The 56,104-nt window shown below is 72.3% G+C and carries 50 protein-coding genes (2 of these 50 cut by a window edge); 31 read left to right on the top strand and 19 right to left on the bottom strand.

All coding sequences use genetic code 11. The features are described 5' to 3' along the window. A protein-coding gene (locus tag ACFY9S_RS36470; protein WP_386500212.1) for a hypothetical protein crosses the window boundary here: on the top strand, positions 1–89 show its 3' portion. It extends 184 nt beyond the left edge of the window; the window shows 89 of its 273 coding nt (coding positions 185–273); the start codon falls outside the window, past its left edge; the stop codon is at positions 87–89. Here ACFY9S_RS36470 and ACFY9S_RS36465 read toward each other — a convergent pair. After that, on the bottom strand, positions 71–691 hold the full coding sequence (locus ACFY9S_RS36465) for a dihydrofolate reductase family protein (RefSeq protein ID WP_391137540.1): 621 nt from the start codon (positions 689–691) through the stop codon (positions 71–73). The two genes, ACFY9S_RS36470 and ACFY9S_RS36465, sit on opposite strands and share 19 nt — an antisense overlap. Before the next feature lie 133 nt (positions 692–824). On the opposite strand from ACFY9S_RS36465, the gene ACFY9S_RS36460 reads away from it, so the two are divergent. After that, on the top strand, positions 825–1,481 hold the full coding sequence (locus ACFY9S_RS36460) for a 1,4-alpha-glucan branching protein (protein ID WP_391137537.1): 657 nt from the start codon (positions 825–827) through the stop codon (positions 1,479–1,481). 11 nt (positions 1,482–1,492) lie between these two features. Here ACFY9S_RS36460 and ACFY9S_RS36455 read toward each other — a convergent pair whose 3' ends face one another. Further along, on the bottom strand, positions 1,493–2,437 hold the full coding sequence (locus ACFY9S_RS36455; RefSeq protein ID WP_391137536.1) for a helix-turn-helix domain-containing protein: 945 nt from the start codon (positions 2,435–2,437) through the stop codon (positions 1,493–1,495). 101 nt (positions 2,438–2,538) lie between these two features. Here ACFY9S_RS36455 and ACFY9S_RS36450 point away from each other — a divergent pair, with 101 nt between their 5' ends. From ACFY9S_RS36450 to ACFY9S_RS36440, 3 genes are all read left to right on the top strand, one after another. Then, positions 2,539–3,573 (top strand): saccharopine dehydrogenase NADP-binding domain-containing protein, encoded by a 1,035-nt coding sequence (locus ACFY9S_RS36450; RefSeq protein ID WP_391137534.1) that lies wholly within the window; start codon positions 2,539–2,541, stop codon positions 3,571–3,573. Positions 3,574–3,712: 139 nt separating this feature from the next. Continuing rightward, entirely contained in the window at positions 3,713–4,807 is a 1,095-nt protein-coding gene (locus tag ACFY9S_RS36445; protein ID WP_391137532.1) for an extracellular solute-binding protein, read from the top strand. 50 nt (positions 4,808–4,857) lie between these two features. After that, the gene (locus tag ACFY9S_RS36440; RefSeq protein ID WP_391137530.1) at positions 4,858–7,698 is read left to right on the top strand and encodes a SpoIIE family protein phosphatase; all 2,841 of its coding nucleotides are present in this window, start codon (positions 4,858–4,860) and stop codon (positions 7,696–7,698) included. A gap of 9 nt (positions 7,699–7,707) precedes the next feature. Here the strand turns inward: ACFY9S_RS36440 and ACFY9S_RS36435 are convergent, their stop codons facing one another. From ACFY9S_RS36435 to ACFY9S_RS36420, 4 genes are all read right to left on the bottom strand, one after another. Then, positions 7,708–8,058 carry a cupin domain-containing protein gene (locus tag ACFY9S_RS36435; protein ID WP_391137529.1) on the bottom strand — a complete coding sequence of 117 codons (351 nt, stop codon included), beginning with the start codon at positions 8,056–8,058 and terminating at the stop codon, positions 7,708–7,710. A gap of 163 nt (positions 8,059–8,221) precedes the next feature. Further along, a complete protein-coding gene (locus ACFY9S_RS36430; RefSeq protein ID WP_391137526.1) occupies positions 8,222–8,932 on the bottom strand; it encodes a GNAT family N-acetyltransferase in 711 nt (236 codons plus the stop codon). A gap of 76 nt (positions 8,933–9,008) precedes the next feature. Continuing rightward, positions 9,009–9,932, bottom strand: coding sequence for a GDSL-type esterase/lipase family protein (locus ACFY9S_RS36425; RefSeq protein ID WP_391137523.1), 924 nt, complete (start codon positions 9,930–9,932; stop codon positions 9,009–9,011). A gap of 21 nt (positions 9,933–9,953) precedes the next feature. Further along, complete coding sequence (locus ACFY9S_RS36420; protein ID WP_391137520.1) at positions 9,954–11,108, bottom strand: GDSL-type esterase/lipase family protein; 1,155 nt, start codon at positions 11,106–11,108, stop codon at positions 9,954–9,956. Between the two features lie 440 nt (positions 11,109–11,548). Here ACFY9S_RS36420 and ACFY9S_RS36415 point away from each other — a divergent pair, with 440 nt between their 5' ends. Beyond that, positions 11,549–13,450, top strand: coding sequence for a rhamnogalacturonan lyase (locus ACFY9S_RS36415; protein ID WP_391137517.1), 1,902 nt, complete (start codon positions 11,549–11,551; stop codon positions 13,448–13,450). A gap of 21 nt (positions 13,451–13,471) precedes the next feature. Here ACFY9S_RS36415 and ACFY9S_RS36410 read toward each other — a convergent pair whose 3' ends face one another. Further along, the gene (locus tag ACFY9S_RS36410; RefSeq protein WP_391137514.1) at positions 13,472–13,954 is read right to left on the bottom strand and encodes a MarR family transcriptional regulator; all 483 of its coding nucleotides are present in this window, start codon (positions 13,952–13,954) and stop codon (positions 13,472–13,474) included. A 141-nt stretch (positions 13,955–14,095) separates the two neighbouring features. On the opposite strand from ACFY9S_RS36410, the gene ACFY9S_RS36405 reads away from it, so the two are divergent. After that, positions 14,096–15,457 (top strand): aminotransferase class V-fold PLP-dependent enzyme, encoded by a 1,362-nt coding sequence (locus ACFY9S_RS36405; protein WP_391137511.1) that lies wholly within the window; start codon positions 14,096–14,098, stop codon positions 15,455–15,457. A 36-nt stretch (positions 15,458–15,493) separates the two neighbouring features. On the opposite strand, the gene folE is transcribed toward ACFY9S_RS36405, so the two are convergent. Together folE and ACFY9S_RS36395 are read right to left on the bottom strand one after the other, a co-directional pair. Continuing rightward, on the bottom strand, positions 15,494–16,150 hold the full coding sequence (folE, locus tag ACFY9S_RS36400; protein WP_391137508.1) for a GTP cyclohydrolase I FolE: 657 nt from the start codon (positions 16,148–16,150) through the stop codon (positions 15,494–15,496). Between the two features lie 79 nt (positions 16,151–16,229). Further along, the gene (locus ACFY9S_RS36395; protein ID WP_391137505.1) at positions 16,230–16,436 is read right to left on the bottom strand and encodes a hypothetical protein; all 207 of its coding nucleotides are present in this window, start codon (positions 16,434–16,436) and stop codon (positions 16,230–16,232) included. A 93-nt stretch (positions 16,437–16,529) separates the two neighbouring features. Here ACFY9S_RS36395 and ACFY9S_RS36390 point away from each other — a divergent pair, with 93 nt between their 5' ends. From ACFY9S_RS36390 to ACFY9S_RS36380, 3 genes are all read left to right on the top strand, one after another. Beyond that, positions 16,530–17,285, top strand: a complete 756-nt coding sequence (locus tag ACFY9S_RS36390; RefSeq protein ID WP_391137502.1) for a helix-turn-helix domain-containing protein — start codon at positions 16,530–16,532, stop codon at positions 17,283–17,285. 152 nt (positions 17,286–17,437) lie between these two features. After that, entirely contained in the window at positions 17,438–18,382 is a 945-nt protein-coding gene (locus ACFY9S_RS36385) for an MIP family channel protein (RefSeq protein WP_391137499.1), read from the top strand. 134 nt (positions 18,383–18,516) lie between these two features. Continuing rightward, positions 18,517–18,915 (top strand): cupin domain-containing protein, encoded by a 399-nt coding sequence (locus ACFY9S_RS36380; RefSeq protein ID WP_391137496.1) that lies wholly within the window; start codon positions 18,517–18,519, stop codon positions 18,913–18,915. Between the two features lie 144 nt (positions 18,916–19,059). Here the strand turns inward: ACFY9S_RS36380 and ACFY9S_RS36375 are convergent, their stop codons facing one another. Then, a complete protein-coding gene (locus ACFY9S_RS36375) occupies positions 19,060–20,592 on the bottom strand; it encodes a family 43 glycosylhydrolase (protein WP_391137493.1) in 1,533 nt (510 codons plus the stop codon). A 253-nt stretch (positions 20,593–20,845) separates the two neighbouring features. Between ACFY9S_RS36375 and ppk2 the strand changes: the two genes are divergently transcribed. Beyond that, positions 20,846–21,802: a polyphosphate kinase 2 gene (gene ppk2 / locus ACFY9S_RS36370; RefSeq protein ID WP_391137490.1), complete on the top strand. Its 957-nt coding sequence runs from the start codon at positions 20,846–20,848 to the stop codon at positions 21,800–21,802. A gap of 52 nt (positions 21,803–21,854) precedes the next feature. Here the strand turns inward: ppk2 and ACFY9S_RS36365 are convergent, their stop codons facing one another. Together ACFY9S_RS36365 and ACFY9S_RS36360 are read right to left on the bottom strand one after the other, a co-directional pair. Continuing rightward, on the bottom strand, positions 21,855–22,217 hold the full coding sequence (locus ACFY9S_RS36365) for a hypothetical protein (RefSeq protein ID WP_391137488.1): 363 nt from the start codon (positions 22,215–22,217) through the stop codon (positions 21,855–21,857). A gap of 12 nt (positions 22,218–22,229) precedes the next feature. Next, complete coding sequence (locus ACFY9S_RS36360) at positions 22,230–22,667, bottom strand: ATP-binding protein (RefSeq protein WP_391137485.1); 438 nt, start codon at positions 22,665–22,667, stop codon at positions 22,230–22,232. 574 nt (positions 22,668–23,241) lie between these two features. Here ACFY9S_RS36360 and ACFY9S_RS36355 point away from each other — a divergent pair. The 4 genes from ACFY9S_RS36355 to ACFY9S_RS36340 all read left to right on the top strand — a co-directional run bounded on the left by ACFY9S_RS36355 (position 23,242) and on the right by ACFY9S_RS36340 (position 28,126). Beyond that, positions 23,242–24,387, top strand: coding sequence for a hypothetical protein (locus ACFY9S_RS36355; protein WP_391137482.1), 1,146 nt, complete (start codon positions 23,242–23,244; stop codon positions 24,385–24,387). Between the two features lie 111 nt (positions 24,388–24,498). Beyond that, positions 24,499–25,029, top strand: a complete 531-nt coding sequence (locus ACFY9S_RS36350) for a 2Fe-2S iron-sulfur cluster-binding protein (protein WP_391137480.1) — start codon at positions 24,499–24,501, stop codon at positions 25,027–25,029. Beyond that, positions 25,026–26,030, top strand: coding sequence for an FAD binding domain-containing protein (locus ACFY9S_RS36345; RefSeq protein WP_391137478.1), 1,005 nt, complete (start codon positions 25,026–25,028; stop codon positions 26,028–26,030). Before ACFY9S_RS36350 ends, ACFY9S_RS36345 begins: the two co-directional genes overlap by 4 nt. Further along, positions 26,027–28,126, top strand: a complete 2,100-nt coding sequence (locus ACFY9S_RS36340) for a molybdopterin cofactor-binding domain-containing protein (protein WP_391137475.1) — start codon at positions 26,027–26,029, stop codon at positions 28,124–28,126. Before ACFY9S_RS36345 ends, ACFY9S_RS36340 begins: the two co-directional genes overlap by 4 nt. A 57-nt stretch (positions 28,127–28,183) precedes the next feature. Here ACFY9S_RS36340 and ACFY9S_RS36335 read toward each other — a convergent pair whose 3' ends face one another. Further along, positions 28,184–29,797, bottom strand: coding sequence for a hypothetical protein (locus ACFY9S_RS36335; RefSeq protein WP_391137472.1), 1,614 nt, complete (start codon positions 29,795–29,797; stop codon positions 28,184–28,186). Positions 29,798–30,054: 257 nt separating this feature from the next. On the opposite strand from ACFY9S_RS36335, the gene ACFY9S_RS36330 reads away from it, so the two are divergent. The 3 genes from ACFY9S_RS36330 to tgmB all read left to right on the top strand — a co-directional run bounded on the left by ACFY9S_RS36330 (position 30,055) and on the right by tgmB (position 31,689). Continuing rightward, complete coding sequence (locus ACFY9S_RS36330; protein WP_180989845.1) at positions 30,055–30,378, top strand: YkvA family protein; 324 nt, start codon at positions 30,055–30,057, stop codon at positions 30,376–30,378. A 119-nt stretch (positions 30,379–30,497) separates the two neighbouring features. Further along, positions 30,498–30,689, top strand: coding sequence for a putative ATP-grasp-modified RiPP (tgmA, locus tag ACFY9S_RS36325; RefSeq protein ID WP_361882385.1), 192 nt, complete (start codon positions 30,498–30,500; stop codon positions 30,687–30,689). Between the two features lie 16 nt (positions 30,690–30,705). After that, positions 30,706–31,689, top strand: a complete 984-nt coding sequence (gene tgmB / locus ACFY9S_RS36320) for an ATP-grasp ribosomal peptide maturase (protein WP_102913450.1) — start codon at positions 30,706–30,708, stop codon at positions 31,687–31,689. A 43-nt stretch (positions 31,690–31,732) separates the two neighbouring features. On the opposite strand, the gene ACFY9S_RS36315 is transcribed toward tgmB, so the two are convergent. Both ACFY9S_RS36315 and ACFY9S_RS36310 read right to left on the bottom strand, forming a co-directional pair. Then, positions 31,733–31,936, bottom strand: coding sequence for a hypothetical protein (locus ACFY9S_RS36315; protein WP_102913449.1), 204 nt, complete (start codon positions 31,934–31,936; stop codon positions 31,733–31,735). Positions 31,937–32,261: 325 nt separating this feature from the next. Further along, on the bottom strand, positions 32,262–32,513 hold the full coding sequence (locus tag ACFY9S_RS36310) for a DUF5133 domain-containing protein (RefSeq protein ID WP_102913448.1): 252 nt from the start codon (positions 32,511–32,513) through the stop codon (positions 32,262–32,264). Positions 32,514–32,937: 424 nt separating this feature from the next. Here ACFY9S_RS36310 and ACFY9S_RS36305 point away from each other — a divergent pair, with 424 nt between their 5' ends. The 6 genes from ACFY9S_RS36305 (at position 32,938) to ACFY9S_RS36280 (ending at position 43,434) form a co-directional block, all read left to right on the top strand. Further along, positions 32,938–34,512, top strand: coding sequence for a carboxyl transferase domain-containing protein (locus tag ACFY9S_RS36305; RefSeq protein WP_391137466.1), 1,575 nt, complete (start codon positions 32,938–32,940; stop codon positions 34,510–34,512). Positions 34,513–34,572: 60 nt separating this feature from the next. Further along, complete coding sequence (locus tag ACFY9S_RS36300) at positions 34,573–36,330, top strand: AMP-binding protein (protein ID WP_391137464.1); 1,758 nt, start codon at positions 34,573–34,575, stop codon at positions 36,328–36,330. After that, positions 36,327–40,295 (top strand): beta-ketoacyl synthase N-terminal-like domain-containing protein, encoded by a 3,969-nt coding sequence (locus ACFY9S_RS36295; RefSeq protein WP_391137461.1) that lies wholly within the window; start codon positions 36,327–36,329, stop codon positions 40,293–40,295. Before ACFY9S_RS36300 ends, ACFY9S_RS36295 begins: the two co-directional genes overlap by 4 nt. 50 nt (positions 40,296–40,345) lie before the next feature. Then, positions 40,346–41,296 carry an alpha/beta hydrolase-fold protein gene (locus ACFY9S_RS36290; protein WP_391137458.1) on the top strand — a complete coding sequence of 317 codons (951 nt, stop codon included), beginning with the start codon at positions 40,346–40,348 and terminating at the stop codon, positions 41,294–41,296. A gap of 122 nt (positions 41,297–41,418) precedes the next feature. Next, positions 41,419–42,642: a helix-turn-helix domain-containing protein gene (locus tag ACFY9S_RS36285; RefSeq protein WP_391137455.1), complete on the top strand. Its 1,224-nt coding sequence runs from the start codon at positions 41,419–41,421 to the stop codon at positions 42,640–42,642. 150 nt (positions 42,643–42,792) lie between these two features. Next, positions 42,793–43,434, top strand: a complete 642-nt coding sequence (locus ACFY9S_RS36280; protein ID WP_391137452.1) for a cutinase family protein — start codon at positions 42,793–42,795, stop codon at positions 43,432–43,434. Positions 43,435–43,501: 67 nt separating this feature from the next. Here ACFY9S_RS36280 and ACFY9S_RS36275 read toward each other — a convergent pair whose 3' ends face one another. Next, complete coding sequence (locus ACFY9S_RS36275) at positions 43,502–45,223, bottom strand: hypothetical protein (RefSeq protein WP_391137567.1); 1,722 nt, start codon at positions 45,221–45,223, stop codon at positions 43,502–43,504. Positions 45,224–45,409: 186 nt separating this feature from the next. On the opposite strand from ACFY9S_RS36275, the gene ACFY9S_RS36270 reads away from it, so the two are divergent. After that, the gene (locus ACFY9S_RS36270; RefSeq protein WP_102909682.1) at positions 45,410–45,640 is read left to right on the top strand and encodes a hypothetical protein; all 231 of its coding nucleotides are present in this window, start codon (positions 45,410–45,412) and stop codon (positions 45,638–45,640) included. 543 nt (positions 45,641–46,183) lie between these two features. Here ACFY9S_RS36270 and ACFY9S_RS36265 read toward each other — a convergent pair. Next, positions 46,184–47,035, bottom strand: coding sequence for an aldo/keto reductase (locus tag ACFY9S_RS36265; protein ID WP_391137449.1), 852 nt, complete (start codon positions 47,033–47,035; stop codon positions 46,184–46,186). Positions 47,036–47,209: 174 nt separating this feature from the next. On the opposite strand from ACFY9S_RS36265, the gene ACFY9S_RS36260 reads away from it, so the two are divergent. Then, positions 47,210–47,620: a VOC family protein gene (locus ACFY9S_RS36260; RefSeq protein ID WP_102909680.1), complete on the top strand. Its 411-nt coding sequence runs from the start codon at positions 47,210–47,212 to the stop codon at positions 47,618–47,620. Positions 47,621–47,927: 307 nt separating this feature from the next. Next, entirely contained in the window at positions 47,928–48,932 is a 1,005-nt protein-coding gene (locus ACFY9S_RS36255) for a substrate-binding domain-containing protein (protein ID WP_391137446.1), read from the top strand. A 27-nt stretch (positions 48,933–48,959) separates the two neighbouring features. On the opposite strand, the gene ACFY9S_RS36250 is transcribed toward ACFY9S_RS36255, so the two are convergent. Next, positions 48,960–49,967 (bottom strand): substrate-binding domain-containing protein, encoded by a 1,008-nt coding sequence (locus ACFY9S_RS36250; RefSeq protein ID WP_391137443.1) that lies wholly within the window; start codon positions 49,965–49,967, stop codon positions 48,960–48,962. A 383-nt stretch (positions 49,968–50,350) separates the two neighbouring features. On the opposite strand from ACFY9S_RS36250, the gene ACFY9S_RS36245 reads away from it, so the two are divergent. From ACFY9S_RS36245 to ACFY9S_RS36235, 3 genes are read left to right on the top strand one after another with little or no spacing between them, the layout of a single operon-like run. Further along, a complete protein-coding gene (locus ACFY9S_RS36245) occupies positions 50,351–51,784 on the top strand; it encodes a sugar porter family MFS transporter (RefSeq protein WP_391137441.1) in 1,434 nt (477 codons plus the stop codon). Positions 51,785–51,805: 21 nt separating this feature from the next. After that, entirely contained in the window at positions 51,806–52,825 is a 1,020-nt protein-coding gene (locus ACFY9S_RS36240) for a Gfo/Idh/MocA family oxidoreductase (RefSeq protein ID WP_391137438.1), read from the top strand. Continuing rightward, on the top strand, positions 52,822–53,724 hold the full coding sequence (locus tag ACFY9S_RS36235; RefSeq protein WP_391137435.1) for a TIM barrel protein: 903 nt from the start codon (positions 52,822–52,824) through the stop codon (positions 53,722–53,724). The genes ACFY9S_RS36240 and ACFY9S_RS36235 overlap by 4 nt, the downstream gene beginning before the upstream one ends. Here the strand turns inward: ACFY9S_RS36235 and helR are convergent. Further along, positions 53,711–55,870, bottom strand: coding sequence for an RNA polymerase recycling motor ATPase HelR (gene helR / locus ACFY9S_RS36230; protein WP_391137433.1), 2,160 nt, complete (start codon positions 55,868–55,870; stop codon positions 53,711–53,713). The genes ACFY9S_RS36235 and helR overlap by 14 nt on opposite strands. Positions 55,871–56,061: 191 nt before the next feature. Here helR and ACFY9S_RS36225 point away from each other — a divergent pair, with 191 nt between their 5' ends. Then, positions 56,062–56,104 carry the 5' end (the start) of a Gfo/Idh/MocA family oxidoreductase gene (locus ACFY9S_RS36225; RefSeq protein WP_391137430.1) on the top strand. It continues 890 nt past the right edge of the window, so the window shows 43 of its 933 coding nt (coding positions 1–43); the start codon lies at positions 56,062–56,064; its stop codon lies off the right edge, out of view.

The following is a 56,104-nucleotide window of genomic DNA, read 5'->3' as shown; positions in this document are numbered from 1 at the left end:
TGATCGGTCTGTGGGTGCTGAACGAAGCGCCGTCACATCCGGGAGTGATCTTCTCCGGCCTCCCGAGCGCTCAGGTCAGCACGCGGTAGGTCACGTGCGTGACCCGGCTCGCCGCCCGCGAGGTCACCTGCTCCAGCCTCAGCGGCGGGACGCCCTCGAACAGCCGCGTGCCGGCGCCGAGCGTGAGGGGCGCGATGTGCAGGCGCAGCTCCTCGATCAGGCCGGCGGCGAGGTACTGGTTGATGGTGGTCGCGCCGCCGAGGACGGTGACGTCGCCGCCACCGGCCGCCGCACGTGCCCGGTCCAGGGCCGACGCGATGCCGTCGGTGACGAAGTGGTACGTGGTGCCGCCCTCCATCGGCTGCGGCTCGCGCGTGTGGTGGGTGAGCACGAACACGGGTGCGTGGAACGGCGGATCGGCACCCCACCAGCCGTTCCACGGGCGGTCCCACGCGCCCCGCACCGGGCCGAACATGTTGCGTCCCATGATGAACGCCCCGGCCGTGTTCAGCCGGTCGATCTCGGCCCGGTTCTCGTCAGGTGTGTCGAACATCCAGGCGTGCAGCGCTTCACCCGAGCCGTCACCACCGTCGTCCCCGAACGGCCGCTCCTGCGTCTGGCCGAGCCCGGCCGAGTACCCGTCGGCCGAGATCGTGATGTCACACACCACACTGCCCGTGCCTGTGGTCATGGTCCTGCCCTCCTCGTGTCGTTCCGGTACCCGAACCTACGCGCGCGGACCCCTGTCCTCGGGAATCCTGCCCGCGCCGCGCGGATGCGAAAGTGTGATCGTCCGTACGACGCATCGGAAGGGAACTCAAGGCATGGCCGTCATCCACCACACCACCCTGAAACCGACCAAGCTGGAACTGCTCGCGGCCTGGCTGCCCTCCCGTCCGTGGTACCGCGGCGCGGCCGAACCGGAGTTGACGAAGGCGGGAGGCTTCCGGCTCGACGATCCGAAGGGCGCGGTGGGGATCGAGTTCATGGTGGTCACCGACGCCTCCGGCGCTCAGCCGGTCGCGTACCTGGTGCCTCTGGCGTATCGCGGTGCCCCGCTCGAAGGGGCGGAGCACGCCCTCGTCGGCACGATGGAGCACGGTGTGCTGGGGCAGCGCTGGGCCTACGACGGCTGCCGTGATCCCGTGCTCGTCGCCCGGTTGGCGGCCCTGATCGAGGGGCGGGCGCAGGCCCAGGACCAGAACGTCAGCGACACCCCCGCTCAGCGGGTCGTCGTCTCCCACACCGGTGAGGGCTCCCTCTCCACGGACTTCACCGTCACCGACGACCGGGAAGGCACCGCGCTGACCACCCCCCAGGGCCCGGTCCTGCGCTTGCACCGGGCCCTGCAGCCCGCTGCGGGCGGCCTGTTCGCCGCTCCGCGGGGGGCGATCGGCCACGTCGCCGGTTCCTGGGAGGCGCCGGACGGCAGCCGCGCGCACGGGGCGTTCGCCGTGCTGCACGGGGGCAGCCGGGCGTAGCGACTCCGGGATCAGCGCGTCCGCGAGCGGAACGTCCTGCGGTACGCGTCCGGGGGCACGCCGACCGTGCGGTTGAAGTGGCGGCGCAGCGTCGTGGCGGTCCCCATGCCGGTGGCCGCCGCGATGGTGTCGACGCTGTCGTCGGTCTGCTCCAGCAGTTCCTGGGCGTGCCGGATGCGCTGGGTCAGCAGCCACTGCAGCGGGGTCGTGCCGGTCACCGCTCTGAAGTGCCGGCCCAGGTGACGGGAGCTCATTCCGGCCCGGCGGGCCAGGTCCGCCACGGTCAGCGGCTGGTCGAGCCGCTCGATGATCCAGGGGAACAGGGCGGCGAGCGGGTGGTCGTCCCGGTCGGGCACCGGGGCGGTGACGAACTGGGCCTGTCCGCCTGCCCGGTGTGGCGGTACGACCAGGCGGCGGGCGACGGCGTTGGCGACCGACGAGCCCAGGTCGAGACGGACCAGGTGCAGGCACAGGTCCAGGGCGGCGGCCTTGCCGGCGGAGGTGAGCACCCTGCCGTTGTCCACGTACAGCACGTCCGGGTCGACCTCCACCAGGGGGTGGCGGGCGGCCAGTTCCCCGGTGTGCGCCCAGTGCGTGGTGGCGCGCAGCCCGTCGAGAAGCCCCGCGGCGGCCAGTACGAACGCGCCCGTGCACAGGGAGACCACGCGCGCGCCCGCCTCGTGGGCCTCGCGCACCGCGTCCACCAGGCCTGCGGGCGGGACCACGTCGACGTCGGCCCAGCCGGGGACGATCACGGTGCCGGCGTGCCGGAGCCGGTCGAGCCCGGCGTCGGGTTCCAGCCGGAAGCGGCCGATGCGCACGGCGGCCGGGCCGCAGACGGTGAGGTCGTACCAGGGTCCCGTCACCCCGGCCGGGGCGGCGGCGAACACCTCGTGGGCCAGGGACAGTTCGAAGTGGAGCATTCCGTCGGTTGCGGCCAGCGCGACAGTGGTCATGTCCGTAATTGTATGAGGCATGTCGTTCCAGACACTCACACTCGGATGCTCATCGCCGTCAGGATGGCGGTAGTTGATCGTTCGAGCACAGGGGAGAGCTCATGGGACCGGGTCAGACGGTGACGGTGTTCGGCGCGTACGGGCACACCGGGCGGTTCATGGTGGCGGAGCTGCTGGATCGCGGGTTCGTCCCGGTCCTCTCGGGGCGCGACGAGGTGAAGCTGAAGGCGCTGGCGGCGTCGTACCCAGGGCTGGAGGCCCGGCCGGCGTCGGTCGACGATCCGGACGCGCTCGACCGCGCGCTGGCCGGGGCGGCGGCGGTGGTCAACTGTGCCGGGCCGTTCGCCACGACGGCCGCTCCGGTGATCGAGGCGGCCCTGCGCGCCGGCGTCCCGTATGTCGATGTGGCGGCCGAGATCGAGGCGAACGCGGACACGTTCGCCCACTTCGCGGACCGCGCCCGCGCCGCGGGAGCGGTGATCGTCCCGGCGATGGCCTTCTTCGGCGGTCTCGGTGACCTGCTGGCCACCGCGGCGATGGGCGACTGGACCGGGGCCGACGAGGCGCACGTCGCGTACGCGCTGAGCGATTGGCAGCCCACGGACGGGACACGGGCCGCCGGCGCGGTCTCCCGGCAGCGGCGCGGCGGTGCGCGCGTGGTGTACCGCAACGGGCGGCTGGACTACCGCCGGGACGAGGCGACGACCCTCCAATGGACCTTCCCCGAGCCGCTGGGCACCCGGACGGTGATCGGGGAGTTCACGATGGCCGATGTCGTCACCATCCCCAGCCACCTGCCCGTCCCCGACGTCCGCACCTATATGACGGCCGAGGCGGCCCGGGACGTGTCGGCCCCCGGCTCACCGACGCCGGCCGCGGTCGACGAGCACGGGCGGTCCGCTCAGACCTTCCTCGTCGACGTCGTCGTACGCTCCGGCGGCGCCGAACGGCGGGCCGTGGCGAGGGGGCGGGACATCTACGCGGTCACGGCGCCGCTCGCGGTGGAGGCGGTGCACCGCATCCTCACCGGGCAGACCCGGACGGTGGGTGTCGTCTCCGCCGGCGAGATCTTCGATGCGGCCGGCTTCCTGCGCGCGCTGTCCTCGCACCTGTCGGTGGAACTGGGTCACGAATGATCTCCCGGGCTCCCGCCCACAAGCTCTGTGAAGGAGGTACTTTTCCTGGTAAACACTGACCAAAGCTGCACGAGGAAGAAGGCCGGCCGGGACCCACCCTCCGTCACGGATCATCCAGAAGGCACTGTGGAGGCAGCCGGTGGGAGACGTCGCATTCAACCGCAGGGCCTTCCTGACCGGTGCCGGAGGGATCGCCGCCGGCACGGCTGCCGCGTCGCTCACGGCATGCGAGACCCGCACCGGGCCTCCCGCCGGCCAGGGCAGCAAGGTGCTGATCGTCCGGAACTTCGGCGGCTCCTACGGCGAGGCGAACCGCAAAGCCGTGTACGACCCGTTCACCAGAGAGACCGGCATTCGGATCAGGACGGTGAACTTCGAGCACGTGCAGATGCTCGCCCAGATCAAGGAAGGCCGTCCGCAGTTCGACGTCATGGACATCGACATGTCCAATCTGCTGCTCTTCGAGCACGAGGGCGTCTCCGAGCCACTGGACTACGGCCGGTTGAAGAACGTCAGGAACGCGGGAATCGCCCGGTCCCTGCTCACGCCCAACGGCGTGGGCAAGAGTTACTGGGCCAGCGTGCTCGCCTACCGCACCGACGCGTTCGGCGGCAGGAAGCCGGAGTCCTGGGCGGACTTCTGGAGCCTCGGAGGCTTCCCGGGCACCCGCGCGCTCCAGGGGGAGGTGGACTTTCCCGAGCTGGAGTTCGCCCTGCTGGCCGACGGTGTGCCGCTCGACGGGCTCTACCCGCTCGACGTGGACCGTGCCTTCAAGGTCCTCGACGAGATCAGGAACTCCGTGGGCGCGCTCTGGGAGTACGGCGCGGAGCCGGGTGAGCTGCTGTCCCGCGGCAGCGTCGTGGCCTCCAGCATCTGGGCCGGCCGGCTCCAGACCGTGATCGAGGGCGGGTCTCCGCTCGCGTACGAGTGGAACGGTGCCCGCAGGCAGAGCAACGGTTTCGGAATTCCCAAGGGCTCCGCGAACCCGGACGGCGCCTACCGGCTCATCGACTTCGCACTGCGGCCCGAGGTCCAGGCCCACATGGCGCGCCTCTACCCCGACGGGCCCGTGGTGCCCGCCGCCTACGGGCACCTCACCGAGGCAACCGCCGTGAATCTGGCGAGCACTCCCGGCCACCTGCTGTCGGGCTTCGACCTGGACATCGAGTGGTGGCTCCAGAACCGGGACTCCGTGGCCAGGCGCTGGCAGCAGTGGGCGCGCACGCGTGACTGAGCACATTCAGCCATATGGCTGAATATGAAGGCACATGGTAGAGAGTCGGTATGGCCCGGCACCTCGGTCGATTCTCGGCCCTCCGCTCCCCCGCGCACAGTGACGGGCGTACTCGGTCGGCCTCGCGACGGGGTGAGGAGGAGGACGACGCGCGGCAGGAGCCCGGCGCCCGGTCCCCGGGAGCGCGGCGGCAGGTCCTGCCGAGGGTGCGCAGCGTCGCCGGCCAGGTGTTCCTGCTGCAGTCGGTGATCATGGTGCTGTTCGCCGCCGCCGCGGGAGGAGCCCTCGTCGTGCAGGCGCGGGATTCGAGCACCCAGGAGGCGCGGCAGCTCTCGGAGGGCGTCGCCCAGTCCTTCGCGCGGGCCCCGGGAACGCTGGACGCCATGAAGTCCCGCGACCCCACCGAGCTGCTGCAGCCGCGGGCGGAGGACACCCGGAAGAACACCGGCGTCGACTACGTGGTGACGTTCGATCCTCAGGGCTTCCGCTGGACCCACCCCGACCCGGAGCTGATCGGCGAGCACATCTACGCCGTGCGCGAGGGCGGCGCCGCCGACCGGCCGTTCACCAAGACGTTCGAGGGCAGTCTGGGTCTCGCCGTGGACACGACGGTCCCGGTGTACGACACCAACGGGCTCACGGTCGTCGGCTTCGTGTCGGTCGGGGTCACCGTGGCCAGCGTGGACGACGTGGTGCAGGATCAGCTGCCGCAGCTGCTGGGGTTCGCGGGCGGCGCGCTCGCGGTGGCCGCGGGCGGCACGGCGCTGGTCTCGTGGCGGTTGCGGCGGCAGACCCGCGGCCTGGATCCGTCCGAGATGACGCGCATGTACGAGCATCACGACGCGGTGCTGCACGCGGTGCGCGAGGGTGTGCTGATCATCGGGAGCGACGGCCGGCTGCTGCTCGCGAACGACGAGGCGCGGCGGTTGCTGGACCTGCCCGCGGACGCCGAGGAGCGCCGGGTCTCGGATCTCGGTCTGGAGGCGGGCACCGCCGAGCTGCTGGGTTCGGGCCGGCCGGCCACCGACGTGGTGCACTTGGCGGGCGACCGGCTGCTGGCGGTCAACGTGCGCCCGGTCGACCCGGACGACCGTCCCGCGGGCAGCGTGGCGACCCTGCGTGACACGACGGAGCTGCGGGCGCTGGCGGGCAGGGCGGAGGTGGCCCGGGAGCGGCTGGGGCTGCTGTACGAGGCGGGGGTGCGGATCGGGACCACGCTGGACGTGGTGCGTACCGCGCGGGAACTGGCCGAGGTGGCGGTCCCCCGGTTCGCCGACGCCGCCACGGTCGACCTGCTGGATCCGATCCTGCGCGGTGCGGTGTCGGCCGGGCCCGGTCCGGAGATGCGCCGGGTCGCGGTACACGGCGTCGACGGTGCCCGGTCCCTCTATCCGGTGGGTGAGCTGATCCGCTTCGTCCCCACAGCGCCGGCCGCCGTCGGTGCCGAGCGCGGCCGTGGGGTCCTGGACGTCGACCTGACCGCTCCGGACGGCTGGTTGAGCGCCCAGGACCCCGATCGCGCGAAGCGCGTGCTGGACCTCGGTTTCCACTCCCTGATCACGGTGCCGCTCCAGGCCCGCGGTGTGGTGCTGGGCATGGCGAGCTTCTGGCGCTCCGACGGCGCTCCCTTCGTCAGGGAGGATCTGGCCTTCGCCGAGGAACTGGCCGCTCGGGCCGCGGTCGCGGTCGACAACGCCCGCCGCTACACCCGTGAGCGCACCCTGGCCGAGTCACTGCAGCGCAGCCTGTTGCCGGGCTCCCTGCCCGACCACTCGGCCGTGGAGGTCGCCCACCGCTACCTGCCCGCCCTGGAGGGTGTGGGCGGCGACTGGTTCGACGTGATCCCGCTGCCCGGTGCCCGGGTCGCCCTGGTGGTCGGCGACGTCGTGGGGCACGGCCTGCACGCCGCGGCCACGATGGGCCGGCTGCGTACCGCGGTGCACAACTTCTCCGCCCTCGACCTGCCTCCGGACGAGCTCCTCGGGCACCTGGACGAGTTGGTCGCGCGGATCGACAGCGACGAGAGCGAGGAGCGGGACCACGAGAGCGTCGCGGGCGCCACCTGCCTCTACGCCGTCTACGATCCGGCCTCCGGTATGTGCTGCCTGTCCCGGTCCGGGCATCCGGAGCCGGCCCTGGTGCATCCCGACGGCACCGTGGAGTTCTTGCGGGTGCCCGGGGCGCCGCCGCTCGGTCTGGGCGGCGCCGAACCCTTCGAGACCACCGAGGTCGCCCTGCCCGAGGGCTCGCGGCTGGTCTTCTACACGGACGGGCTGGTCGAGGACCGGGAGCGGGGCATCGACACCGGCCTTGAGGCGTTGCGCCGCGCTCTGGCCGGCGCTCGCCGCACCCCGGAGGAGACCTGCCGGGACGTCCTCGGCGCGCTGCTTCCCGCCCGGTCGAGCGACGACATCGCCCTGCTCGTCGCCCGCACCCGGCTGCTGGATCCCTCCCAGGTGGCCGAGTGGGACGTGCCCGGCGATCCGGCGGCCGTCGCGGGCATCAGGGCGGACGTCACCGGGCGGCTGCGGACCTGGGGGCTGGAGGAGCTGGTCTTCACGACCGAGCTGATCGTCAGCGAGCTGGTCACCAACGCCATCCGCTACGGCATCGAACCGGTCCGGCTGCGGGTGCTGCGCGACGGCGACAGCCTGATCTGCGAAGTCGCCGACGGCAGCAGCACCTCACCCCACCTGCGCAGGGCCGCGATCACCGACGAGGGCGGGCGGGGACTGTTCCTCGTCGCCCGGTTCGCCCGGCGGTGGGGAACGCGCTACATGGCCCGTGGCAAGGTGATCTGGACCGAACAGTCCATCCGGAGTCCGGCCGCCGAGCCCGAGGAGGTGCCGGCCGACGCTCTCCTGGACCAGTGGGAGGACGCGGCCTGGTGAGGCACCTCGTCACACACCGATGCTGTACACCTTGCGGATCGTCTCCTTGACGTCCCAGCGGCCGGACCAGCCCTTGGGCTGGACGATGACGTCACCGGCGGAGATCTCGAAGGTCTCTCCCGTGGCGGCGTCGGTGACGACCGCGCGGCCGCTCAGGATGTAGCAGGTCTCGGTATCCTCGCGCTCCTCGACAGGCCACCCGCCGGGCCGGGACTCCCAGACACCGGCCCGGACCGTGTCGTCGGTGTCGAACCGGAGAAGGCCGAGTTGCGGGTCGCCGGCATCCGCGCCCGGACGCCGGCCGATCGCTTCGAGATCTCCGGTGATCATCGGCGCGGGGACGTGGACGAACGTGGCCATGAGTGGCTCCCAGGTGCATCGGGCTGTGCGGGTGTCGAGGAGAAATCCTGCACGCACCGCCCCCTGACCTCGACGGGCGAGTTGTCAGGAACGTCGCCGAGTTTCTGACACGCCGCGGTCGGCACTACCGCACAGTGAGGTCGGGGACTGCGGATCCGATGCCTCACGGCGTGCGGAAACCGCGGAACGTCACGTGCTTGCGTGTCTCGAAGCCGAGCCGTTCGTAGAGCGCGAGAGCGCCGCTGTTCTCCTCGGCCACGTGCAGGAAGGGACGTTCGCCGCGAACGACGATGCGCGCGATGAGCGCGCGCAGCAAGCGGACGGCGTGACCTCGGCCGCGCGCCTCGGGGGCGGTGCAGACGGCGCTGATCTCGGTCCATCCGGGAGGCCTCAGCCGCTCCCCCACCATCGCCACCAGCATGCCGCCGTCCCGGATGCCGAGATACGTACCGAGTTCGTGCGTCCGGGGCCAGAACGGCCCCGGACGGGTCCGCCCGATGAGATCGAGCATCTCGGGCACGCTCTCGGTGCCGAGTTCGACCACGCCGGAGTCGGACTCGGCACCGGACGGATCCGGGCCGCTGTGCCCGGCCCAGATCATCTGCCGGCCTTCCAGGACGAAGACCGGCTCCCAGTCCGGCGGCGGCATGTCCGGGCAGCTGAACATGTCGGCGAACCCGCCCGGCCCCAGCAGCTTGGCCAGGTCGGCCCATGCCTGCGCGTCCGGCTCGGCGGGCACCGCGGAGAAGGTCGCGACTCCGGGCACGTAGGTGACGGCGTCACCGAGCCGGCGGGCGAGACGCGCGTGGTGCCCGCGGAGCGACTCGCCCACCGGGTCGTCGAGTACGTCGGCGTCGCGGAGCCCCGTGGTCATGCTGCGCCTTCCTGCCCTGGGTCGTCTTCGGATCAGACGGCCATGCTAGTCAGACGCTCGGAACGGGATGCGGGCGCTACCTGAGATAGGCGGCGAGCGCGAGGTTCTGCTTGCGCACGTCCCCGGCGACGAGTCCGGCGATCCGCTGCGCGCCGTACGTCTCGAAGTGGGTGCGGTCGTTGCAGAAGAAGGCGCCCACGGGGCCCGATCCGAAGTCGCCGTTGTGCGGGCAGAAGCGCAGGTTGTTGTAGAGCGACACACTCAGCGACTGCAGGTCGACGACCGGTGCCCTGGTGGCGGCTCCGACGGCGAAGGTCTCGTTCACGAAGCCGCGGTTCTTCGTCGCAGTGCTCCCGGAACAGGTGATGGCGGCCACCGGGGTGAGCAGCACCGGGTGTGCTCCCCGGGCCAGGGCGGCCTGCACCATCGTGGTCATCAACTGGCGGTAGCGGGCGGGGCCGACGTGCCGGGGGCAGGTCGAGGAGGAGTCGTTGATGCCGAACTGGATGAACAGGTAGTCGCCGGCCTTCATCCCGGTGCTCGCGTTCAGCATCGACTGCCAGCGTGAGGAGTACGTGCCTGAGGTGAGGCGGCACTCGCCGTCCGAGCCCTTGGTGCCGCTGACGTTTCCTTCGTACATCCAGGTCTGGATGCTGCGGCCTCCCACGGCCTGGTTTCTGACGGTCACGTCGGCGTTGAACAAGGCGTCGAACCGGCTGCCCCAGCCGACCGGGCAGCGGGCGGAGCCCGGGTTGGCCATGGTGGAGTCACCGGCCAGCCACACCGTGACCGGTGCGGCCGCCGCTCGTCCGGCCGGGGCCTTGGCGCTGGAGGCGCCGGCGCAGTTCGCCGCAGGGCCGGCGAACGGGTCGACGACAGCGCGCAGTTCCGGTCCGCGCGCCGCTGGGGCGCCGCTGTCAGCCGCTGAGGCGGTGCCGGCACCGAGGCTCGACAAGGCGATCACCAGCGCGGTCGTCACGAGTGTCCGGAGGTTCTTCATCGTGTGTCCTCCATGGGTCGGTCAGCGCAGGTGGGCGGCCAGGGGCAGGTTCTGCTCCCGGATGCTCTGGAGCAGCAGGCCGCCCATTTGGGACGCGCCGTACTGCGAGAAGTGGGTGTTGTCCGTGACGCCGTCGACGGAGGAGCGGAGGAAGAGCTGCGCGGAGGCGGATGGTCCCATGGACTCGACCAGTGCCTTGCTCCGGGCGGTCAGGTCGATCACCGGCACCCGCTGGGCCGCACCGACCGCGCGCATCTCCGCAGGCAGGTTCACACCGACGCCGTTGACGTGCAGTGCCGTGGACGTGAGCCGGTTGCCGTCGAACAGCCTGCGGACCGGTGGTGTGACCAGGACCGGGACACCGCCCTTGGCACGGACCCGGGAGATCATGGTGGTGAGGTTGTTCCGGTAGGCGGACGCGCTGGTCTGCTTGTCGTTGTGGCCGAACTGGATGAAGACGGGGTCGTTCGCCCTGATCTTCGACACCAGTGCGGGAAGGAGCGCCGAGTTGCTCAGGAAGCTTCCGGAACTCTCCCCGGAATCGCCGTAGTTGGCGACTGACACCCCGGCACGCACCGCGGTCGTGATCATCTGCCCCCACCCGGTGTACGGGGCGGCCGGCTGGTCGCACACGGTCGAGTCGCCGGCCAGGTAGGCGACCAGCGGCTGCGCCGCCGGCTTCACCGAGACGGCGGAGACCTGGGGGGCGGCACCCGCGAAACGGAGGTCCAGGCCGGGGTTCCCGGTGCCGCCCTGACCGGTCGGCTGCCCCTCCGGTTGACGCACGTTGACGGTGAACGAGTATGTGGCGACGGCTCCGGCCGCCGTTCTCGTCGCCGGGAGCATCAGACGCCGGGCCTCCGCCCACATCTCGGTCTGCCCGGCGGAGGAGCCACCGATGGAGACCGTCACGTCGTAGTTGCCCGGCGCGACGGCGTAACGACAGGTGATCGGAGAGGTGCCGGAGCAGCCGGCCGGCAGAGCCTGCGGTGCGGCTGCGGCGGCGCCGGGGGCCGCGCCGGTGCCGGCCAGAGCCGCCACGGTCAGCAGGCCCGCCACTCCCAGCCGGACACCCGGCGAGGCGGCTCCGGCGATCGCACCGGCGGTCGCCGTGGTGGCCTTGAGCAGCATCCGGCGGGTGAGCCTGGTGGGAGGGAAAGCAGGGGTCGGGGACATGGTCGCTCCTCCCTGTCCGCCGGCCGCGCATGGGACAGCGCTGCCGGCGGACAGCGAATGGTGGGGGGTGGAGTCACCGGGACTGGGATGATCCGCCTGCATGCACTGGGAGCGTTCACAACCGGTTCAGGTCGACACGAGACGCTCCATCCTCGAAGGGGCGGATCACAGGTGCAGAGATCCACGAACTGCCTTGTGCAACACGTGAGTTGACCGGGCGCGCTACCCGTTCGACTGCCTTCGACCACAGGTGCCCGCGAGGCGGCATCGCAATGTTCAAGGCCCACCACCCGACTGTCAATCCATCGGCACCGAGAAACTCACGGATCCGAACAGGGCCGAACAGCAGACTGGACAGAATCCTTGACGAGGCATCAGCCCGTTCTTACGCTCCCTCACCATGGGAGCGTTCCCATACCCCCCACGCCCCGGAGGTCACCATGACCGACTCGCACCGGCGTCCCCGCACCGCGCCACGACCGTGGCGATCGCCCCATCGGCCAGGAGGCCGGTTCATCGGCTGCGTCTCCGCTGCCGCACTGGCGGTCTCCGTGCTCGTCGCGCTGCCACACGGTGCGCACGCGGCGACCGCACGGCAGGTCGAGAAGCTCGACCGCGGACTGACCAGTGTGCACACCAACAGCGGAAACCTGGTGTCATGGCGTTGGCTGGCGACCGACCCGAACGACGTGTCGTTCAACGTCTACCGCGGCGGTACCAGAGTCAACTCCTCACCCGTCACCGCCTCGACGAACTACTTCGACGCGGGCGGCGCGGCCTCGGCCGACTACACGGTGCGCGCCGTGGTCAACGGCGCCGAGCAGGCCGCCTCCGCGCCCGCGGTCCAGTTCCGCACGGGCTACAAGGACGTGCCGGTCTCCCCGCCCGCCGGCGGTACCGCTCCGGGCAACTCGGCCTACACCTACGAGGCCAACGACGCCTCCGTCGGCGACCTCGACGGCGATGGCGCCCTGGACCTCGTGCTGAAGTGGCAGCCCACCAACGCCAAGGACAACTCCCAGTCCGGCTACACCGGCAACACCATCGTCGACGGCATCAAGCTCGACGGCACCCGGCTGTGGCGCATCGACCTGGGCCGCAACATCCGCTCCGGCGCCCACTACACGCAGTTCCAGGTCTACGACTACGACGGTGACGGCAAGGCCGAAGTCGCCATGAAGACCGCCGACGGCACCCGGGACGGCACCGGCGCGGTCGTCGGCAGCTCCTCCGCCGACCACCGCAACTCCAGCGGCTACGTCCTGTCCGGCCCCGAATACCTGACGATGTTCAACGGCCGGACGGGCAAGGCGATGCAGAGCGTCGACTACGTCCCGGGCCGCGGCAACGTCTCCTCCTGGGGCGACAACTACGGCAACCGCGTCGACCGCTTCCTGGCCGGCACCGCCTACCTCGACGGCGCCCGCCCCTCCCTGATCATGGCGCGCGGTTACTACACCCGCACGGTGATAGCGGCCTGGGACTGGCGGAACGGCGCCTTCACCCGCCGCTGGACCTTCGACACCACTTCCTCCACCAACAGCGGCAAGGGCTACGACGGCCAGGGCAACCACAGTCTGTCCGTCGCCGACGTCGACGCCGACGGCAAGGACGAGATCGTCTACGGCGCGATGACGGTGGACGACAACGGCAGCGGCCTGTGGACCACCCGGCTCGGTCACGGCGACGCCGGCCACGTCGGCGACCTCAACCCCTCCCGTCCGGGCCTGGAGTACTTCAAGGTCTCGGAGGACTCCAGCAAGCCCGGCTCCTGGATGGCGGACGCCCGCACGGGCGCGAGGCTGTGGCAGACGGCGTCGGGCTCCGACAACGGCCGTGGCGTCGCCGCCGACGTCTACGCCGGCAGCGCGGGCGCGGAGGCATGGTCCGCCTCCGACAGGACCCTGCGCTCGGCCACCGGCGCCTCCCTGGGCCGGGAGCCCTCCAGCGTCAACTTCCTGTCCTGGTGGGACGGTGATCCCGTCCGCGAGCTCCTCGACGGCACCCGCATCGACAAGTACGGCACGTCCGGCGACACCCGGCTGCTGACCGGCTCCGGCGTCGCCTCCAACAACGGCACCAAGTCCACACCGGTCCTGTCCGGCGACCTCCTGGGCGACTGGCGCGAAGAGGTCGTCTGGCGCACGGGTGACAACAAGGCGCTGCGGATCTACTCCACCCCGAACCAGACCAGCACGAAGATCACCACCCTGCTCCACGACACCCAGTACCGCACGGCGCTCGCCTGGCAGAACACCGCTTACAACCAGCCCCCGCACCCGAGCTTCTTCATCGGCAACGGCATGCCGACGGCACCTCGCCCGACGGTCTACACACCCTGACCCCAGGGCTGCCCCGCGCTGTCAGGTGTCGCGCAGCGCCTTGTCGATCTCGTTCAGCGCGTGGGTCAGCCGTGCGTAGTCGGCGCGGGCCACCGGCGCCACGAAGTACCGCTCGACGACCCGCGCGTGGACGGTGGCAGCCCGCAGGAACACCGCACGACCGTGATCGGTCGCCTCGACCAGGACGCTTCGGCGGTCTCCGGGAGCCGGCACCCGCCGCACCAGGCCGGCTCCCTCCATGCGGTCGATCAGGCGGGTGATGCCGCTGCTGGTGAGGGTGAGGTCGTCGGCGAGCAGGCGCTGCGAGATCTCCTCGTCCGGGCGGCGGCACAGCCGGATGAGGACCTCGAACATCGTGTGGCTGACCTCGCACTCCTTGCGCAGGGCCATGTCGATCCGCTGTTCCAGCCGGGTCGCGGCCTTGATCAGCAGTCCGAAGTCCTGCACGAGCCTGCTGTCGGCGGCGCGGGCTGCATCGTCGTTCTCACGCTCAGCGGGGTTCACCCGCCCGACTTTACTGCCTCTTCACCTACTGCTCCCTCACTTACTGACGTCTCAACCACTGAGCAGTCAATTGCTGAGCAGTCAACGATCCCCTTATGGTGGGCCACCCAGCACCCACCACGTCGACAGAGAGGGAGATCAGTGGACCTGCAGCACTGGCTCGGCCGGGCCAACGACGCGATACAGCAGTGGGCCGACACCTTCGGCCCCTACGAGCAGCACCCGTCCCTCGTCGTCGACGAGGACCGCTTCGCCGCCGCCTTCGAGGAGCTCACCGGGAGACTGAAGGAGAACTACCCCTTCTTCCACCCGCGCTACGCGGGGCAGATGCTCAAGCCCCCGCACCCGGCGGCGGTCGTCGGCCACCTCACCACGATGCTGATCAACCCCAACAACCACGCGCTGGACGGCGGCCCGGCCACCGCCCGCATGGAGCGCGAGGCGGTCGCCCAGCTGGCCGCGATGTTCGGCTACGACACCCACCTCGGCCACCTCACCACCAGCGGCACGATCGCCAACCTCGAAGCCCTCTTCGTCGCCCGTGAGCTCCACCCCGGCCGCGGCATCGCCTACAGCGCCGACGCGCACTACACCCACGGCCGCATGTGCCACGTCCTGGGCATGAAGGGGTACCCGATCCCGGTCGACGACCGCGGCCGTATCAGTATCGACGCGCTCGAGGACATCCTGCGGACGGGAGAAGTGGGAACGGTCGTGCTCACCGCGGGCACCACAGGCCTCGGGGCCGTCGACCCGGTCCACTCCGCCCTCGCCCTCCGGGACCGCTACGGGGTCCGGCTCCATGTCGACGCGGCCTACGGCGGGTTCTTCACCCTGCTCGCCGGGGCCGACGGCCCGGAAGGACTCCCCGCCCAGCCCTGGCAGGCGATCGCCCGGTGCGACTCGATCGTCGTCGATCCGCACAAGCACGGACTCCAGCCCTACGGCTGCGGTGCCGTCCTCTTCCGCGACCCCGAGGTGGGCCGCTTCTACCTCCACGACTCTCCCTACACCTACTTCACCTCCAGCGATCTCCACCTCGGCGAGATCAGCCTGGAATGCTCCCGCGCCGGCGCCTCGGCCGCCGCCCTGTGGCTCACCTTCCAGGTCCTCCCGCCCACCCCCGACGGACTCGGCCGCGTCCTCGGCGCCGGCCGCCGGGCCGCCCTGCGCTGGGCCGACCTGATCTCCGCCTCGGACGCCCTGGAGCTGTACCAGCAGCCCGAGCTGGACATCGTCGGCTACTTCCCTTCGGTGGAGCCCGCCACCCTCAGCGGGGTCGACGCGGCGTCGGCACGCGTCCTGGCCGACGGCATGGCGGGAACCGATCCCGTGTTTCTGAGCACCCTCAAGGCCGACCGCGACGCCTTCACCGCACGCCACCCGAAGGTCACCGCCGACGCCGACGGTGCCCGCATCCTGCGCAGCGTCCTGATGAAGCCGGAGTCCGAGGACCACGTTCAGCGCCTGCACGACCAGGTCACCCGTCTCGCCCGGTCATGACCGCCCGCCCCGGCGGGCCCGGGCGCCGCGCCGGCGTCAGGAGGTCACACGCGTCAGGGCGAGGAACTCGCCGCGGGAGCGGGCGTCGGAGCGCAGGAGGCCGAGCAGGGTGGAGGTCAGGGTGTCGGAGCCGGTGGCCCGCACGCCGCGCAGCGTCATGCAGGAGTGCTCCGCCTCGATGACCACGCCGACGCCCTTGGGCTCCAGGTGCGTCTGCAACCAGTCGGCGACCTGCTTGGTCAGGCGTTCCTGCACCTGGGGGCGGCAGGCGAAGTGCTCGACCACGCGCGCCAGCTTGGACAGGCCCAGGATGCGGGCCCCGGGCAGGTAGCCGACGTGCGCGACGCCGACCACGGGCAGCAGATGGTGCTCGCAGACGGTCCGGACCGGGATGCGCCGGGCGAGGACGAGTTCGTCATAGCCCTCGTCGTTGGGGAAGGTGGTCAGGTCGAAGGGGCGCGGGCTGAAGAGTTCGGCGTACGCGCGGGCCATCCGGCCGGGTGTGCCGCGCAGGCTCTCCGACTCCGTGGAGATGCCGAGGGCGGCGAGGAACCGGCCCGCCGCAGCCTCCGCGGCTACCAGGTCGATCCCGTCGGTTTCGTGGACCACCCGCAGGGCGGGCCGCGCGGGTGCCGTCACGTCCTGGTCGAGCAGGTCGCTCCGGAGGGAGGTCTGGGCGGGAAACTCGGTCATGTCGGCCATCTCCAGGCGTCGGGGGCGGTGTCGGGGGCGGCCGAAGCGCACCGGCCTTCGCGGCGGGTGCGTCCGGCGATCACGCGGAGGAGCGGGAACGGCTCGAACCGTTGCTCACGGCCTGGGAGGCGATGTCGGACACGAGGCCCGAGGCCCCGGTCGACACGGTCACCAGGATCGGGTGGAACGGCTGGCCGTACGGCCCGGCCAGTGGGGCGCCGGCGGGGCGCTTCGCGCGCAGGTGCGGCTCTGCGACCATGAGGACCTCCAGGAGTTTCACCAACAAGTGTTTCCTTTATTCGGCGCGGACGTCAAGTGATGCAGAACAGAGCGCTGAAAGAGCTCTCGCTCCCACGGGTGTGGGAGTTACGGTTGTCCTGTGGCTCCCGATCCGCCCGCACAGGCCCACCCGGCCGACAGCGCCATCGACTCCGTCAGCGTCCTGAGCGAGGACTCGCGCCGGCGCATGTTCGCCTTCGTCCGGCGCGCCCGGCGCGCCGTCACCCGCGACGAGGCCGCCGCCAGCGTCGGTATCTCCCGCAAACTCGCCGCCTTCCACCTCGACAAGCTGGTCGACGCGGGCCTGCTGCGCACCCGCTACGAAGCGCCGGGCGGCACCCGCAAGGTCGGCAGGCAGCCGAAGCTGTACGAGCCCACCGACGCCCAGATCACCGTGAACATCCCCGACCGGCGTCACGAGCTCCTGGCAGACCTGCTCCTGGACGCGGTTCTCACCGAGCGGGCGGACGAGAACGCCACGCAGGCGGCGATGCGCGCCGCGGAGGATCGCGGCCGGCAGGTGGGCGAGGCCGCACGGCACGAGACCCGCCCGGGCCGGCTGGGCCCCGAGCGGGGGCTGACAGCCTGCGAGCGCCTGCTGGACCAGTACGGCTACGAGCCCACCCGGGAGACCCCCACCCGGCTCCGGCTGCGCAACTGCCCCTTCCATCCGCTGGCCGCGAAGGCCCCGGACCTGGTGTGCGGCATGAACCACGCCTTCCTCCGCGGCTACCTCGACGGCCTCCAGGTCAACGGCGTCCGCGCGGTCCTGGCGCCGGAGCCGGGGGAATGCTGCGTCCGGCTGGGCACGGGCGAGTGCGAGATCTCCCCGGAAGAGACGCCACGGGGCCGATGAGGACCGCCGTCGCGTGAACCGCTCCCGGTTCGCCCGGCAGGACTGCCGAGTGAGCCCGGAGGGGCCCCTGCGGTTGCCGCGGCGCACGCGGCGGGTTACGACGTGACTACCGCGCGTCAGCCGGGATCGCGGCGAACCCTGGGAGAAGTCACATGGCAGTGGAGATCAGGCCTCTGGTGAAACCCTCGCGGCTCAGGCGCCGCGCAGGCCTCGCGGGCGAGTGCCTGGCGGAGTTCTTGGGGACGTTCGTCCTCATCGCCTTCGGATGCGGCGTGGTGGCGATGGCGGTGGCGGCGCTGCCCGGCTCGGGGCGTACGGAGGGGCCCACCGTCTTCTTCCTCGGCGCCGGGGACTGGCTGCTGATCACCTGGGGCTGGGCCATGGCCGTGGTTTTCGGCATCTACGTGGCCGGCGGGGTCAGCGGAGCGCACATCAACCCGGCGGTCACCCTGGCCTTCGCCGTCCGCCGCAAATTCCCCTGGGCCAAGGTCCTGCCCTACTGGGCGTCCCAGGTGCTCGGCGCCCTGGCCGGGGCGGCACTCGTCTACGCCGTGTACCACGACGCCATCAACGCCTTCGACGCCGCCATGGAGGGGCCCAAGACGAACGGGAAGACCCTCGCCTCGTTCTCGATCTTCGCCACGTTCCCGGCGCCGTACTTCAACGGCGGCGTCTGGGGCCCGCTGATCGACCAGATCGTCGGCACCGCCTTCCTGGTCATGCTGGTGGTGGCGCTCATCGACCTGCGCAACACGGCGGTGAAGGCCAACCTCGGCCCGCTGGTGATCGGCTTCGTCGTGGCGGCCATCGGCATGTCCTTCGGGGCGAACGCCGGATACGCCATCAATCCGGCCCGCGACTTCGGCCCCCGTCTGTTCACCTGGATGGCGGGATGGGAGGATCTCGCGTTTCCGGGCAGCCTGGCCGGGGCGTTCAGCGGCTACTGGTGGATCCCGATCGTCGGGCCCCTCGTGGGCGGCGTGATCGGCGTGCTGGTGTACGACCTGTTCATCGGGGACGTGCTCCACGCCCGCGCGCAGCAGGGCGAGGAACCGGAAGTCGGGCGTACGCGGCCCACGACGTCCGACGACGAGTGACCGCAGCACCGGCCACGGCCGGGGCTGCGGCCGGTGCTAGATTCCTCTGGGCATCCGCCCGTGAGCGGTGCGGATCGCCTGTCGAACAGGTGAACCGGCCCAGGGCAGGCCCGTATCGGACGGTGGGACGATCCATGACTGACCCGGAGGGGTTCCCCGGCGCGGCCGACGCTCCCGTGCCGCGGATCCTGGGCAACACCGAGTCGCTCGCCGCGACCGACCCGGGATCGGCCGGCGCCCTGTGGCGACTGGCCGAGCCCGGCCGGCAACTGGACGCCAACCTCATCCGCGTCCCGCCCCGGGGAGCCATCGACACCCACGCCGAACCCGACCTCGACGTCCTCCTGCTCGTGGTCGCCGGTGACGGCACCCTCGGTGCCGCGGACGGGCCGCACCCGGTGGTGCCAGGCAGCCTCGTCTGGCTGCCTCACGGCAGCGTCCGCAACGTGACCGCGGGCGAGGGCGGCCTGACGTACGTGACGGTCCACCGCCGCCGCCCCGGCATGCAGATCCAGGACCGCCCCCGCCCGTAACGGTCGTACAGGCAGGGCGCGACGCGCCCTGCCGCGTCGGCTGCCCGAAGCGGGCGGTCGACGGCCACGTCGGGTACCCGGCCACCGGGCCGCCTCGTGCGGGCCCTGGCTGAGGAGACGGGCACCGCGCTCGAGGGCTCGTCGTCAGTCCGCGGAGCCGGTCCGGTCCGGCCCGTCGGGGCCGGCCGGCTCGTAGTCGAACCAGTCGAAGTGGACGGTCCCGGCAGCGGCGTACATGCCGATGACGCGGCCGGTGAACCCCCCGGCGACCTCGGTGGACAGGTACCGGCCGTCGAGCGCGGCGAGTTCGGTGCAGGCGCCCTGCGGGCCCTCGATGCCGAGGGAGACGGTGTCCGGCCCCTGGCGGGCGTCACCGACCTGTTCGGTGACCGCCGTCTCGACCCTCAGCACCACCGGGCCTGCGGCCGTGGCACGGGACGCCACCTCCGAGCGGAACGGGCCGACGCGCGCCAGGACCCGCACCTCGCCCGGCGTCACCTCGATCTCGTAGTGGTGCTCTTCGTCGAGACGGACGGCCAGGCCTCCGCGCCCCTGCGCCGGATCCACCAGCACCCGCGCGCGGCACGACACATGCTGCTGGCGGCGGCCCACGAAGGTGACCTCGGGGTCGTCGAGCGACTCCCCCGCCGCGCGGAGGCTCAGCCAGCCGGCCCGTTCCTTCGTGGTGCAGTTCTCCGGGGGCCGGGAGCGCGGCGAGATCCAGGCGGGGGCGAGTTCACCGGAGTCGAAGTCGTCCCGGACCGGCGGGACCGCGGGCTCCCGCAGCGGCCACGGGGGCCGGGCCAGGACGGGGGAGAGCTCGCCGACGACCGGCCAGCCGTCGGACCAGGTCACCGGCACCAGGAAGGTCTCGCGGCCCAGTACGTGCCAGCCGGGCGTGCCGCCGTGCGGCCGGACGCCGAGCAGGACCATCCACCATGAGCCGTCCGGTCCCTCCACCAGGTCGGCGTGGCCGGTGTTCTGGATGGGGTGGTCGGTGCCCCGGTGCGTCAGGACCGGGTTGTCCGGGCAGGGCTCGAAGGGGCCCTGCGGTGAACGGCCGCGGGCGATCGAGACGCCGTGGCACCGCTCGGTACCGCCCTCGGCGATGAGCAGGTACCAGTAGTCGCCGATGTGGTACAGGTGCGGCGCTTCGGGTGCCTTGGCGCCGGGTGCGCCGGACCAGAGAGGCCGCCGTTCACCGAACGTCTTCCCCGTAAGGGGGTCGATGCGGATCTGCCCGACTCCGGCGGTGGTGCACCAGCAGGTGCCGTCGTCGTCCCAGGCGAGGTCGGGGTCGATGCCGTGCACGCCGGGCAGCGGGACCGGGTCGGACCACGGTCCGGCCGGGTCGGTGGTCGTGAACAGCAGGTTCCCGTCGCCGCTCACGTTCGTGACGATCAGCCAGAAGCGCCCGTCGTGGTGGCGCAGGGTCGGGGCGTAGATGCCGCCGGAGGAACGCGTGCCGGGCGGCAGGCGCAGCTGTCCCGGCCGGTCGAGAGCGTTGCCGATCTGGGTCCAGTGCACCAGGTCCCGGCTGTGGAATACCGGTACGCCCGGGAAGTACTCGAAGCTGGAGCACGCGAGGTAGTAGTCCTCGCCGGCCCGGCAGATGCTCGGATCCGGGTGGAAGCCGGGTATCACGGGGTTGGTGACGGGGGAACTGTTGCGGGGCATGCTCGACACCCTCATCGGGTCCTTTCGCTGAGAACTGGTCTTCACCAAAGGCCGTGCGTCAGCGCAGTCGGCTCGTCACGCGGTACGAGCGGGACGGCAACCGGTTGGAGGCTACGCCGTCCACGACAGCACGGCACCGGCGTCCGGCCGGGAGGAGTTCACGCCGGCCGGGCCAGGGCGACATGGGAGGGGCCGGGCGGGGCACCCGTGTGTGCGTTGACCTGCGGGTGCGAGCCGAACGGGGAGTCGAGTGATGAGCGCCGGAGACCGGGACGAGCTGCTGGACGGGCTGACCGTGGACACCAGCAGAAGAGAGCAGCCGATCGTGCTGGACGGCGACGGGCGCCCCATCCGGACATGGCGGGAGAACTACCCCTATGACCGCAAGGTGAGCCGCAAGGAGTACGAGCGGACCAAGCGCATCCTGCAGATAGAGCTGCTCAAGCTGCAGCGGTGGGTCAAGGACACCGGCGCACGCGTGATCGTCGTGTGCGAGGGGCGTGACGCTGCGGGCAAGGGCGGGACGATCCAGCGGCTCATCGAGCGGCTCAACCCGCGCGGCGCTCGCGTCGTCGCCCTGGACAAGCCCACCGAGCGCGAGGTGGGCCAGTGGTACTTCCAGCGGTACATCGCGCATCTGCCGACGGCCGGGGAGATCGTCTTCTTCGACCGCTCCTGGTACAACCGGGCCGGCGTGGAACGTGTGATGGGCTACTGCTCCAAGGAAGAGTACGAGCTGTTCCTCGACCAGTGCCCGGCCTTCGAACGGATGCTGGTGGACGAAGGCATCCTGCTGGTGAAGTTCTGGTTCTCCGTCTCGCGCTCCGAGCAGCGCACGCGCTTCGCGATCCGGCAGGTCGACCCGGTCCGCCAGTGGAAGCTCTCCCCCACCGACGTGGCCTCCCTTGACCTCTGGGACGAGTACACCGAGGCGAAGGTGGAGATGTTCCGGGCCACCGACACCGCCCACGCCCCCTGGACCGTCGTCAAGAGCAACGACAAGCGGCGCGCCCGTCTGGAGACCATGCGCAGTCTGCTGTCGCGCGTGGACTACGCCAGCAAGGACCGGCAAGCGGTCGGCACGCCCGATCCCCTCATCGTCGGTGCGGCCGACACCCTGCTGGAACCGGGCGAGGAGGATTCCGCACTGTCACCCACCCCGTTGTCCCCCGGCGCACACGGCCCCGGCACGCACCCCGGGACCGACTGACGTCCCCGGGCCTCCTCCTGCCCGGTGCGAGGGAGGGGGCCCCGGGCCCGTGTCACCGCCGGGCCGCCGCGCGCGTTTCCGTGCGGTGGTCGTAATACGCCCAGACGCTCACCGCGGCCACGACGGTGAGCGCGACCGTCAGGACCCGCACCGCGCCACCCGTCAGGTAGGCGACGAGACCGGTGAGCCCCGCTCCGGACAGCATGATCAGGCGGCTGACGAAGCGGTTCTCGGGCGGCTGCGGATCCTCCCGGTCCTTGAGGTCGTGCAGGGCGGCGTGAGCCGGATGTGCGGAGCCCCGCCGGGCCCGGGCGCGGTACGCCAGCCCGTAGCTGATCAGTGCGTACAGCGCGACCGCGCCCAGGACCCAGAGCCAGAGGTAGGGGTCGTCACTCGACCCTCGTGCCAGGTGCACGACGCTTCTCCTTCAGGAGCGGGCCGTACCGACACCGGGATCGGGATCGGGATCGGGGTCGGCGGGACGGAAGCATGCCGTGACCGTCTTGCCGTGCCGCTGGCACCTCGCCCCCCACTCGTCGGCGAGTGTGCGCACGATCGCCACTCCACGGCCGGAGGCCTCGCCCGGCTCCGGGTCGCGCTGGCGCGGCAGGGTCGGGTCCTCGTCGTGGACGCTGACATGAAGGCAGTCACCGTCCCACGTGAGGACCAGGTGCGCGTCGCTGTGCGCGTGCAGGTGCGCATTGGTGATCAGCTCCGACACCGCGAGCACGATGGCGTCCACCGTGTCCGGCTCGGTATCGGCCCAGGGCAGGGACCCAAGACGCCCGCGAGTCCACTCCCGCCCCGCGCGTACGCCTTCGGACATCCGGAACGAATGCGCCCAGCCCATCGCCTTCACCGCCACTGCCCCCGGTCCCCTCTCCTGCGTCCACCCATCGGCTTGTGCACGGACCGTGTACCCGGCCACCGTCCGGTCAGGCCTGAGGAGACCCGGCGCCGGGGCTCGGGCAGGAACCGGAGCGCTCAACGGCGCCCCGCTCCCGGCGCGGTGAGCAGGACCCGCCCCGATGCGGATGGTGGGCGGGCCCTGCTCGTGCGCACCATTGTCGGGACCGCGCGGCGGGCGGGCCACGCGTGAGCTCTCCGGATGCGCGCGCGACGCGCACACCCCGCGCGCATGGCGCACATCCCGTGCGACGGGCACCACTTCCGAGCGCCGCGGGGTGTGCGACCGCGCTGTCCGGTGCCCCGTCGCGCCGGACGGTCGCCACACGCCGCCGACCTTGCGTCACATGGCACACGCCGACACGGGTAGGAGTGCGCAGGACCGACGGCGCACGCCGCGGCCGACCCGGGAGGTGATGCCCATCGACTCGTACCTCACCGGCGCGCGCCGTCAGGTGCGACCCCGGGTAGCACCCGACGGCCTGCGGCGACGATACTGGCAGACGCACGTACCCCCGCTCATAGATGGACCCATGCAGACCTCCCTCACCGCCCGCCCCATGACTCCCGCCACGGTGTGGCCGGCGCGCGGCCGCCACGCCCCGGGTGACGCGGAAGACGTTCTCCGGCGCTCGTTGCAGCAGCGCAAGGACAGTCAGGCCATCGACGACTTCCAGGAGTTGCCCCCCGACGAGACCGCCCCGGCTGAGCGGGTCTTCGAGGCCCGCTGGCGGGTCGGCGACGACGTGACCGTGCGCGCCCGGCTGAGCCTGAAGCCCGCCGAGGGCGAAGGGGCCGGTCAGGAGTGGCTGCTGGTCGCCGAGGCCGAGCAGCCGTGGGACCACGCGTGGCCCTCCCCCACCGGCCTGTTCTGGCCGCAGGAGCCGGACACCGCCTGGGACCAGGACACCGCCACGCGCCTGATCCCGGGTGAGATCAACCCGCTGCCGAAGGACGACAAGGAGATCCGCCGCCTGCTGAGGAACGCGGTGCGCGGCGGATGGCACATCCACGTGGTCGTCCACGAGGCGATGAGCACCGATGACCGGGGGCGCAGGCCGCTGGCGCAGTGGCTGCCGCCGGGCCTGCGGCACCGGGTGGTGGAGCATCACGCCGCCCCGCAGCAGTTGCGCGGCCTGAACTGGGCCCTGCGGGACTCCGGTGTCGAGGTGCCGCGCGGCGGAGCGGTGGTGCTGCCGGGCGTCCCCGCGCCGGACGGTTACGACCCCGAGGACTTCTCCGTGCGCGCGGTGTTCCTCGACGGTTCGAAGCCGGCCGACCTCGTCGACGCGGTGACGCGGTTCGCCGCGCTCCCCAGGCCCCTGCCCGACGGCGCCGAGGACGCCCTCACCGCGCTGCGCGAGGACTGGCACCTGCTGACGCTCCAGGAGGAGCTGGATCGCCAGCGCGGTCTGGTGGCCATGTACGCCGAGGCGCTGGAGGCCATGACGAAGTCCCGTGATCTGTACCGGGAGGCGGCCGAGAGCGCCCATGAGGCTCTGGCTGCCTACCAGGAGTCCGCCGAGACCGCTCCCGCCAGACCCCGGCCGACCGATCCGCCGGCCGCCTCCCCGCTCCAGCAGCTCACACGGACGTTCGAGCGCTTCAAGGTCAAGCGTCCGGCGACCGCGCCCGCCGACGAAGGGACCTCCGACCGACGCGTGCCGTCGGAGCAGTAGGGCTCAGGGGCAGGAGCATCATCACCCTCGTGGGGCGCAGGTGTCAGTCCTGGCCTTCTGGATACGCGGTCCGTACGGCATCACGGCCCGCCCGGGAAGGTCCTCCACGACATGGGCAACCTCCAGCACCACTCGCTGACCACTCTCCGCGTCAACGGCAAACCCCACACACTCACCGTCGATCACCGCCGGGTCCTGCTGGACCTCCTGCGGGAGGATCTCGACCTCACGGGCGCCAAGAAGGGCTGTGACCACGGCCAGTGCGGAGCCTGCACGGTCCTGGTCGACGGGCGGCGCGTCAACAGCTGTCTGCTGTTCGCGGTCGCCCTCGACGGCTGCGAGGTCACCACCGTCGAGGGTCTCTCCGGCGACGGGGAGGAACCGCATCCCCTGCAACGGGCCTTCCTGGAGCGGGACGCCTTCCAGTGCGGCTACTGCACCCCGGGCCAGATCTGTTCCGCCGCCGGCGTGCTCGCCGAGGCGGCGGCCGGTCACCCATCGCACGTCACCGACCCGGCGGCGCCCTCCGGCGAGCCGGTGCCGCTGGACCGCGATGAGATCCGGGAACGGCTGAGCGGCAACCTGTGCCGGTGCGGCGCGTACCCGCGGATCGCCGAGGCCGTGGAGGACGTGATCCCGTGAAGGAGTTCGCCTACGTCCGCGCCGACAGCGTCGAGGAGGCGACCTCCGCGTACGCCTCCCGTACCGGAGCGCGTTACCTCGGTGGCGGCACGAACCTCGTCGACCTGATGAAGCTCGGCGTCGAGGCCCCCGCCGCGCTGATCGACGTCACCCGGCTGCCCCTGGACTCGGTCGAGGAGCTGCCCGGGGGTGCGCTGCGCATCGGGGCCATGGTCCGCAACAGCGACCTCGCCGCCCATCCTCTCGTCCGCGACCGGTACCCGGCGCTGTCGCAGGCCGTACTCGCCGGTGCCTCCGGGCAGTTGCGCAACGCGGCGACGACCGGCGGGAACCTGCTGCAGCGCACCCGGTGCCCGTATTTCCAGGACCTGTCGAAGCCGTGCAACAAACGCGAGCCGGGCAGCGGCTGCGGAGCACGGGACGGAGTCCACCGCGATCACGCGGTGCTCGGGCACTCCGCGCACTGCATCGCCACCCATCCCTCGGACATGGCCGTGGCCCTCACCGCTCTCGACGGGCGTGTCGAACTCGTCGGGCCCGAGGGGGCCCGGAATGTCGCGGCGGCGGACTTCCACCGGCTGCCCGGTGACCGGCCCGAGCAGGACACCGAGATCCGTCCCGGCGAACTGGTCACCGGCGTGGTCCTCCCGGCTGCCACGGCCGGGCTGCCGTCGGCGTACCGCAAGGCGCGCGACCGGGCCTCGTACGCCTTCGCCCTCGCGTCCGTCGCCGTCGTCCTGCGCCTGGAGGACGGGGTGATCGGGCACGCGGGGCTCGCCTTCGGGGCGCTGGCGCACCGGCCCTGGCGCGCTCGGCGGGCGGAGGAGGCACTGCTGGGCGCGGCTCCGACCCGGGCCGCGTTCGAGCACGCCGTCGATCTCGAACTGGCCGCCGCGCAGCCGCTGCGGGACAACGCCTACAAGGTGCCGCTCGCCCGCAATCTCGCCGTGGACGTGCTGTCCCGGCTCACGGACACCGCGCTCACCGGGAGGGCCTCATGACCGGCAGTGTGGGCGCTCCCGCCGAGCGCCGGGAGGGACGGGAGAAGGTCGGCGGCACCGCGCGCTACGCCGCCGAGTTCCACTCCCCCGGCCGGGCCCAGGCCTGGCCCGTGCCGTCGAGTGTGGCCCGGGGCCGGGTGACCGGCGTCGACACGGCGGCCGCCCTGGAGGTGCCCGGAGTCCTCGCCGTCCTCACCCACGAGAACGCGCCGCGGCTCGCGGAACCGGACGATCCCACGCTCGTGTTGCTGCAGGACGCGCGGGTTCCGCACCGGGGCTGGTTCGTGGCCCTGGTGGTGGCCGAGACTCTGGAGGCGGCCCGCGCCGGTGCCGCCGCCGTCCACGTCGCCTACGACGCCGAAGAGCACGACGTGACCCTCACGGACTCGCACCCGGGTGCGTACGTGCCCGAGGACGCCAACGGCGGTCATCCGGCTCTCCGTGAACAGGGCGACCCCGACGGGGTGTTCGGCTCGTCGGCCGCCCGGGTGGACGTCGCGTACCGGGTGCCGCCGCTGCACAACCACCCCATGGAGCCGCACACCAGCACCGCCCGGTGGGAGGACGGCCGGCTCATCGTGCACACCTCCAGCCAGGGCACCGGTGCCGTGCGGGCGGCGCTCGCCGGGCTGTTCGGCCTGCCCGAGGAGCGGATCGTCGTCACCGCCGAGCATGTCGGCGGCGGCTTCGGGTCCAAGGGCACGCCGCGGCCGGACGTGGTGCTCGCCGCCATGGCGGCACGCGAGACGGGGCGGCCGGTGACGGTGGCCCTGCCGCGCCGCTGCCTGCCCGCCGTCGTCGGACACCGGGCGCCCACCCTGCACCGGCTGCGGCTCGGGGCCGATACGGACGGCCGTCTCGCGTCCCTCGTGCACGAAGTCACCACGCACACCTCCCGCATCAAGGAGTTCGTGGAGCAGGCGGCAGTGCCCGCACGGGTGATGTACGCCGCGCCCAACAGCCGTACGGTGCACCGGGTCGCGGCACTGGACGTGCCGTCCCCGTCGTGGATGAGGGCGCCGGGCGAGGCGCCGGGCATGTACGCACTGGAGTCCGCCATGGACGAACTCGCCACCGAACTCGGCATGGACCCGGTCGAGTTGCGCATCCGCAACGAACCCGGCGTCGAGCCCGACAGCGGCAGGCCGTTCAGCAGCAGGCACCTGGTCGAGTGTCTGCGCGAGGGCGCCCGGCGCTTCGGCTGGGCCGGGCGAGATCCCCGCCCGGGCGTCCGCCGGGAAGGCCCCCTGCTGCTGGGGACGGGTGTGGCGGCGGCGACGTATCCCGTCATGGTGGGGCCGTCGACGGCGACGGCACGCGCACTGCCCGACGGTTCGTTCCTGGTGCGGATCAACGCCACCGACATAGGGACGGGCGCCCGTACGGTGCTCGCGCAGGTGGGGGCCGACGCCCTCGGAGTGCCGCTGGAGCGGGTTCTGATCGAGGTCGGCAGCACGGAACTCCCGTCGGCGCCACTGGCCGGCGGCTCGTCCGGCACCGCCTCCTGGGGCTGGGCGGTGCACGAGGCCTGTGCCGGACTGGCCGGGCGGCCGGCCGGGCATGCGGGGCCGCTGCCCGCGCAGGGCCTCGAGGTCCGCGCCGACACGACGGGCGCGGCGGACTCCGAGAGCGAGTTCGCGCGGCACGCCTTCGGGGCGCACTTCGCCGAGGTCGCCGTGGACACGGTCACCGGCGAGGTCCGCGTCGGCCGGCTCCTCGGGGTGTACGCGGCGGGCCGCATCCTCAACGCCCGTACGGCGCGCTCGCAGTTCGTCGGCGGCATGACGATGGGCCTGGGCATGGCGCTGACCGAGGGCAGCACCATGGATGCCGCGTTCGGCGACTTCACCGAGTCGGATCTCGCGTCATACCACGTGCCGGTGCACGCCGATGTCGCCGGGATCGAGGCGCACTGGCTCGACGAGGAGGACTCCCGTCTCAACCCCATGGGCAGCAAGGGGATCGGAGAGATCGGCATCGTCGGGACGGCCGCGGCGATCGGCAACGCGGTGCACCACGCCACGGGCGTCCGCCTGCGTGAACTCCCGCTCACCCCGGACCGGGTGCTGACCGGGCTGCTCGACCGCCGGGCCTGAGAAGGGCGGCCGGAGCCCGGCCGAGGCGTCACTGAGTCATGCCCGCCTCGGACGGGCTCACTCCGTCATGCCCGCCTCGGACGGGGGCGCCGCCGCCCACTGCCGGGCGGCGATGGGCGCCAGCACCCGGAAGACCAGCGCGACGAGGGACAGCAGCGCCGCGCACCCGGCGACCGAGGCGGCCAGCCACGGCGGGGCGAGCGCCAGGTCGACGGCCCGGGACAGGGACGCCGACGGGAAGGAACTCCCGTACGCCTGGGCCCCGGCCAGCACTGTGGGCACCAGCACCGCCCCGGCCAGCACCAGCGCGACCGGGCGCAGCGCCAGCAGCAGTGCCAGCACCGTGCACAGCACCGACAGGCCGAGGGCGAACGCGTGCAGCCGCAGGGACGCGTCGCCGCGCTGCAACGGGAAGTGGACCACCGCGCACACGGCGAGGGCCAGGGCTGCGAGCCAGCCCGACCAGGACACGGACCGGGCGAACCGGTCCGTGGCACGCTCCCGGTCCGGCGGTGAGTGGTCGAGAGTGCGGTGGGTTTCGCGGTCCGTGTCCGGGCTTGCCGTACGGCGCTTGCCCGGGCGGCCGGGCGTCGCGGGTTGACCGGTCTCGCCCTCGGTGCGCGAGGTTCCGTTCGGGTGACGGCCGTTGCGGTCCAGTCGTTCCAGGCCGAGGCGGTCGATCAGCTCGACCAGCTCCCCGACGGACCGCCCGGTGGCGGCCGCACGGAGTGCCTCCTCGCGGACGTGGGGCTCCTGCGGCTCCTTGTGCAGCAGGGTCACCAGCCGGGTGACCTCCTCCACCGGCCGGTGGGCGGCCGCGGCCCTGATCGCCTCGTCGGCGCACTCGGCTTCCCGCGGGGGCTTCGTCAGCAGGGCGATCAGCCGGGACACGTCCTCCACGGACCGGCTCACCCCGGCGGTGCGGAGCGCGTCGACCCTCGCCTGCGTGTGGTCGGGCGACTCCTCCAGCGAGACGATGAGGTCGACGACCTCCTCCAGCGGCCGGTCGGCCACGGCCGCGTGCACCAGGTCGCTGACGGCGTCACCGTACGGCGCGCCGGAGGCCGGGCCGGAGCCGGGCCGGAGCTCCACCGGGTTGTCGTCGAGCGACCGGATGACGAACGGCCGCGCCGGCTGGTCGGTGTCGCCCGTACCGGGCCCCGGGGGCGGATCGGTCTCGTCCGGGCCGGCGGTGTCCGTGTGGGCGGGCCGGGAGTGCTCCTCCGCCTGTTCCGTCCCGTCCGGGACGGGAGTGGCGGGCCGCGCCTCGGCGGGATCCAGCCAGTCCTCGGCGGGTGGAGCGGGCTGCGTCGCGGCCCGTTCCGGGGGGTGGGCGGCGGACGGGTCCGCCTCGTCCGGGGCAGGGGCAACGGGCCGGGCAGCGGTCGGGTCCGGCCCGTGGGCCGGCGGCTGCGTTCCCGCCCCGGCCGCCGGGTGGGTGCCGAGGGCGACCGGCGCGGCGGCCGCCGGGCCGGCCTGATGGGATGCGGCGGACTGCGGGTGCCCCGTCGGGTGCGGCTCGTACGGGCCGACGGCGGGCTGCGCGCTCGTCTGCTCCACCTGGTGCGTGCCGGTGGCGACGGTTGTCTCGGCGGACGGCTGGGCGGACCCGTTCGGCTCGTTGGGTATGGCGGGTTCGTTCGGGCGGGGTGATGAAGAGCAGGTGGTCATACTCGCCTCCGTGGGAAGAGTGCGTCCGCTCCTGCGCCCCCCGTCGTGGGACGAGCGACGTTACGCTGACCATTACTAGGCGCCCCCGTCACCCCGTGCCACTCGGATGAGCCACCGGGATGACCACTGCAGGGGAAAATCCGCCGACGCGCCGATATGTCGGGCCCCGGCCGCAATACAGCCGCCGGAAACGGGAATCCAGATAGCGGGGTGTTCGGGAGGTCCCGTGTCGCGGCATGCCAGGAGGAGGGCAACCCGTGGATACGACCACGAAGCTGATTGTTCTGGCCGCGGTTCTCGCGGCCGTCGTCCTGGTCTTCGCCGTCGTCGTCCTCGTACGGCTGGTACGCACCCGGCGCGAGTTGCAGCGCGCGGGGCTCCCTGCGGGCCCGCGCTGGGTCTTCTGGGGCGCGGTGCTCTATCTGGTGCTGCCCACCGACCTGGTGCCCGATCCCGTGTACCTGGACGACATCGGCGTCCTGCTGCTCGCTCTGCGCACTGTCCGCGGCTCCCTCGGCGAACGGGAGCGCAGTACGGCACACCGGCCGGACCGGCAACCGGCCAATAACTACGGAAAGTAAGGAAACCAACCACCCGTTCGACTCGTATAAGTCTCTGGAAGCCGAAACAGGCCGGTGGACCGAGCGGTCACGCCCCCGGGCCACCGCCTGATCGGCGCAGTACCGACGAGGGAGAGACGATGCAACCGTTCGCGCTCAACTACGCGCGCCCGGCAGTGGAGTTGGAAGCTGCCGTTCCGTACGTGTACGACGCCGGACTGCAGTTGAACGTGCTCCGCGACGGACGGGTCGCGGCCTGTGACTTCGCGCTGTTGAGAGAGTTCGGCACCACGACGTCCACCGCCGGCTCCAAGACGCATTTCGACGACTGACCACGGGCCGCCGAAGATGACCGTACTGATCCTCACCTGTGAGGAGGACGTCACCGCGGACATGGTCGTCGTGCATCTCAACGCGACGGGGGTTCCGGTGGTCCGGGTCGATCCCGCGGACCTGACCGGTGGTGTCGCGCTGTCGGGGGAGTTCGTGCACGGCCGGTTCCGCGGCCACCTGTCCGCCGGGGGGCGGCTGGTGAGCATCGGGGGGCTTCGTTCGGTGTGGGTGCGCCGGCCCGGCGTCCCGGCAGCGCGGGCGGCGCAGCCGTCCGCATGGCTGACCGAGGAGGCCGCCCAGGCCCTCTACGGCATGCTGCGGGGCTCGGACGCGCGCTGGATGAATCATCCCGACGCGGCACGCCGGGCCCGGCACAAGCCGTGGCAGCTGCGCCTGGCCCAGAGATGCGGCCTGCCCGTACCCGCGACGCTGATCACGACCTTCCCGCGCGCCGCCCGCGAGTTCGCGGAGCGCTACCCCGAGCTGGTGGTCAAGCCGGTCTCGGGCGCGCATCCGCAGGACCCGCCCCGGGCCGTGCCGACCAGCCGGGTCGCGCCGGAGACGGACTTCTCCGCCGTCGCGTTCGGGCCGACGCTGCTGCAACGGCGGATCACCAAGCGGGCCGACATCCGGCTCACCGTCGTGGGTGAGCGGATGCTGGCCGCCCGCAAGGCGACCGCCGAGGGCGCGGACCCGGACGAGGTCGACGTGCGGTTCGCCGCGCCCGGTTCGCCATGGAGTCCCGTCGATGTGCCGTCCTGCATCGCGCCGGGGGTCCTGTCCTATCTGCGTGAGGCGGAACTGGCTTACGGGGCCTTCGACTTCGTGGAGGACTCCGACGGGACCTGGTGGTTCCTGGAGTGCAACCAGTCGGGGCAGTTCGGGTTCGTCGAGGTGGAGACGGCTCAGCCGATCGCCCGGACCATCGCCGAGTGGCTGGCCCGGCCCGTCCCGGTCCGGCCGCTGCACGTCAACGGCTCGCGCACGACGCTCCCTTGAGCACCGGGCCCGGAGCAGACCGGGCCCGGGCCCACCGCCCGGTTCACTGGGGCCGGGGGCCGGGGAGCATGCCCGTGCGCTGCCACCCTGCTCCCGGGGAGTGCGGACGGTCGTAGCCGAGGGACTGTGAGGGCCGCATGACCAGCTCCAGTTCCCTGCTCACACGTTCGGCCTCGCGGCGCACCTGTGCGGGTACGTCGCCGCGCTCCGCGATGAGTCGGTCGTAGATGGGGGAATCCTGGAACACCCGTCAACGTGCCTTTCTGCTCGTCGGCCCCGTGCGGGGACGAGACTGCGAGTGTAGGCGGCACGGTGTCCCGGAGTGTGAATTCCTTGGGATGACTTGACGCAGACCGGACATCCGTGACAGGCGATGGCCGGGCTTTCCCAGGCTCCCGTGGTGCAACCCGGCCGGACGATCATCAGGACGGCGCCGCCGCTTCCGATAGCAGACCGGCAAAACACCGCAGCAGCCACTGCAGCGGGCGTGCCGCTCCCGCGCCCGCTGCAGTGGCTGCTGCGGGCGCGGGAGCGGCACGCCCAGTACTTCCCGCCGGGCCCTTCGTCGGCCGTCAGCCGACCAGCGTCAGGCCGTTCTCCCCGTCCGCGTCGGCGGCGTCCGGCCGCCCTTCGGTGAGCAGCAGGACATCCGCCTTGGCGATGGCGTCACTGATGTCGGACGTCCCCATCATCACGCACAGCGTGTAGCTGACGTCCTCCAGCTCGCGTGCCGCCGTCGGCACGTGCCTCTCCGACTGAGCGATCCTCAGCGACGCGTACCGCGTCAGCAACTCCCTGACGATCTTCCGGTCCGGTACAAGCACGTAGCGCCCCTCTCTGTGTTTTCGCTGCGCCTGCCCGAATCACGCGGAAACATTCACACGGTTTTCTCACCTGTAGCGGATTTGACGAGAACTGATCGGATGCGACCGGTATTAGGTGACCTGGCCCCGGTGCGCGAAGGAGGCGTCGCCCGGGCCGAGTTCACCGGCTGCATGGGTTCGTGACCTCTTCCGGCTGTCGGGCGATGGTGCACCCCAGCCTGGACGCCCCGCGGCCGGGGTCCCATAGAAGGAGGAGAACACATTCGGCAATCGGACCGCTGCATCGCGCCCGGCCCTCGAAGCCCCCTTGTCACACCCGGATGAAAGCCGGCGCCCGAGGACTCAACTCCCCCACACAGACCGGGGATCCGTAGGGCATTCCTCCGCCTCGCTGCCATATTCGAGAGCCACTTCGGAGGTGGTTGTGAGCACAGAGGTGACGGCATCCGGTCCGGGGGAGACGGCGACGCACCCGCCCGGGGGCACCGCGGAGCGGGTCGCCGGCCTGGAGCAGCGCCGGGATCTGGCGGTGGCCCCGGGCGGGCCGCGCAGACGCGGGGAGTTCTCCGCCCGGGAGCGGATCGAACGGCTCGTGGACAAGGACTCCTTCACGGAGACCGGCCAGTTCGTCCGGGCCCGGCCCACCGGGGAAGACGCCCGGAGGCCCTACGGCGACGGCGTGGTCACCGGGTACGGCACGGTCGACGGCCGCCCGGTGTGCGTGTTCGCCCAGGACTCCTCGGTGTTCGGCGGCAGCATGGGCGAGGCCTTCGGCGAGAAGACCGTGGCATTGATGGACCTGGCCCTGAAGACCGGCTGCCCGGTGATCGGCCTGAACGACTCCGGAGGGGCCCGCATCCAGGAGGGTGTCGCCTCGCTCGCCCTCTACGCCGAACTGGTCCGGCGCAACGTCAAGGCGTCCGGGGTGATCCCGCAGATCTCGGTCGTCCTGGGGCCGTGCGCGGGCGGCGCCGCGTACTCGCCGGCGATCACCGACTTCACGGTGATGGTGGACGGCGCGTCGCACATGTTCGTCACCGGTCCCGACGTCATCGAGACGGTCACGGGCGAGCGCACCACCGCCGAGGAGCTGGGCGGTGCCCGTACCAGCAACACGGTCAACGGCAACGCCCATTTCCTGGCCGCCGACGAGGAGGACGCCCTCGACACCGTGCGGGACCTGCTGTCGTACCTGCCGGCCAACAACCTGGAACGGCCCCCGGCGTACGCCCCCGGGCTTCCGCCGCCCGGCACCGACCTCGACGAGGTGGTCCCGGACCGGCTGGGCGAGGCGTACGACATGCGGGCGATCCTGCACGCGGTCGTCGACGACGGTGAACTGCTCCAGGTGCAGGAACTGTTCGCGCCGAACATCATCTGCGCCCTGGCCCGGATCGAGGGCCGCTCGGTTGGTGTCGTCGCCAATCAGCCGCTGCACGCCGCCGGGGTCCTCGACATCGACGCGTCCGAGAAGGCGGCCCGGTTCGTGCGGTTCTGCGACGCGTTCGGCATCCCGTTGCTGACCTTCGCCGACGTGCCCGGATATCTGTCCGGGGTGCGGCAGGAGCAGGCCGGGATCATCCGGCGGGGCGCGAAACTGCTGTACGCCTATGCCGAGGCCACCGTCCCCAAGGTCACGGTCGTGGTGCGCAAGGCCTACGGCGGCGGATACGCGGTGATGGGCTCCAAGCACCTCGGTGCCGACGTCAACCTGGCCTGGCCCACCGCCCGGATCGCCGTGATGGGCGCCGAGGGGGCCGTGGGCGTCCTGCACCGGCGCGAACTCGCCGCTTCCGACGATCCGGAGGCGCTGCGCGCCCGCCTCCTCGCCGCGTACGAACGCACCCACGGCACCCCGTACCTCGCCGCCGAGCGCGGCTACGTCGACGCCGTCATCGCGCCGCGCGAGACGCGGGAGCAGGTCTGCCGCGCCCTGCGCGCGCTGCGCGGCAAACGCGCCCCCATGCCGGAACGCCGGCACGGCAACATCCCCCTCTGACCGCCCCTGCCCCTTCTTTGTGACCTGTAGGCCGATCCGCGCCGTGAGGAGCCCCGCCCGATGGACAGCCGCCGCCCCCCGCTCGCGCCCGCGTGCCCCACACTGCCGGAGTACGTACGGCACTGGGCCCAGACCACCCCCGACCGCCGGGCGTTCACCTTCGTCGAGCACCCGTCACAGCACTCGCGAGGCGTCCACCGCACCCTTACCTGGCGCCGCCTGGACGTGCGGGTGCGGGCACTCGCCGCACGCCTCGCGGACGAGACGGACCCCGGCGACCGGGTCGCGCTGCTGTGCCCGCAGGGCACGGAGTACGTCACCGCCTTCCTCGCGGCCCTGGCCGCCGGGCTGGTCACCGTGCCCCTGTACACCCCGGGGCTGCCGGGGCACGCCGACCGGCTCGCGGGCGTCCTCGCCGACGCGGGCCCCTCGGTGGTGGTGACCACGAGCCGGGCGCGGGACGAGGTGCGGGACTTCCTCGGCGCCGGCGGGCCGCGGATCGTCGTCGCGGACGAGGTGCCCGACGACGAGGGCCGCAACTGGCAGCCGGTCGACCCGGACGCCGGGGCCACCGCCTATCTCCAGTACACCTCCGGTTCGACGCGCGCCCCGGCCGGGGTGGAGATCAGCCACGGCAACGTCGTCGCCAACGCCCGCCAGGCACTGGCCGCCTACGGCCTCGACACCCGCCCGATGACCAGTGTGGGCTGGCTGCCGCTGTACCACGACATGGGGCTGGTGCTCAGTGTCGCGGCCCCGGTGGCACGCGGGGCGCTGTCGGTGCTGATGGACCCGGCGGCCTTCCTGCACGAGCCGGTGCGCTGGCTGCGGCTGCTCGCCGCGCATCCCGACGCCGTGAGCGCCGCGCCCAACTTCGCCTACGACTACTGCGTCGCGACGGTCACCGCCGGCCAGAAGGAAGGGCTGCGGCTGGACCGCGTGACCGCGCTGATCAACGGCAGTGAGCCGGTCCGCCCGGGCACGGCCGACCGATTCCACGCGGCGTTCGCGGACCAGGGCCTGGCGCCCGGGGCGCACTGTCCCTCGTACGGGCTGGCCGAGGCCACGGTGTTCGTGTGCGCGGCCCGGCCGGGCGAGCCGCTCGGCCGGTTCGCGCTCGACCGTGACGCCCTGGCCGCCGGCAAGGCCCTGCCCGCCCGGCCCGACGATCCCCGGGCGGTGCTGCTGGCGGGGTGCGGCACTCCGGCGGGCCAGCGGGTCCGGATCGCCGACCCGGTGTCACGGGCCCTGCTGTCGGAGGGCGAGGTCGGGGAGATCTGGGTGCAGGGGCCGAACGTCGGCCGCGGCTACTGGAACCGGGACGCGGAGGACGTCTTCGGCGCGGAGTTCGCGGACGCCGCGGCCGGTCCGGGCCGCTGGCTGCGCACGGGTGATCTGGGGACGGTGCTGGAGGGGCAGCTGGTCGTCACCGGTCGCCTGAAGGACCTGATCATCGTGGACGGGCGCAACCACTACCCGCAGGACGTCGAGGCGACGGCTCAGGAGGCGCACGACGCGGTCCGCCGGGACCGGCTCGCCGCCTTCGCCGCGCCGGGTGGCGCCGGTGGCGAGTGTGCGGTCGTCGTTGCGGAGCACGCGCGCACCACGAGCCTCGCCGAGCTGGACGTGGCGGCCGTGGTGCGTGCCGTGCGCGGTGCCGTCTCCGCCCGGCACGGTCTGCGGCTGGCCGACGTCGTCCTGGTGCCGCCGGGCACGGTGCCGCGTACCTCCAGCGGCAAGGTGTCACGGGCGTTGACCCGCACCCGGTATCTGGAGGGCGCCTACGGCGGGCAGCCGCGGACGGGTGCCGCGGGATGAGGCCCGTCGACGAGGCCGTGCTGCGCCGGCTGATCGCCGAGCGGGTGGCCGCCTGGAACGGCACCACCCCGCAGGACGTCCCGATGGACCGGCCCCTGGCGGACCTCGGCATGGCCTCACGGGATGCCGTCGCCCTGGCCGGTGAGCTGTCCCGCGCCACGGGCCGGGAGCTGCCGACGACGCTGCTGTGGGAGGCGCCCACCGGGGAGGCCCTGGTGGCGCGGCTGTGCGGCGCAGGGGCCCCGGGGGCCGTGGTGGCACCGGTGCCGCCTGCCGGAGGGCCGGGAGGGCCGGCCGAGCCGGTCGCGGTCGTCGGGGTCGGCTGCCGTCTGCCCGGCGGGGCGCACGGCCCGGACGGCTACTGGCGGCTGCTCAGCGAGGGGGCCGACGCGATCCGGCGCGTCCCGGAGGACCGCTGGCGCGACTTCACCGCGTTCCCGCCCCCCGACGCGCATCCGTACGGCGGCTATCTCGACGACATCGCCGGATTCGACGCGGACTTCTTCCGCATCACCCCGCGCGAGGCCGCGGTGATGGATCCCCAGCAGCGGATCCTGCTGGAGGTCGTCCGCGAGGCGCTCGACCATGCCGCCGTGCCGGCCGGGGCCCTGGCGGGTACGGCCACGGGCGTGTTCGTCGGCATCTCGGCGCCGGAGTACGGGCAGCTCACGGGCGCCGACCCGGCCGCCGTCGACCCCTGGGCGCCGGCCGGGGGCGCACTGAGCGTCGCGGCCGGACGGCTCTCCTACGTCCTGGACACGCGGGGACCGAGCCTGGCCGTCGACACGGCCTGCTCCTCCTCGCTGGTCGCCGTGCACCACGCCTGCGTCAGCCTGCGCACGGGCGAGTGCGACACGGCCGTCGCGGCCGGGGTCAACCTGCTGCTGTCGCCGGCCGTCACGGTCGCGTTCCGGCGGGCGGGCGCCCTCGCACCGGACGGCAGGTGCAAGCCGTTCTCGGCGGCGGCCGACGGGATCGGCCGCGGCGAGGGCTGCGCGGCCGTGATCCTGAAGCGGCTGTCGGACGCCGAACGGGACGGCGACCGGGTGCTGGCCGTCGTCCGCGCCACCGCGGTGAACTCCGACGGCCGCTCGAACGGCCTCATGGCACCCAACCCGGCCGCCCAGCAGGCGTTGCTGGAGAGGGCGTACGCGCAGGCCGGGTTCGCCGCGGAGCACGTCGACTACGTGGAGGCGCACGGCACCGGCACACCGCTGGGCGACCCGATCGAGGCGGGCGCCCTCGGCGCGGTGCTGGGCGCGGGCCGGGATCCCGACCAGCCGCTGCTCCTGGGGTCCGCCAAGGGCAACCTCGGTCATCTGGAGTCGGCGGCGGGCATCGCGGGCCTGGTGAAGACCGTGCTGGCCCTGCACCACGACACCATCCCGCCGTCCCTGCACTGCGAGCGGGGCAGCTCTCTCACCGATCCCCGGCTGCGGGTGGTGACCGAGCCGGAACCCTGGCCCCGCTACGGGGGCACGGCCGTCGCGGGCGTCTCCGGGTTCGGCTTCGGCGGCACCAACGCCCATGTGGTGCTGGAGGAGGGACCGCCCGGTCTGCTCCCGGTGCGACCGGCGGAGGAACCGGCTACCCGCGTGCACCTGTTCTCCGACCTCGACGCCGAGCGCCTCCGCGACACGGCGGGCAGGCTCGCCGACCGGCTGCGCGACCGTCCCGCGCACCCCGCCGACGTGGCCCGGACCCTGGCCGGGCGCACCGGCCGAGGACCCGCGCGGGCCGCTGTGGTCGCCCGAGACCGGGCAGACCTGGTCGACGCCCTGGGCGAGTTGGCGGCCGGGCGACCGGACGCGCGGGTGACGACGGGTGACCGCGACCGGGTGGGGCGCGGCCCGGTGTGGGTGTTCTCCGGCTACGGCAGCCAGTGGTCCGGCATGGGGCGGCGGCTGCTGGCCGAGGAACCCGCGTTCGCCGCCGCCGTCGAGAAGCTCGACCCGCAGCTCGCCCCGGAGTGCGGCCTGTCCCTGTACGACCACCTGTCCTCGGGCGACGGTCTCGACCGTCTGGAGGTCGCCCAACCGGTCCTCTTCGGACTCCAGTTGGCGCTCGCCGAGCTGTGGCGCTCCTACGGTGTCGAGCCCGCGGCCGTGATCGGCCACTCGATGGGCGAGGTGGCGGCGGCGGTGTGCGCGGGCGCCCTGGACGTGACGGACGGGGCGCGTGTCATCGCCGTACGGGCCCGGCTGCTGAGCGGCCTGCGCGGCGGTGCGATGGCCGTGGTGGACCTGGACGACACCGAACTGGACATGCTGGCGGAGGACTTCCCGGAGGTGCATGTCGCCGTGCACTCCTCTCCCCGGCAGAAGGTCGTCACCGGTGAGGAGGCGGCGGTGGCCGGGCTCGTGCGCCGGCTGGAGGGGCGGGGCCGGGCGGCGCGGGCCATGCGGGTGGTGGGGGCCGGGCACTCGCCGCAGGTGGACGGGCTGCTGCCGGAGCTGGTGGACGCGCTGTCCGGCATCCGGACACGCCGGCCCCGGGTTCCGGTCCACTCCACGGTCCTCGACGACCCCCGCGGGGACTGCCTCTTCGACGCCGCGCACTGGGCGGCCAACCTGCGGCGGCCGGTCCGGCTGGACCGGGCGCTCGCGTCGGCCGCGGCCGACGGCCACACGGCCTTCGTGGAGATCTCCCCCCACCCGGTGCTGACCGGGGCCGTCGCCGACACCGTGCCCGGCGCCCTCGCCCTGGCCACGCTGCGCCGGGACGCCGACGGCTCGGCGGCGTTCGCCGGGCAGCTGGGCGCCCTGTACGCGGCGGGGCAGCGGCTTCCCGTGCCTCCGGGGCGGGTCATCGACCTGCCGCTGCCCCGGTGGCGTCACGTACGGCACTGGTGGACGGACGGCCGGGCCGCTCGCACCGAGCCGCTGCCGGAGGAACCTCCCGCCGCGGTGACCGAGCCCTCCTCGGTCCTGGCCCGGTTGACCCACCACATCGCCGCCGTCACCGGTCACTCCCCCGCCCGCATCACCCCGGGCACCGCGTGGGCCGACCTCGGTCTTGACTCGCTGATGGCCGTCCGTGTCCGCACGGCGGTGGAACGGGAGTTCGGCGTCGAACTGCCCCTGCGCGAGCTGTTCGCCGCCGTCACCGTCGAGGACGCCGCCCTCCGCGTCGAGCGCGCCCTCCCCCGCGACGACACCCCCGTGCGGCCTCTGCGCGCCACCGGCTCGCGGCCCCCGCTGTTCCTCGTCCACGCCGCCGGCGGCCCGGTCAGCGTGTACCGGACGCTCACCGACCGCCTCGGCGAAGACCAGCCGGTGTACGGACTGGAGCGGATCGAGGAGGCCGGGACCGTGCCCGAGAAGGCGCGGCGCTACGCCGAGGCGGTCAATGCCGTCCACCCCGACGGCCCCTGCCTGCTGGGCGGTTGGTCCTTCGGCGGCTTCGTCGCCCAGGAGACCGCGCGGCAACTGACCACGGCCGGGCGGGAGGTGCGGCTGGTCGTGCTCATCGACTCCGTACGGCCCCTCCCCCGCCCGGGGCTGACGCGCGCGGACCGGATCCGGGCGCACTTCGAGGGCTTCGCCCGCCACGTCACCGACGCCTACGGGGTGCGTCTGGAGCTGCCGTACGACGAACTCGTGGCCACGGAGGACGACGCGGCGCGGATCGACACCGTGCTGCGGGCCCTGCGCGAGGCCGCCGACGTGCCGCCCGCGGCCCTGGAGCACCAGCGCGCCTCCTACCTCGACATGGGCGTCGGCGAGTCGCACCGCCCCGGCGGCTACGCGGGGCCCGTGGTCCTCTACCGGGCCACCGAAGCCGCCCCGCACACCGTGCGCGACCCGGCGTACGAGCGGGAGGACCCGGCGCTGGGCTGGGACGAGGTGTGCCCACGTCTGCAGGTGGTGCCGGTGCCCGGTCACCATCTGTCGCTGCTCGATCCGCCGCACGTCGACGAGATCGCCACCCACCTGAGCCGGATGCTCGCCGAGCCGTCCCCCTGACCCGGATGCTCGCCGATCCTTCCCCCTGACATGGAACCAGAGGAGCCGTCATGCCCGACCTGCCGCAGAAGCCCGCCGCCGGCGTGTCCCGGCGTACCGTCGCCAGAGCGGCTGCCGCCGCCGGTGTCGCCGCCCTGTTCGGGGCCGCGGCAACGGCGCCTGCCCGGGCGGCCACCCGTCTCGGACCCCGCACCCGGGACGTGACCGTGCCTTCCGCCGCTCTCGGCCGCAGCGCGCCGGTCCGGCTGATCCTGCCGTCGGACTTCGAGACGCGCCCGGAGAAGAAGTACCCCGTGCTGTACCTGCTGCACGGCGCCCACGACGACTACACGTCCTGGACCCGCGAGACGGACATCGAGGCGTTCACCGCCGGCCGCGATCTGATCGTCGCCATGCCGGACGCGGGCCCCACCGGCATTCCGAGCGTCTGGCGCGGCGGCCCCGACTACGAGACGTTCCAGGTGAAGGAGGTGCCGGCGCTGCTCGCCCGCGACTACCGGGCCTCCGGCGTACGGGCGGTCGCCGGCGTCTCCACCGGCGGCTACGGGGCGATGGCGCACGCGGCCCGCCACCCCGGGGCGTTCACCGCGGCGGCCTCCTACAGCGGCATCCTCGACACCACGGCCCCCGGTGTTCCCACCATCATGGACGCGATCGTGGCCCGCGAGAACCTGCCGGCCGCGTCCCTGTGGGGCAATCCGGTGTTCAACCTCCTGACCTGGCGGGACTTCAACCCCCGCGCCCGCGTCACCGGGTTGCGCGGCACCGCCCTCTACGTGTCGCAGGGCAGTGGAGTGGGGGGCGGCGGCGATCCGCTGCCCGGGATACTGGAAAGCGCCCTGTGGCCCTCGGCCCAGGGCTTCGCCCGCACGCTGGCCCTCATGGGGATCCCGGCCACCACGCACCTGTACAGGGGCGGCGGGCACGACTGGGCGCACTGGAAGCCGGAGTTCACGGCCTCGTGGCCTATCCTCGCCCGTGCACTGGGTGTGCCCGAGTGACGGAGGTGCCGTCGGGGCACGGAACGGAGCGGAGGGGTCGTCCGTCCTACACAGGACTGCCCACTCGTCCCACAGGCATCAGCCCGCGGGTGAGCCGCTTCCGGTCGAAAGGAGGGTCCGTGATGGCTGTGCCCACCCCACACGGCGTGCCGGACCACCCCGCCCCGCTGCCGCAGGTCCCGCCCGAGCTGGCGGAGCTGCTGCGCGCCAATCTGGCCGCCGTCGCCGACGAGGTGGAGGAGGAGGTCCGCCGCCAGGTCCCCGAGTACGCCCGGCCCGCCGACGGGACCTACCGAAAGGCCCTGCGGTCCGGGGTGGTGCAGGCGCTCACCCTGTTCGTCGACCACATCGCCGACCCGCGCGACGACGGGGGCGCGATCGCGGCGACGTACTACGAGCTCGGCCGCGGCGAGGCCCTGGAGGGCCGCAGCCTGGACGCCTTGCAGTCCGCGCTGCGGATCGGCGGTATGCGCGCCTGGCGGCAGATGGGCCGTACGGCGGAGGAACTCGGGCTGGACTCCGCGGTCGTGGCCGGGCTGGGAGAGCTGGCGTTCCGGACCGTGCACGAGGTCGCCCAGGCGGCCGCGTCCGGGTATGCGGAGGCCCAGCTGCGCAGCTCCGACGAGCTGGAGCGGCGCCGCAAGCGGCTTCTCGACCTGCTGCTGGAGGACGGGCCGGTGGCGCCGGAGGCCGTGCAGGACCTGGCGCACGGTGCGCGCTGGCCGGTGCCGCGGACGGTAGCCGTCGTGGCGCTCGCGGCGGCGCCGGACCGGCGGGAGGAGGACCGGCCGCTGGCGGCGGCAGGCGCGCTGGTGGACATGGGGTCACGCCCGCCGCGCATGCTGTTGCCCGACCCGGAGGGCGCGGGCGGCATCGGTGGCCGGGCGTTCACGCTGGCGCTGCGCGGCCGGCCCGCCGCGATCGGCCCGGCGGTCGCGGTGACCGAGGCCGCGCAGTCGCTGCGTCTGGCCACCCGGGCGCTCGGGCTGATGGGTCGCGGGGTGCTCCCCCGCCAGGGCGTGGTGCGCTGCTCGGAGCATCTGTCGACGCTGCTGCTGTACGGCGACGAGCCGCTGCTGGAGCGCCTGCAGGCGCGAGTCCTCGCGCCCCTCGACACGGTCTCGGCGGGGCAGCGCGACCGGCTCGCCGAGACGCTGCTGGCCTGGCTGCTCAGCGGCAGCAACGTGCCGGACGTCGCCGTACGGCTGCACATCCACCCGCAGACGGTCCGCTACCGCCTGCGCCAGCTGGAGAAACTCTTCGGTGACGCTCTGCACGACCCGGAGACCCGCCTCGACCTCATTCTCGCGTTGCGCGCGGAATCACTGCATACACGGCAGAACTGACTGCCCGGTTTCGGCGGCGTACTCAATCGGCGACAAAAATCGGCGGGGTTTCCATAATCCCGTCCATAACAACAGGCGGGGAAAAGCCCATACGTTCGGGACGTCCTTTTTCGCAGGCGCTTCACGCGCCTCCCACGCGGAGGATCCCCCATGCGTATCCGTATGTGTCTCGCTGCGCTCTCACTGGCCGGCGGGGCCGGACTCACCACCCTCGCGGCTCCCCCGGCCATGGCCGCGGCCTGCTCGGACGTCGAGGTCGTCGCAGCCCGCGGCACCTTCGAGCCGGGCACGCTCGGCTTCATCGTCGGCGACCCGGTGTATTCCGCGCTGCAGAAGAAAGCAGCGGGCAAGAAGCTGTCCAGCTACAAGGTGAACTATCCCGCCGACCTCTCCCCCACATCGGCGGCGCAGGGCAATCTGGACCTGGTGAACCATGTGAAGAGCCAGGCCGCCGCCTGCCCGAGTCAGAAGTTCGTTCTCGTCGGCTATTCGCAGGGCGCGAACGTCGTCGACAACTCGATCGGTATCAGCAGCGCCGGTGCGGTGGTCGGCAGCCCCATCGTCGCCACGCTGCCGGCGGCGGTGGAGCCGAAGGTCGCCGCGGTGCTGCTGTTCGGCAACCCGATCCGGGCGCTCGGCAAGAGCGTCACCGGCACCTACCAGAGCCGCACGCTCGACCTCTGCGCCCAGGGCGACCCCGTCTGCGAGAACGGCGGGAACGACGTCGGGGCGCACCTGAGCTACCGGGACGACGCCGAGGAGGCGGCCACGTTCGCCGCGGGCAGGCTCTGAGCCGTCGTCACACGAAGGGGCCCGGGAGGAAATCCTCCCGGGCCCCGGGCGTGCGTACGGACACCTCCTAGGGCTGGCGCGGTGCCTGCGCGAACTCGGCGAGGCTGGTGGAGACGGGCTCCGGCCGGCCGTCGTTCTGCGTCGGCGCAGCGGTCAGGACGTCGAGGTGCTGGTAGCCGTCGGCGATCACGGGGTGCAGTTCGGCCGGGGCCCGGCCGGCCAGCAGACCCTCGCCGGCGAGCACGGTGAGCACGGGGTTGGCCTTGAGCCCCTCGGGGTGGACGACGAGCTTCTTCACCTGCGGGGACGTGGCCAGCTGGATGTCCGTGACCAGTTTGGTCGGGAAGTACTGCTCGGTGAAGTCGAGCGGCTGCTCGGCCAGGCTGCGGGCCAGTTGCCGTATGTCGGTGACCTCCTCGCCGGCGCCGGTGAACGGGGTGCCGTCGGCCGAGCGGTGGCCCGGGTCGTCCGGGTCGCCGACACGGTCGTAGTTGCGCCAGGTGTAGAGCGGGCCCCGCGGCCGGTCCGGGATGGCCTTGTACGCGGTGCCGAACGGCCCGGCCTGCTGGTCACCGCCGTTGGCGACGGGGAAGCTCTTGTCGGCGACGGGTCCGCCGTCGAAGAAGCCCACGCTGGTCTGCAGGAACGCCAGCGGCACCGAGTTGTCGTCCAGCAGGGCCCCGAGCACGGCCCCGTTGGTGAGCCGGAAGTCCTTCACCCCGGGCCTGCCGCTGAGGAAGGCGGCGGTGTCCTTGGCGAACAGGAAACGGTTGGTGGCCTCGACGTTGAGGCCGGAGGGCAGGTAGCGGGGCAGGTCGGCCTCGCCCTCCGGGTCGTTGAGGGCACCGAGACCGGCGATGCCGAGCAGGGTCATGGTCTCGGGGTTGAGCAGCACCGGCGCGGACAGGGTGCGCGGCAGCAACCCGCTGTCCAGCCCGGCCTGCACGACGCCGTGGCCCAGGCCGATGTCGGGCAGGTTGGTGTCGTCCGGGATGCTGCCGCTGAGGTCGGCCAGTGAGGTGGATACGGTCGTGTCGAGGGCGAAGTACCCGGCGCACTGGTTGTACCCGGCGTCCGCCGTGGTGGCGCGGTTGCCGTCGAAGTCGGCTGCGGCGAAGTACCCGGTGATCACGCCGCCCAGCGAGTGCCCGCCGCACAGCACCTTCTGCTTGCGCTGCGCCTGCGAGGGCAACTCGGCGGTCAGCAGGTCGTACTGGTCGCGTACGGTCTGCTCGATCCCGAGCTTCGCCATCCAGCCCAGCTGCGCGTTGCCGGCGAAGCCGGCGAAGGTCCGGCCGCCGACCTGCTTGCCGCGGTAGTAGTAGTCGACCGCGGTGTGCTGGTCGCCGGAGGCGATGCCGGTGCGGTCCTCCAGGCAGTTGGAGCGCCGGTCCAGTGCCCAGAACTCGATGTGCCGCCCCTGCTCGGCGGCGCGCTCGACGGTGTTGCGGGCGACGCTGTCGAAGGCCCCGGCCCCTTCCAGGATGCCGGGCTGGGCGATGAGGATCCGGTCGGCGTCGGCCGACGCGGCCGGCCCGGCGGCGGAGCGGTAGCGCAGGTACGACAGCCAGTCGCAGGCGGCCGGGCGAGGTCCCGCCGACGCCGGCAGCGGCACCTTCACCCGCACCATCGACTCCGTCACTCCGGTCACCGGCGACGTCGACGTCACGGGCGTCTCGGTGCGCGCCCCTTCGGCGTGGGCGCCCGGGGCGGCGGCCGTGAGTGTTCCGGCGCTCACCAGCACCGCCAGCACGGCACCGCGCCACTTCCCTCTGTACATACGGTTCATGTCCATGCCACGGACGCTAGGGCGGTGGCCCGCTCGCTCTCAGGCAGTGCTGATGAGAACTCAGCTTCCGGATCGCGCCTTGTCACCGGCGCACAGCGCGCCCCGGCGCGGCCCGGAGAACGGGTCCGTACCGCTTCTGGACGCCACCGAGCTGCGAACCGGCCGTTTCGGGAGCATGGTGGGGCTATGGACGGTCAACCCCCTGTGGTCGTGCAGCCGCCCGCGACGGACGGCGGACGGCTGGTGACCATCCACGGCGAACGCATGGGCGTCGCCTACAGCCTCTTCGACGTACTGGACCTGTTGCACCGCGAGGGCCTGCCCACGGCGGACACGGCCGTCGACGACACCGAGCTGATCGAGTGGCAGGGCGGCGGCCCGTACGACTGGAACAGCGGCGCGCCCGACGAGGCGTGAGCCCTCGCGCCCGCTGCCGAGTTCCCATCCGGGCATGCCCCGGCCAGACCGGTGCTCGGGCCGAGCGCGCACCGTGCCTCGTGGCCGGGCCACGAGCGAAATGAACACCGGCACGCTCCACGAGGCCCGAGCCCTCACACTCCGGGCGGGCCGACGCGTGGCCGGAGAATCCCGTCGGCACCAAGCGCGGCCCTCCGGCACGCCGTACGGCTCGGAGAACCGGCGACCCGCCCCGGGGATCCGACGCTCCCGGCGCCGCCGGCCCTACCCCGGCGCAGGGGAACCGCCCGGAGACGTCCCGGACCCTCTCCGGGCAGGGGAGCCACCCGAACCCAGGCCCCCTCCGGGCAAGGGAACCGCCCACCCCCAGGCCCTCCCGGGGCAAGGAAACCACCCACCCCCAGGCCCTCTCCCGGGAGGGGGACCACCCGAACCCAGGCCCTCCCCGGGCAAGGAAACCACCCGAACCCAGCCCCTCCCCGGGCAAGGAAACCACCCACCCCCAGGCCCTCTCCGGGCAGGGGAACCGCCCGGGCCCTGCCCTCAGCCCGGGTCGGCCTGTGCGCCCTCGGCGAGCCGGTCCAGGCGGGCGCGATGGACGGTGGTCAGTCTCAGGCCGGTCGCTGCGATGTTCTCCTCCAGGTGCTCGATCCGGGCCGTGCCCGGAATCGGCAGGACGACCGGCGCACGGTGGAGGAGCCAGGCGAGCGAGACCTGCGTGGGCGTGGCACCGAGCTCGGCCGCCACGGCGGCGATCTCGCCCTCGGCCCCCGTCTTCCCCCAGGCCACGGGCCGCCACGGCAGGAAGGCGATACCGGCCGCCGCACAGGCGTCGAGCACCGGCTCGTGCTCCCGGTCGAGCAGGTTGTAGCGGTTCTGCACGCTCACGACGTCGACGAGTTCCCTGGCCCGCTCCAGCTCCTCGACGCTGACCTCCGACAGCCCGACCCTGCCGACCAGGCCTTCGGCCTGCAGCTCCCGCAGGGTGCCGAGCTGGTCGGCGAGCGGCGTCTCGGGGTCGATGCGGTGCAGCTGGAGCAGTTCGATCCGCTCGGTCCGCAGCCGGCGCAGGGCCTGCCGGACCTGGTCGCGCAGGATCTCCGGACGTCCGTCGAGCTTCCAGTCGCCGCCGGGGCCGGTGCGCGCGACACCGACCTTGGTGGTGATCAGCAGGCCCTCCGGGTAGGGGTGCAGAGCCTCGGCGAGGAGTTCCTCGTTGGCTCCGCCGCCGTACAGGTGCGCCGTGTCGATCAGCGTGACGCCCAGCTCCACGGCCCGCCGGGCCACCGCGAGGGCGTTCTCCCGGTCAGGGCCGGGCCCGGTGGGCAGATGCATGGCTCCGAAACCGAGCCGGCGTACGTCCAGATCTCCGCCGATGCGGAACGTCGATGACATGAGCCGCCGCCTCCCCCTCTGCTCACGAGGCAACGGTAACAGTGCAGTTGGCGATGGCGCCGGTGGCGGCGGCACCTCGTCCCGCCGGGGGCGAGGGCCGTTCGACGAGCCGTTGCGGGTGCCTGGGGATACGCTGCGCGAAAATGACTTTTGCCCCCTTCTGAGAGGTTTCTCATGGCATCGCGCCTCAACCCGTACCTCAGCTTCAACGGCGACGCCCGGCAGGCGATGGAGTTCTACAAGGAGGTCTTCGGCGGCACCCTCAACCTCAACAGCTACGGAGAGTTCGGGCAGGCGGACGCCCCGAACGCCGACAAGATCATGCACGGCATGCTGGAAACCACCAGCGGCTTCACCCTGATGGGCGCCGACAACCCGCCGGGCATGGAGTCGGAACAGGGCAGTTCCTACTCCGTGAGCCTCAGCGGCGACGACGACGGCGAGCTGCGCGGCTACTGGGAGAAGCTGTCCGAGGGCGGTTCGGTGTCGGTGCCGCTGGAGAAGCAGATGTGGGGCGACGTGTTCGGCATGTGCACGGACCGCTTCGGCGTCCCCTGGATGGTCAACATCAGCACGGAGGAGTGAGCAACCGGGCGGGACGGTCCGGGACCGCCCCGCCCGAGGCCGCCCGTACGCACCGTTCGGCACCGGTGCGTACGGGCGGTCTTCTTTTGTTGGTACGTCCTGACAAAGCTGTTGACAACCCCTGGAGAGGCCCGCATAGTACCTGCCACTAGAGCGCGCTAGTGACGCGCTCCAGTCACCGTACGCAGGGGTCCGCATCCAGGACCACCGCACCACCCATGACCGCCGCCGCCCCGGGCGCCCACCCACCGCCCGCCTCCCGGATGGGCGCGGCCCCCTCGTCCCAGCACAGTGAGGTGCACCCGACATGCGCAGACACCACAGAGCCGCCGCCCTGACCACCGCCGCCGTCGTCGGCGCCCTGCTCGCCGCGGGCTGCTCCAGCGGCTCCGGCGGGAAGAAGTCCGAGCCCGGCGGCACCGGCGCCGCCGCGGGCAAGGCCACCACCCCGCGGATGACCGTCGCCCTGATCACCCATGCCGCGCCGAGTGACACGTTCTGGGACCTGATCCGCAAGGGCGCCCAGGCCGCCGCAGCGAAGGACAACATCAAGCTCGTCTACTCCAGCGACCCCGTCGCCGGGAACCAGGCCAACCTCGTGCAGAACGCCATCGACCAGAAGGTCGACGGCATCGCCCTCACCGCCGCCAAGCCCGACGCGATGAAGGGCGTGGTGGCGAAGGCCAAGGCGGCCGGCATCCCCGTCGTCGGCTTCAACTCCGGCCTGGACGACTGGAAGGAACTCGGCATGCTCGAGTACTTCGGCCAGGACGAGAACATCGCGGGACAGGCGTTCGGCGAGCGCCTCGGCCAACTGGGCGCCAAGCACGCCGTCTGCGTCATACAGGAGCAGGGCCAGGTCGCGCTGGAGGCCCGCTGCGCCGGACTGAAGAAGGGCTTCGAGGGCACGACGGAGAACTTGTACGTCAACGGCACGGACATGCCCTCGGTGAAGTCGACGCTGACCGCCAAGCTCCAGAAGGACTCCTCCATCGACCAGGTCGTCACGCTCGGCGCCCCGATCGCCCTCACCGCCGTACAGTCGGTGAAGGACGCGGGCAGCAAGGCGCAGGTCGCCACGTTCGACCTCAGCAAGGACCTCGTCCGGGCCATCCAGGGTGGCGGCATCGAGTTCGCCGTCGACCAGCAGCCCTACCTCCAGGGCTACCTGGCGGTGGACGCACTGTGGCTGTACAAGACCAACGGCAACGTCAGCGGCGGCGGCACCGCTCCCGTCCTCACCGGACCGGCCTTCGTCACGAAGGACAACGTCGACAGCGTCGCGGAGTTCGCCGAAGAGGGCACGCGCTGACGGTACCGGGCGCCGGGGCCACCCGTGTCAGGCGGGACCCGGCCCTGCCGGGACCGGGCCGCTCGTCCCCCGCACCACCAGCTTGGGATCGAGCACCGCCTCCCGCGGCTCCCGTTCCCGCTCCTCCAGCCGCTCGACGGCGAAACGGACGGCGTGCTCGGCCATCAGCAGGGCGTCCTGGCGGACGGTCGTCAGGCCGATCGGCATCAGGTGGGAGAGGTGGCTGTCGTCGTAGCCCACGACGGACAGATCGCGCGGGACCTCCACACCCGCCCGAGTCACCGCCATCAGCAGACCCATCGCGCAGCGGTCGTTGCCGGCGAGGACGGCCGTCGGCAGCGGCCGTCCGCCGTCCCGCTCGGCGAGGAGCAGGCGGCCGGTCTCGATACCGGACTCCTCGGTGTGGTGACCGGGAATCACCCGCGCCTCGGCCTGCAGCCCGTGGCGGCGCATCGCGGCCCGGTAGGCACGCCGGCGCTCCGCCGAGCCGGGGCCGCGCCCGCCGTCGATGTGCACGATCCGTCGGTGCCCGAGCTCCACCAGGTGGTCCATGGCCTGCCGGACGCCCTTGCCCTCGGCCGAGTGCACGAAGTCGACCCGGGCCCGGGGCACCCGGCGACTGACCGACACGGCGACCGTGCGCTGCCCGAGTTCGTCGAGGAAGGCGGGCTCGGCGTCCGGGCCGAGCAGGATCACCGCCTCACAGCGGTGGCTGAGCAGCGCCTCGACCGCCTTGGCCTCGCTGCGGCCGTGGGTCGCCCCGGAGAGGAGCACGTCGTAGCCGAGGCGTTCGGCCTCGGGGTAGATGCCCGTGATGAGGTCCGTGTGGAAGGTCTGCTGCACGGTGAACATGACGCCGAGCGTGCGGCTGCGACCACGGGCCAGCAGCCGGGCGGCGTTGTCGGGCCGGTAGCCGATCTCGTCGGCCACGCGCAGGACCCGTTCGCGGGTCTCCTGACCGGCTCCGGCCTGGTTGCGGAAGACGATGGAGACGAGCGCTCGGGAGACGCCCGCCTTCTCGGCGACGTCCGCCATCGTGGGCCGCCGCCTGCCCGATGCATCCACCTGTGAACCCACCCTCCGACGCCGCACACCTTACGGGGTGCCCCGCGCGCAACCCCGTACGGGATCCTGCGATCTCCCGGCGACAAGCTATTGACATGACATTTGAACACGGGTCATCGTACTCGAACTAGAGCGCGCTAGTAGCGCGCGGCAGCGAGCGGAAACGCAGCGCGAAGGACACCACCATGGCAATGGCGCCTCCCACTCCCCGTACCACCGTCGGCAACCTGCGCCACGGGTCCGCTCCCGGCCCCCGGGGCGTCCGCACCGACCTGTGCTCTACGCGTGAGCACCTGGCCGACTGCGGTCTTCCGGGTACCCGGCGCCCGAACTTCGACAGGTAAGGAGCGGCCATGGACGTCAGGGACGACACGGCATCTGCACCCGGCCCGACCGCCGTTGCGGAGGACGACGCGCCCCGGGCGGTCACCCGGCGGCTGCGGGTCATCACGATCATCGCCACCTTCGGTGGTCTGCTCTTCGGCTACGACACGGGCGTCATCAACGGCGCCCTGCCCTACATGACCGAGGACCTCGGCCTGACCCCGGTCACCGAGGGCATGGTCACCAGCTCGCTGCTGCTGGGTGCCGCGCTCGGTGCGGTGACCGGCGGCCGGCTGTCGGACGCGCGTGGCAGGCGGCGCGCCATCCTGCTGCTGGCCGTGCTGTTCTTCATCGGCGCTCTGGGCTGCACGCTCGCCCCGACGACCGCCGTGATGATCGTGGCGCGTTTCGTGCTCGGTCTGGCGGTCGGCGGAGCCTCGGTGACCGTGCCGGTGTATCTCGCGGAGGTGTCGCCCGCCGAGCGGCGAGGCGCCCTGGTCACCCGCAACGAACTGATGATCGTCACCGGTCAGCTGCTGGCCTTCTCGTCCAACGCGGTCATCGCGCAGGTCGGCGGTGAGTCCGGCGGTGTGTGGCGGTGGATGCTGGTCATCGCGACGCTGCCGGCCGTGGTGTTGTGGTTCGGCATGCTGGTGATGCCGGAGAGCCCGCGCTGGCTGGCCTCGAAGAGCCGCTTCGGCGAGGCTCTCGGCGTCCTGAAGCAGGTGCGGTCGCGGGCCCGGGCCGAGGACGAGCTGAGGGAGGTCACCGCGCTCGCCGTCAAGGACGAGCGGGCGAAGCTGGGCGGCTGGCAGGACCTCAGGAGCACGCCCTGGTTGCGCAAGCTGATGTTCGTCGGGTTCGGCATCGCGATCGTGCAGCAGATCACCGGAGTGAACACGATCATGTACTACGGCACGCAGATCCTGACCGACGCCGGTTTCGCCGCCGACAGCGCGCTCACGGCGAACATCGCCAACGGTGTGATCTCGGTGCTGGCCACCTTCGTCGGCATCTGGCTGCTGGGCCGGGTCCCGCGCCGCCCCATGCTGATGACGGGTCAGGTCGGAACGACCGCGGCCCTGTTGCTGATCGGTGTCTTCTCGCTGGTGCTGCCGGCCGGGGACCCGCGGGCGTTCGCGGTGCTCGCGATGACGGTCACGTTCCTCGCCTTCCAGCAGGGCGCGATCTCACCGGTGACGTGGCTGATGCTCTCGGAGATCTTCCCGATGCGGATGCGCGGCTTCGGCATGGGCGTGGCGGCGGTGGTGCTGTGGCTGACCAACTTCGTCATCGGACTGGTCTTCCCGTCCCTGGTCTCCGGCATCGGGATCTCCAGCACCTTCTTCCTGTTCGTGGTGGCGGGCGTGCTGTCCCTCACCTTCGTGAAGCGGTACGTCCCCGAGACCAAGGGGCGCACGCTCGAAACGCTCGAGGCGGAGCTCCGTGCGCGCCTTTCCTGACCATCCCCCGAGGAGTTGAGCATGACCGTACGTGTAGGCGTCATCGGCGCCGGAATGATCGGCCAGGACCACATCCGGCGGCTCACCGAGGTCGTCACCGGTGCCGCCGTCACGGCGGTGGCGGACGTGGACGCCGGGCGCGCCGCCGAGGTGGCCGCCCGGGCCGGTGCCGTCGCGCTGCCCACCGGCGCGGACCTGGTCGCCTCCGCCGACGTGGACGCCGTCCTCGTCACGTCCTGGGGGCCCACTCATGCCGAGCACGTCCTGAACGCGATCGCCGCCGGCAAGCCGGTGTTCTGCGAGAAGCCGCTGGCCACGACCGCCGAGGACTGTCTGCGGATCGTTGAGGCCGAGCGGGCGCACGGCCGCCGGCTGGTGCAGGTCGGCTTCATGCGCCGCTTCGACGCGGGCTACCGCCGGATGAAGGAGGTGCTGTCGACCGGTTCGCTCGGGGCTCCGCTGATGGTGCACTGCGCCCACCGCAACCCGGCCGTGCCGGAGTCGTACCACTCCGCCATGGCCGCCCAGGACACGGCCGTGCACGAGATCGACGTGCTGCGCTGGCTGCTCGACGACGAGATCGTCTCCGCCCAGGTGGTCACCCCGCGCGCCACGAGCAAGCGGTTCGCGCATCTGAAGGACCCGCAGATCATGATCTTCGAGACGGCGTCAGGCGTCCGGATCGACCTGGAGGTCTTCGTCAACTGCCAGTACGGCTACGACATCCAGTGCGAGGTCGTCGGCGAGGACGGCCTGGTCCGGCTGCCCGACCCGGCCGAGGTCGGGATCCGCACGGCCGCCCGGCACGGCACGGGCGTGCTGCAGGACTGGAAGGACCGGTTCGCGGAGGCCTTCGACACCGAGTTCCGCGAGTGGGTCACCTCCGTGGCGGCCGGCACCGAGCCCACCGGCCCGTCCTCCTGGGACGGTTACGCCGCCACCGTCATCACCGACGCAGCCGTCCGGTCGCTGGAGGCCGGCGGCGGAGCCGTCACCACCGACATGAAGCCCCGGCCCGCGTTCTACGGAGACACCGCGTGAAGATCGCCCTCGACCCGTACATGTTCCGCTCCCTGCCGATCGACGAGATGGTGCGCACGGTCGCCGAACTCGGCTACGAGTACATCGAGTTGTCGCCACGCGCGGACTTCATGCCGTTCTTCGTGCACCCGCGTGCGGACGACGCGCGGGTGCGGGAGCTCAAGCAGTCGCTGCGCACGCACGGCGTGCGCTTGTCCTCGGTGCTGCCGCTGTACAAGTGGTCCTCGCCGGACGAGACCGAGCGGCAGGCGGCCGTCCGCTACTGGAAGCGGATGATCGAGATCACCGCGGACCTCGAATGCCCGCTGATGAACTCGGAGTTCAACGGCCGCCCGGAGCGCGCCGCCGAGAGCGAGGCCGCGTTCTGGCGCTCGCTGGAGGAGTTGCTGCCGGTGTTCGAGCGCGAAGGCATCGCGCTGAACCTGGAGGCCCACCCGGACGACTTCTGTGAGGAGAACACCCCGGCCGTCGATCTCGTCCGCGCGATCGACAAGCCGTGGGTGAACTACCTGTACTGCGCGCCGCACACCTTCCACCTCTCGGGCGCCGACCCGTCGGCGGACATCGCCGCGATGATGCGCTACGCCGGTGACAGGCTGCGGCACGTGCACATCGCGGACTCCTTCAACCACAAGGGTTCCAGCGGCCTGCGCTACATCCTGAACCCGCCGGGCACCCCGGCCCGGATCCACCAGCACCTCGACATCGGCCAGGGCGAGGTCGACTGGGACGTCTTCTTCGGCACCCTGCGCGAGCTGGGCTTCGACGGGGTCGCCACGGCCTGTGTGTTCGCCTGGGAGGAGCGGGCCCGGGAGTCCTCGGCGTTCATGCTGGACCGCATCCACAAGGAGCTGGCCGCACAGGAGTGCCGCCCGGGCGGGAGCGTCAGGAGCTCGTGAGGATCACGAGCTCCTGCGTCGCCCGGGTCATCGCCACATAGTGGTCGACGGCGCCCTCGACGCCGTCGCCGAAGTTCTCCGGTTCGACGAGGACGACCAGGTCGAACTCCAGTCCCTTCGACAGCTCCGGAGTCAGCGACCGGACGCGGGGCGAGGCCGGCCGGAACGTGGGGTCGCCGATCACACAGGCGATCCCCTCGGCGTGTCCGGCCAGCCATGTGGCGAGGACGGTGTGCAGCTCCGTGGTGGATCCGTGCCGGACGGGGACGCCGCCGCTGCGCACGGACCTGGGCACGTTGGCGTCCGGCAGCGCGGCCCGGATGACCGGCTCGGCCTCCGCCATGATCTCCGCGGGCGTGCGGTAGTTGATGCTCAGCGATGCCACCTCGACCCGGTCGAGACCGACCCGCTCCAGCCGTTCCCGCCACGACTCCGTGAACCCGTGCCGGGCCTGGGCGCGGTCCCCGACGATGGTGAAGCTGCGCGACGGGCAGCGCAGCAGCAGCATCTGCCATTCCGCGTCGGTCAGTTCCTGCGCCTCGTCCACGACGATGTGCACGAACGGTCCGGCGAGCCGGTCCGGGTCGGCGGTCGGCAGGGCGCTCTCGTCGGCCAGGGAGTTGCGCATGTCCTGCCCGTGCAGCATGACCAGCACGCCTTCGCCGTCGTCGTAGGTGTGGGCCTCCAGCAGATCGTCGATGACGTCGGCCATACGCTCCCGCTGCGCGGCCATGGCGGCCTCCTGCCGGCGCTTGCGCCGGGATGCCTCCGGGTCGCCGAGCCGCTGGCGTGCCGCGTCGAGCAGCGGCAGGTCCGACACGGTCCAGGCCTGGGCCTCCTCGCGTTGCAGGGTGCGCACCTCGGCGCGGCTGAGCCAGGGCGCGCACATCCTCAGATAGGCGGGAACGGACCAGAGGTCCCCGACCAGGTCGGTCGCCTCCAGCAGCGGCCAGGCGCGGTTGAAGGCCGTGAGCAGCTCCCGGTCCCGTGACAGCGCCTTGCGGAGCAACTCGTGCGGTACGTCGCCGTCGTGCTTGTCCACGAGGATCGTGAGGAGTTCCTCCCAGACCTGGTCGCGTGCCTCGTTGTGCGGCGTGCCGGGTTCCGCCGCCTCGAACGCCACGGCCCAGTCTCCGGAGCTCAGACGGATGTCGGACCAGTGGGTCGTGACCGTCATCGCCTCGGTGGGCGGCTCCTCGTAGAAGCGGACGGCCTTCTCGATCGCCCCCACCATGTCCGCCGACGACTTCAGGCGGGCCGCCTCCGGGTCCTTCTCCTCCCCCGCCGTCGCCCCCTCGTCGACGAGGTCCCGCAGGATGCAGGTCTGCACGCCCTCCTCGCCGAGGCTGGGCAGGACGTCGGAGACGTAGGACAGGTAGGGCCGGTGCGGGCCGACGAAGAGCACGCCGCCGCGGCGGTGCTGTCCGAGGCGCGGGTCGGAGTGGAGAAGGTAGGCGGAGCGGTGCAGGGCGACGACGGTCTTGCCGGTGCCCGGGCCGCCGTCGACGACGAGGGCGCCGCGGGAGCCCTTGCGGATGACGGCGTCCTGGTCGGCCTGGATGGTGCCGAGCACGTCCCGCATGCGGGACGAGCGGTTGGCGCCGAGGCCGGCGATGAAGGCGGACTGGTCGTCGAGCGCGGCGTGTCCGTCGAATCCGTCGGCGGTGAACACCTCGTCCCAGTAGTCGCCGATCCGGCCGTCGGTCCAGCGGTACCTGCGGCGGCTCCCCAGGCCCATCGGGTTGGCGTGGGTGGCTCCGAAGAACGGTTCGGCGGCGGGGGAACGCCAGTCGACCAGCAGCCGGCGCCCCTCGCTGTCCGTCAGGCCGAGCCGTCCGACGTAGACGGGCTCGGAGCCGTCCGCGGGGACCATCCGCCCGAGGCACAGGTCCAGTCCGAAGCGGCGCAGTGCGCGCAGCCGTGCGGTGAGCCGGTGGATCTCGGCGTCCCGGTCCATGGCCTGCCTGCCCTTGCCGCCGGGTGCCCTGCGCTCGGCCTCCAGGCGGTCGGACAGTTCGGCGATGGACTGCGCGAGGCAGTCGGCCATGGCTGCGAAGTGCCGTTCGTCCCCGGCGATCGACGCCGGGGCGGCCTTGCGCGCGAGGCGGTCGGGAAGATCGAACGCGCTCGTGGTCGCAGGGGTCACGTCATGCTCCCGTTTCCGCAGGTCCTGGGCCTAGGCCGGATAGTCTGCGGCAGACGGGGGGCCTTGCCGCAAGGCCCCCCGTGGGCTATAACTTGAGACAGGCAAGGAGAGCGCTCCTTGCCTTTTCTGTTGCCCGCCGGCTGTTTCCGTGTGGCACGCTCTTCGTCCTGGCAGCGTGGAGAGGCGGCGGCATGCGCATAGGACTGCTTGGCACCGGACCCTGGGCACAGATGG

The sequence above is a fragment of the Streptomyces sp. NPDC012474 genome (assembly GCF_042955185.1).
Taxonomy (GTDB): domain Bacteria; phylum Actinomycetota; class Actinomycetes; order Streptomycetales; family Streptomycetaceae; genus Streptomyces; species Streptomyces cahuitamycinicus.
Note: the sequence above shows the minus strand (reverse complement) of the source record. Positions and strands in the feature narration are given on the sequence as shown.

Coding starts and splice junctions, on each gene's coding strand:
- ACFY9S_RS36245 (WP_391137441.1), top strand. CDS start 50,351: ATGGACGTCAGGGACGACACGGCATCTGCACCCGGCCCGACCGCCGTT.
- tgmB (WP_102913450.1), top strand. CDS start 30,706: ATGACCGTACTGATCCTCACCTGTGAGGAGGACGTCACCGCGGACATG.
- ACFY9S_RS36425 (WP_391137523.1), bottom strand. CDS start 9,932: ATGAAGAACCTCCGGACACTCGTGACGACCGCGCTGGTGATCGCCTTG.
- folE (WP_391137508.1), bottom strand. CDS start 16,150: ATGACCGAGTTTCCCGCCCAGACCTCCCTCCGGAGCGACCTGCTCGAC.
- ACFY9S_RS36265 (WP_391137449.1), bottom strand. CDS start 47,035: ATGTCATCGACGTTCCGCATCGGCGGAGATCTGGACGTACGCCGGCTC.
- tgmA (WP_361882385.1), top strand. CDS start 30,498: ATGCAACCGTTCGCGCTCAACTACGCGCGCCCGGCAGTGGAGTTGGAA.
- ACFY9S_RS36420 (WP_391137520.1), bottom strand. CDS start 11,108: ATGTCCCCGACCCCTGCTTTCCCTCCCACCAGGCTCACCCGCCGGATG.
- ACFY9S_RS36385 (WP_391137499.1), top strand. CDS start 17,438: ATGGCAGTGGAGATCAGGCCTCTGGTGAAACCCTCGCGGCTCAGGCGC.
- ACFY9S_RS36240 (WP_391137438.1), top strand. CDS start 51,806: ATGACCGTACGTGTAGGCGTCATCGGCGCCGGAATGATCGGCCAGGAC.
- ACFY9S_RS36340 (WP_391137475.1), top strand. CDS start 26,027: ATGACCGGCAGTGTGGGCGCTCCCGCCGAGCGCCGGGAGGGACGGGAG.
- ACFY9S_RS36275 (WP_391137567.1), bottom strand. CDS start 45,223: ATGAACCGTATGTACAGAGGGAAGTGGCGCGGTGCCGTGCTGGCGGTG.
- ACFY9S_RS36460 (WP_391137537.1), top strand. CDS start 825: ATGGCCGTCATCCACCACACCACCCTGAAACCGACCAAGCTGGAACTG.
- ACFY9S_RS36260 (WP_102909680.1), top strand. CDS start 47,210: ATGGCATCGCGCCTCAACCCGTACCTCAGCTTCAACGGCGACGCCCGG.
- ACFY9S_RS36270 (WP_102909682.1), top strand. CDS start 45,410: ATGGACGGTCAACCCCCTGTGGTCGTGCAGCCGCCCGCGACGGACGGC.
- ACFY9S_RS36415 (WP_391137517.1), top strand. CDS start 11,549: ATGACCGACTCGCACCGGCGTCCCCGCACCGCGCCACGACCGTGGCGA.
- ACFY9S_RS36430 (WP_391137526.1), bottom strand. CDS start 8,932: ATGACCACGGGGCTCCGCGACGCCGACGTACTCGACGACCCGGTGGGC.
- ACFY9S_RS36280 (WP_391137452.1), top strand. CDS start 42,793: ATGCGTATCCGTATGTGTCTCGCTGCGCTCTCACTGGCCGGCGGGGCC.
- ACFY9S_RS36250 (WP_391137443.1), bottom strand. CDS start 49,967: ATGGCGGACGTCGCCGAGAAGGCGGGCGTCTCCCGAGCGCTCGTCTCC.
- ACFY9S_RS36465 (WP_391137540.1), bottom strand. CDS start 691: ATGACCACAGGCACGGGCAGTGTGGTGTGTGACATCACGATCTCGGCC.
- ACFY9S_RS36440 (WP_391137530.1), top strand. CDS start 4,858: ATGGCCCGGCACCTCGGTCGATTCTCGGCCCTCCGCTCCCCCGCGCAC.
- ACFY9S_RS36380 (WP_391137496.1), top strand. CDS start 18,517: ATGACTGACCCGGAGGGGTTCCCCGGCGCGGCCGACGCTCCCGTGCCG.
- ACFY9S_RS36455 (WP_391137536.1), bottom strand. CDS start 2,437: ATGACCACTGTCGCGCTGGCCGCAACCGACGGAATGCTCCACTTCGAA.
- ACFY9S_RS36355 (WP_391137482.1), top strand. CDS start 23,242: ATGCAGACCTCCCTCACCGCCCGCCCCATGACTCCCGCCACGGTGTGG.
- ACFY9S_RS36335 (WP_391137472.1), bottom strand. CDS start 29,797: ATGACCACCTGCTCTTCATCACCCCGCCCGAACGAACCCGCCATACCC.
- ACFY9S_RS36350 (WP_391137480.1), top strand. CDS start 24,499: ATGGGCAACCTCCAGCACCACTCGCTGACCACTCTCCGCGTCAACGGC.
- ACFY9S_RS36450 (WP_391137534.1), top strand. CDS start 2,539: ATGGGACCGGGTCAGACGGTGACGGTGTTCGGCGCGTACGGGCACACC.
- ACFY9S_RS36295 (WP_391137461.1), top strand. CDS start 36,327: ATGAGGCCCGTCGACGAGGCCGTGCTGCGCCGGCTGATCGCCGAGCGG.
- ACFY9S_RS36285 (WP_391137455.1), top strand. CDS start 41,419: ATGGCTGTGCCCACCCCACACGGCGTGCCGGACCACCCCGCCCCGCTG.
- ppk2 (WP_391137490.1), top strand. CDS start 20,846: ATGAGCGCCGGAGACCGGGACGAGCTGCTGGACGGGCTGACCGTGGAC.
- ACFY9S_RS36300 (WP_391137464.1), top strand. CDS start 34,573: ATGGACAGCCGCCGCCCCCCGCTCGCGCCCGCGTGCCCCACACTGCCG.
- ACFY9S_RS36435 (WP_391137529.1), bottom strand. CDS start 8,058: ATGGCCACGTTCGTCCACGTCCCCGCGCCGATGATCACCGGAGATCTC.
- ACFY9S_RS36290 (WP_391137458.1), top strand. CDS start 40,346: ATGCCCGACCTGCCGCAGAAGCCCGCCGCCGGCGTGTCCCGGCGTACC.
- ACFY9S_RS36255 (WP_391137446.1), top strand. CDS start 47,928: ATGCGCAGACACCACAGAGCCGCCGCCCTGACCACCGCCGCCGTCGTC.
- ACFY9S_RS36375 (WP_391137493.1), bottom strand. CDS start 20,592: ATGCCCCGCAACAGTTCCCCCGTCACCAACCCCGTGATACCCGGCTTC.